The following is a 56240-nucleotide window of genomic DNA, read 5'->3' as shown; positions in this document are numbered from 1 at the left end:
GATCCCCTACCCTTCCCGTCGCTGCTGGTCGCGAGCCGGACCGACCCGCATTGCCGCTACGAGCGGGCGGACGATTTCGCCCATGCCTGGGGGGCGCTCACGGTCGATGCGGGCGAGTCCGGCCACATCAACGTGGCGAGCGGTCATGGCCCGTGGCCCGAGGGGTTGATGCGGCTGGCCGGGTTCCTGAAGGGGCTCTGACGCCGGCCTCGCGGGCGCACCGACATGCGCGCAGGGACGCCGCGCTTCCGCGGGGTTCCGGGGCCTCGGGCCGGGTCGCGTTAACGCCGCGTTTACCACCGCCCCGTTCAGTGGCGGTACGGGCGGGTCCTTCGTCCCGAAGCCGCCCCTGGAGAGCACCGTGACGCGCAAAGAGCTTCTGGAACGACTCGAATCGGTGCAGACCGCCCTCGGCCCCCGGGCCCAGAGCAACTTCAACAGCTCGCTGTTCAACGACGTGACGCTGCTCAAGCGGATCGAGGCCTTCGAGGCCAAGCTGGGCGAGCCCGAGAAGCCGAAGACCGCCGATTACACCGGCAACATGTTCTCCCGCATCGCCAACCGCCGCGCCGCCGCGGGCGGCAAGTAGCCCGCGCGCAGGCCGCTTCTATGTCGGCGCGGACTCCGTCGGACGCAGCAACTCGCCGGCGACGTCGGCGAGCCGCGGCGGCGCCTCGCGCACGAAGGGCAGCGGCCGGCAGACGTTCAGCGCCGCGAGACCGAACCGGGCGGTCATCAGCCCGTTGAGCACGCCCTCGCCGAGCTTGGCCGAGACCCGTGCGGCGATGCCGAGCCCCAGAACCTGCTGCATGACGCTCTCGCCCACCGCCATCCCGCCGGTGACGGTGAGATGCGCGAGCGCCGCGCGCCCGAGCCGCAGGAAGCCAAGGAAACCCGGCCGGCCGCCGTAGATCGCGGCGATCCGGCGCAGCAGCCGCACGGCCGCGAACACCACGAAGGCCACGTCGACGATCGCCCGCGGGCTGAGCGCCGTCACCGCCGAAACCTGCTTGGCCGTCGTCGCGATGGCGTTGCGCGCCTGCCGGTCGAGTCCGGCGAGCAATTCGTGCTCCGCGAGCCCGATCCGGTCGTCGACGTCGAGGATCGCGTCGGCGGCGGCGTCGATCCGGGCGCGGCCCGCCGACAGGGCGTCGCGGTCCGCATAGAAGGTCGAGAGCGCCTGCACCACCGCCTGCGCGCCGGTGTGGTCGCGGGTGGCGAGGGCGTCCAGCGCCGACTGGCGCAGCCGCTCGATCTTGCGCTCGCGCCGCAGGCCGGCAAGTTCCCGCACCACGATCGCCAGCAATGCCAGCGCGGCGAGGCCCAGGAGTGCCAGGGCCACCCAGCCGAGCCAGGGCGCGGCCTGGAACAGGTCGGCGATCATCCGCTCGACCGACAGGCCGACGCCTAACGAAACCAGGCCGCCGACCGCCGACAGGAACAGCGGCCCCCAGGGCGAGCGCCGCCGCGGGGCTACCGGCACGGCCACGCCGTCGGCGGCGTCGACGATCTCGAAGGGTTCCTCCACGATCCGCGCCTGCGGCGGCCGGGCGGCGAGCGGGGTCGTGGTGACGCTCGGCTCCGCGGACGGCTCGGGCGTGATCCGGAAGGCACGGGGTTTCTGGCCGGAGGTCATGCTCGAAGGCTCCGCGGAGTCGCACGCATCGTCATGTCAGACGGTCGCCGATCAGGAACTGCATCGCCCGATCGAGCCGGATCTGCGGCAGGTGGCCGGGGCGCCCGAGCCCGTCGGGCCGGACCAGCGGCGGGCGGAAGCGCGGGAAGCGCAGGGAGCCCGGCTCGACCGCACCCTCCAGCACCGCCTCGGCGCGGGCCGGCAGCTCGCCGGGGAAGATCGCGGCCTCGCTGTTCCCGTCGAAGACCTCGTCACCCACCACCTCGCCGGCCTCGGGGGTCCCGGCGACGGCGCGGAGCGTCTCGGTGCCGTCGTGGACGGTGGTCTCCCGGGTGGCGCGCACGGAGGCCAGCGCCACGGTGCCCACCCGGGCGCCCGCCGCTTCGGTCCGCCGCATGGCCCGCGACACGAGCAGCCGCAGCAGCGCGTCGAGCCGGTCGTGACTCGTCTGATGGAGGTGGTCGGCCTTGGTGGCGGCGAACAGAACCCGGTCGGCCCGCGGCGCGAACAGCCGGGACAGTACCGTGTTGCGGCCGATGTTGAGGCTGAGCAGCACCGCGTCCAGCGCCTCTTCCAACTCGGCCAGGGCGGTCGGCCCGGCATCGACCGCCGAGAGCACGTCCACCAGCACGATCTGCCGGTCCACCCGCTGGAAATGGTCGCGGAAGAACGGCGTCACGACCTTGTACTTGTAGGCCTCGAAGCGCCGCTCCATCAGCCCGGCGAGGCTGTCGGGCGCGATCGTCTCGGTCAGCCCGTCCAGCGGTGCGAAGGTGAGCGCCGGGGATCCGGCGAGGTCGCCCGGCATCAGGAAGCGGCCCGGGGGCGTCGTCGCCACCGATTCCGGGCCGGCGCGCAGGCCCGCCAGATAGGCCTTGAAGGCGTCGCTCGCCCGCTCGGCCGCGACCTCGTCGAGGGGACCGTTCGGATCGAAGCTCTTCAGCGCGTCGAGCCAGGGTGCCGCCACGGCGGCCCGGCCGGGGCGGCGGGTGCCGCCGATCGTGGACCGCGACCACGCCGTGTAGCTGGTCTCGATGAGGGCGAGGTCGAGGAGCCATTCGCCGGGGTAATCGACCACGTCGAGCATCAGGGTCGCGGGGCCGGTGCGCCAGCTTCCGGCGCGCTCGTAGGCGATCTCCAGGCGGAACTGGCTGATCCGATCGGTGGAGCGGGGCCAGCGCCGCGCCTCGGTGAGCGTGCTGAAATGCTCCTCGAAGGGAAAGCGCGGCACGTCGTCGTCGGGCTGGGGCACGAGGCGGGCGCGACGCAGCCGGCCCTCCTGAGCGGGCGCGAAGGCCGGCAGGGCATGCGTCTCCACGAGATGATGGATCAGGGCCGTCGTGAAGACGGTCTTGCCGGACCGCGCGAGCCCGGTGACCCCGAGCCGGAGCGTCGGCTGGATCAGGAGATCGTGCGAGGCTTCGGCGAAGGCTTTGACGGCCGAGCCGGCGCGCGCGGCAAGGTCGATCAGGGGCACGGGCGGGCTCGTCGTGAGGGGAATAGGCGGGGCAGAGGTGGCGCGGCCAGGGCCGGACCGCAAGGCTTGCCGCTAGGGTGACGCGCCGTTGGCGGCCGGCGTGAGCGGTCTCAGCCGGGCGATCGCCCCGGCGACGAGGTCCGGTCCGGCCCGGAGTGTGCCGAGTTCCACCGCCGACATCGCCAGCATCACCGTCGCGAGGTTGGCCCGGGGCGTGCCGTCCGGCCCGAACAGGTCGAGGTCGTCGCCTGGCTTCAGGCCGACGCTGCCGCTGATCCGGCCGGCATAGGCCTCGATCCGCACGGGGTCGCCCGTGCAGAGCGGGGCCGGCAGGCGCAGGTCGAGCATCGGCAGACCGGTGGCGATGGCCGGCAGCAGCGCGGATTCGGCCACCATCCGGTCGGCGTTCGGCACACCGCGCTCCGCCCTCCGGTCGAGCAGCGCCGCCGGGTCGGCCGCACCCTGGGGGGCGCGTCCCGCGGATTGCCGCGGCGCTCCGGCCGACAGGGCGATCCCGGCCGCGATGTCGGGTCCGGGCTGGAGCATCGCCACCCGCGGCACGGCACTCGGACGCCGCCCGGAGCGGCCCGCCATCCGGGCGAGTGGCGACCAGGGCTGCACCCGCAGGGCCGCGGCCCGGCCCCGGGGCGCGCCGCCGGGCCGGTGCGCGGCGAGGAAACGGGCTCGCAGGGTTCGCCCGAGACCCCGGGGCGCGAGCGCCGACGAGACGGCGGGCGTCGACACGGTCCGTCCCTGCCGCGCCGGCGCTGACGCGACGCGGCACTCGGCCGGCGCCCAGCGGCGCACGATGGCGAGGGCCGTGCGCCGGCCGTACTCGCGATAGTAGCGCCGCAGCAGGCTCGCCGCCGCGTCGGCGCCGTCATCGAGGCTGGCGAAGGCGGTGTGGCCTTCCCCGTCGGCGCCGATCTCGCCCGGCCAGCGGGCGGACTTGATGCACCAGCCGTTGTTGAGCCGCACGCAGCGGGCCACGTAGGGCGGATCCTCCGCCAGCGAGGCCGTCAGCGCCAGTGCCCGCGGCATCAGCTGCGCGCCCGTCTGGGCATGCCAGTTGGAGACGGAGCGCGTCGCGGGGTCGAAGCGCGGCGGCGCCGGCTCCGGCTCCGCGGAGGCGACGGTCGCGGTCAGAGGCGGCAGGGCGTCGAGCAGGACGTCGGCGCCCGCCTCGGCGCGGGGTACCAGGGCCGTGAACAGGATCAGCGCGTTCAGCAGCACGCGGACACGCCTTCTCTCTGGCTCGGGACAGCAAGATCCCCCCGGACGCACCGGGCTGCGGATGGAGGCCCTGCCCTCACGGATTCAGCACCTTGAGCGCCGCCGCGTGCAGGCGCGGGTCGCCCGCCGCCACGACCCGGCCGCCCCCGGTCGCTGGTCCGCCATCCCACGCCGTCACCCGCCCTCCGGCTCCCTCGACGATCGGGATCAGCGCGACGATGTCGTAGGGCTTCAGCCCGGCCTCGACGACGAGGTCGATCTGGCCGGCCGCCAGCATGCAGTAGGCGTAGCAGTCGGCGCCGTAGCGGGACATCCGCACCTGGCCTTCCAGAGAGCGGAAGCGCTCGGCTTCCTCGCCCGCCGCGAACAGGCGGGGATCCGTGGTGGCCAGGATCGCCTGGGCGAGGTCGGCGCAGCGGCGCGTGAGCAGGGTCCGCTCGCCGGACGGCGCACGGAGCATTGCGCTGCGGCCGTCCCCGGTGAATCGCTCCGCGAGATAGGGCTGGTGCATCATCCCGCGGACCGGCACGCCGTGGCGCGTCAGCCCGATCAGCGTGCCCCAGGTCGGCAGGCCGCCGATGAAGGCCCGGGTGCCGTCGATCGGGTCGAGGACCCAGACGCATTCGGCGTCGGTGCGCTCGGAGCCGAACTCCTCGCCGAGGATGCCGTGGCCCGGAAAGGTCTGGCCGATCATCGCCCGGAGCACCACTTCGGCCGCCCGGTCGGCTTCGGTGACCGGGTCGAAGGGCGCGCCGCCGCGGGCCTTGTCGTCGAGCCCGAACTGGGCGCGGAAGAACGGCAGGATCGCCTTGCCGGACGCGTCCGCGAGGTCGTCCATGAACCGCCCCAGTTCGACGACGCTCATCGGCTCACTTCCCCGTTCACCCGCATCCCGCCCGGTCGCCCGGCGGCGGCGCAACGAAGCCGGGGCACGCGACCTTTCGTCAAGCCCCCGACCTCACGCCTCGGCCGATGCCGGCTGTCGCGGCGTGCCGTCCCGGTGATCCGGCGCCCGATCCGGCCCCGTCCCGTGAGCCGCCTCCCCGTCGACGTGCTCCTGCGCGGCCGCCAGCACCGCCTCGACGGCCTCGCGCAGCGATCCCGCCTGCCCGTCGGCCTCGGCGGTTCGTCCCGGTCCGCCGGCGAGCCGCGCGGCCCCGGCGTCCTGGGCCAGCCAGAGTCCGAGCAGGATCGGAACGCTGGGCATCCGGCCCTTGAGGCGGCGGATCAGCCGGCGCAGGTGCGTCGGCTCGCCATCGAGCGCCAGGGAGATCACGCAGCCCATGCGCGCCGGTCCCGCCTCGAACCGATCGATCCGCGCGGAGGCCGCGTCCGCGAAGGGCACCGTGCGCACGCCGATGCCGCGCTTCTCCAGGATCTGGGCCAGGATGGCGGCCGCGGCCTCGTCCAGGAAGCCGCGGCCGGCGATGCAGAGCACCGCCCCCTGGCGCGTCCAGGCCGCGGGTAGCGCCTCCGGGGCCGGACCCATCGGAAGCGGGCTGCAGGCGCCCTCCTCGCCGTCTCCCGCGGCGCCCGTGACGGCGTCGCTTCGGTCGGAGAGGTCGGCGATCAGCTCGGCCAGCGCCGCGCGCATCGAGCTCTTCTGCTGGGCCGTCAGCACGCCCCGGGCCGCGTCGCGGGCGGCGAGTTCCAGGGCCTTGAGCACCACCTCGTCGTAGTAGGACGAGAGCGAGCACTGCTGCAGGATCAGCTCGGCATGGCCCAGCACCTCCTCGGAATCGCCCGCCAGGATCCGCTGGTAGAAGTTCTGCACGGGCGTGAGCGCCGGCCGGTCGCCGAACAGCACGTCCAGGAATTCCAAGTGGTCGACGTGGCGGCCGAGCACCACGAGGCAGGCGGTGAGCGGCGTCGAGAGCAGCAGGCCGACAGGCCCCCACAGCCACGTCCAGAACAGAGCCGAGACCAGCACCGCGAAGGGCGAGAGCCCGGTGGACTGCCCGTAGAAGATCGGCTCGATCACCTGGCCTGTGAGCGGCTCCAGCACGACGAACAGGATCGCGACGGCGATCATCATGTTCCAGCCGGGATCGACCGCGGCGGCGAGCGCCATCGGCAGGAGCGCCGACAGGACCGCCCCGAGATAGGGCACGAAGCGCATCAGGGCCGAGAAGATCGCCCAGAGCACGGGGTTCGGCACGCCGATGACGTAGAGCCCGATGCCGATCACCACGCCGAAGGCGGCATTGAGGGCGAGCTGCACCACGAAGTAACGGCTGAGCCGCTTGGCCGCGTCGTCGATCGCCACGGTGGTGCGGTGCAGGTCGCTCGATCCCGCCAGCCGGATCATCCGGTCGCGCAGGTCCTCGCGCTGCATCAGCACGAACAGCAGCACCACGAAGACGATGCCGACCGTGGCCAACGGGTGCATCACCGGCGAGAGCACCGTCGAGATCATCTCCAGCGGTCCCGGCTGGGAGGCCGCGACCTCGACCAGGACGGGCTTCGGCCCGGGCTGGGCCTGCTCGGAACTCGGAGGCGGCGGAGCGGCCCGCGGCGCCTCGGCGCTGCCGGCCTCCTTGGCGCCGCCGTGGAGCGCCCGGCCGATGTTGGCGACGTACGCGGTCGCGTGGCCGACGGGGGAGTCGCGCAGCCCTTCGACCTTGCGCTCGATGGTGGTCCGGTAGCGCGGCACGTCGCCCGCGAGGTCGGCCGCCTGGATGCCGATCAGGGTCGCGAGCGCCGCCACGATGCCCACGGTCAGGAGCACGCTGACGCCCACCGCCACGAGCCGCGGCAGCCGGAGGCGCCGCAGGCGGTTCACCAGCGGCGTCAGCACGAAGGACAGGAGCAGCGCGATCGCGATCGGGATGAAGATCTCGCGGCCGAAATAGAGGGCCGCGATGATGGTGGCCCCAACCACCACCGGCGACGCCATCGCGGTCCGCGGGGTCTCGGCCGCGGCGACGCGGGTCGGCCGCGGCGGGATCAGCGGGGTCTCGGTCCGCACTGCCGGTTCGACCCCGACCGGGGTTCTCGTGCCCATACCGTAACCTGCGTCCCGAACGCCACGCGCGGGCAGCCGCCGGGAGCAACGAAAGCCGCGCGGACGGGGAACGGCACAGGGGCCGAAAACGATCCCCCGGGCCCGGCGCGATGCTTATGCCCCCGCGGTGCCGGCCCGCGCCACGTCGCCCGCATCCTTGAGTTCGGGCAGCGACCGGCAGAGCTGCATCACCCGCTTGGCCTGCGCGTCCGGCAGGATCCCGGCGGCGAGGTCGGCGAACTTCGCTTCAAGCTGCGCGTCCGACATCGGCTTCTCGACGCTGCCGATGGCGTGCTCGATGTGCCGGTGGAAGGTCCGCCCGTCGTTCAGCGTCACGGTCATGTCGACCTGCGCGGCGTCGATGCCGGGGGTGATCACCGGCACCACCTTCTGGCGCAGCGCCACCACGCGGGGATCGTTGACCGCCCGGTCGCTGAACTGCTTCTCCCCGCCCGCGCCCTCCACGAAGGCGACCGCCGCCGCGTGGTAGATGCTGAACTTGCCCTCCAGGCCGGTCCGCGGCGCGGTCTTGCCCGTCAGCTCCAGTACCAGGGGGTGAACCTTGAGATCGACGCGCTTGATGTCGTCCGGCTTGACGTGGTCCTCGTCGCGGATCTGCACCGCCGCGTCGATCGTCGGATGCATGACGATCCCGCAGGCGAAGGGCTTGTAGGTGTTGAGCTGCGCCTCGTAGCGTGTGCCGAGGCCCTCGGTGATCTCGGACCAGTCCTGCTTGGTGGAGATCGTGTTGGCCCAGCCGCGCTTGGCCTCGATCATGCCGTCCGACGAGGTGAAGCCCTTCGCCGCCAGGATCGCGGCGAACAGGCCGTTGGATGCGGCCCGGCCGGGATTGAAGCTCTTGTTCATGGAACCGAACGATTCGCGCAGGCCGACCGGCTGCGAGGCGGCGAGCCCCAGGGCGTAGACCATCTGCTGCTCGGTCAGCCCCATCAGCTTGCCCGCGGCGGCCGCCGCCCCGAACACGCCCGCGGTGCCGGTGATGTGCCAGCCCGCATCGTAGTGGTTCGGGTAGACCGCGTTGCCGATCCGGCACTCGGCCTCGATGCCGACGATCAGGGCGTCGAGGAAATCCTTGCCGGAGACGGGCCTCATCGCGGCGTAGGCCAGGATCGCCGAGGCGACCGGGCCGGCCGGGTGGATGATCGTCTTCAGGTGGGTGTCGTCGAAGTCGAAGATGTGGCTCGACACGCCGTTGAGGAACGCGGCATTCATGATGTCGAACCGCTCTGTCCGGCCGAACAGCCCGGCCTGCGGCGGCCCCGAGAACGGCTGCAGCGCCGAGACGGCCACGTCCACGGTCTCGTGGTGCGACCCGCCGATCGCCACGCCCACCCAGTTGAAGAAGCTGCGCACGCCCTCGCGACGGACGGCCTCCGGCAGCGCGTCGTAGGACGAGGCCAGGATCCACTGGGCCAGGATCTTCGTCGCTGGCGGCGGGGGCGCCTTCGCGGCCGGCTTCGCCGCGTCGGCGGCCTGCCCCCCCTGAAGTGCGGGCGCCGTAAGGGCGAGGCCTGCGGCCCCGATGAGCAGGCGACGGTTCATCGACATGGCGGTCTCCCAGGCGGGGCCGCCCGCGGCGGCGCCGATTTGTCGACATGATAATGTATTCGATCGCCGACCGTCAGCCTTCGCGTTTCACCGCGCGGGCTCTGACACCCGTCAGACCATCACGGGCAGCGCCTCCTGCTCGCCCACGGAGAAGACCCGCCGGTAGCGGGCGACCTCGTCGGCCGGTCCCTGCGCCTTGGTGGGATTGTCGGAGAGCTTCACGGTGGGGCGGCCGTTCGCCTCCGTGACCTTGCAGACGATGGAGACCGGATCGAGCTTGCCGTCGGGTAGGAGGCCGCGGAAATCGTTGGTGAGCAGCGTGCCCCATCCGTAGCCGATGCGCATGCGTCCGTGGAACCGGGCGTGGATGCGCTCGATCTCATCGATGTCGAGGCCGTCGGAGAAGATCGCGAGCTTGTCGTGCGGATCGTGGCCACGATCCTGCCAGAAGCGGATCGCCTCCTCGCCCCCGTCGATCGGGTCCTTCGAGTCGATGCGGATGCCGGTCCAGTCGCTCACCCAGTCGGGGGCGTTCGCGAGGAACCCGCTCGTGCCGTAGGTGTCGGGCAGGATCACCAGCAGGTTGCCGCCGTAATCCTCCTGCCAGTCGGCCAGCACGGCGTAGGGGGCGGTGGCGAGGTCCGCGTCGTCCTCGGCGAGGGCCGCGTAGACCATCGGCAATTCGTGGGCGTTCGTGCCCACCGGCTCGACCTCCTGCCGGGCCGCGATCAGGCAGTTCGAGGTACCGAGGAACGCGCCGCCCAGTCCCTCCGCCATGGCCTGCACGCACCAATCCTGCCAGAGGAAGCCGTGGCGCCGGCGCGTGCCGAAATCGGCCACCGACAGGTCCGGCAGCTTCTGGAGGCGCTCGATCTTCTCCCAGACCCGCGTCATGGCCCGGGCGTAGAGCACCTGCAGGTCGAGCTTGCCGAGGCCCCGCAGCACGGCCCGCGCCCGCAGCTCGTTGAGGATGGCCAGCGCCGGGACCTCCCACATCGTGGTCTCGATCCACGACCCGTGGAAGGTCAGCTCGTACTGGCCGTCATGGACGGCGAGTTCGTAATCGGGAAGCCTGAAGTTCTCGAACCAGGCCACGAAGTCGGGCTCGAGGATGCGTCCCTGGCCGCGGAACACGTTGCCGCGCAGCCACGTGACCTCGCCCTTGCTGAGGCGGAGCGTCCGGGCATGATCGAGCTGCTCGCGCAGGTGGGCCGCGTCGACCTCGTCGGCGATCCGGATGCGCCGCGTGCGGTTGGTGATGCCGAAGGTGGTCTGGATGTCGGGGTGCCGGCGCAGGATCGTCTGCGCCATCAGGAGCTTGTAGAAATCGGTGTCGAGCAGCGACCGCACGATCGGGTCGATGCGGAAGCTGTGATCGTAGACCCGCTTCGCCAGATCAAGCATGCTTCTGGGACTCTGCCGCGCACTTTCGTCCCGCAGAGCGCATGGCGAGCCGGCACCCGTCAAGGAGACGGGCGGCCACCTTCCGGAGACCGCCCGCGAAAACGGTGCGTCCTGAAACCCGGGCCTCAGCCCAGATCGACCTTCTTGGTCTCGGTCTTGGGGCTCTCGCCGGTGAGCGAGGCCTTCACGTAGCCGTAGAGGTGCAGCATCGTGCTGTTCGGGCTGTCCCAGTACTCGCCCTTCTCGGGGTGGACGCGGATCAGCGCCACCTCGGGGTCGTTCTTGCCGTTGGGGAACCAGGTCTTCAGGCTCTCATTCCACTTGGCGTCGATGATCGACTGGTCGCGGACGATCTCGGCCTTGCCGGCCACCGAGACGTAGTTCTGGCTCGACGGGTCGGAATAGGCGAGGTTGATCTGGTTGTCCCTGCTGATCTCGGCGGTCTTGGGCGAGTGCAGCTTGGTGAAGAACCACAGGTCGCCGTTCTCGTCCGCGTCGTTGTTCCACATCGGGCGGCTGTTGAGCGTGCCGTCGGAGTCGACGGTGGTCATCATGGCGATCTTCACGTCCTTGATCAGCTCGAACAGCTTCTTCGCGCCTTCGTGGTCGCGGTGGTTGCCCTGATGCATGAAAGTGGTCTCCTGAGCGTCGTGTCGGTCCCGGCGGGTCTCCCCGGAGGGGGCCTGCCTGAAGGCTGCCCCGACAACGGATCAATCTCCCGTTGGTTCAGCTTGCGTGCGCGGGGACGGAGGTTCGGATGCGGCGGGGTCGGGTGATCGTCCGCGCAGCGGTGGCGCTGATGCTGGGTGCGCTCGGTCCGACCGGTCGGCCGGTGGCGGCCGAGATGCGCTTCGGCCCCGGCATGCGCGTCGGCGGCCACGACGTCTCGCACCGGCGCTACGGCGGCGTCCCTATCGCGCGCGCAGCGCCTGCGCGGCCCGCTCGGTTGCCGCCGCCTGCGCGACGGATCCTACAGGCGCGGCGACGGGACCGGGGTGCGCGGCACCATGGAGGCGGCACCCTCATCGTCCGCCCGCGCTGAGGGGCGATGCGGCAAGTGCGACCGAGGCCGCGATGAAGGCACGACGAAGACCGGGGCGGGGCAACCGGAATCCCGCGGGTCATGCCCGGCCGAACCGGCCCAGGGTGGGCGCGGGCATGGGCAAGCGGGCGATCGGGGTGCGGTCGTCGATTGCGGATTGGGGTCTGGTGTTCTCGTCCCGCGCGGTTACATGCAGCTGGCATACCTGCTTGCCCCCTTGGAGGACGACTTGGCGATCACCCGCGACGACGTAGTGAAGGCGCTCGCCAGCGTCACCGTCGATGCCGCCGGCACCACCCTGCCCGGCTCCGGCCGGCTCTCCGAGGTCGTGGTCGATCCGAACGGCCGGGTGATGTTCTCGATCCTGGTCGATCCCAGCGAGGCCGAGCGGTTCGAGCCGGTGCGGCGGCAGGCCGAGGGCCGCGTGCTGCAGATGCCGGGCGTCTCGGGCGTGTTCGCGAGCCTCACGTCCGAGCGGGGACCGGGCCACCCGGCCCAGAGCGGCGCCGCCCCGCAGCCCGTCACGCCGCCGCCGGTCGCGCCGCCGCGCCCCGGCGCGCCGCCGAACCAGGGGCCGCAGATCGCCGGCGTGCGCCACATCGTGGCGGTCGCCTCAGGCAAGGGCGGCGTCGGCAAGTCCACCACCGCGTGCAACCTCGCCCTCGCCCTGCAGGCGCAGGGGCTGAAGGTGGGCCTCCTCGACGCCGACATCTACGGCCCGTCGGTGCCGAAGCTGTTCGGCCTCTCGGGCAAGCCCAACGTCGTCGACAACAAGGCCATGGAGCCGATGGTCGGCTACGGCCTCAAGGTCATGTCGATCGGCTTCCTGATCGAACCCGAGACCGCCATGATCTGGCGCGGCCCGATGGTGCAATCGGCCATCACGCAGATGCTGCGCGACGTGCTGTGGGGCGAGCTCGACGTGCTGCTCGTCGACATGCCGCCCGGCACCGGCGACGCCCAGCTCACCATGGCGCAGGCGACGCCCCTCTCCGGCGCCGTGATCGTCTCGACACCCCAGGATCTCGCGCTGATCGACGCGCGGCGCGGCGTGACCATGTTCAAGAAGGTCGCGGTGCCGATCCTCGGCGTGATCGAGAACATGGCGACCTTCGTCTGCCCGAATTGCGGCCACGCCTCGCACATCTTCGGGCACGGCGGCGCGCGGATCGAGGCCCAGCGCCTCGGCGTGCCGTTCCTCGGCGAGGTCCCGCTCGACATGACCATCCGCGAGACCTCGGATTCCGGCCAGCCGGTCGTGGCGACGGATCCGGGGGGGCCGCACGCCAAGGTCTATCGGGACATCGCGGCGCAGCTTTGGGCGAACCTGTCCGGCGCACCGGCCGGGCGCACGGCGCCGAAGATCGTCATTGAGTGAGGCCGTGGCTCCGCCGGTGCTGGGCCTGATCCTGGCCGGCGGGCAGGCGCGGCGGATGGGCGGCGGCGACAAGCCGCTGCTGCGCCTCGGGGGCCTGACGCTGCTCGAGCGCGTGGTCGCGCGGTTGGCACCCCAATGCGGGGCGGGACTGGCGCTGAGCGCCAACGGCGATCCGGCGCGGTTTTCCGGGTTTCCGGGTCCGATCCTGCCGGACCCGGTTCCGGATCAGCCGGGCCCGCTCGCCGGCATCCTCGCCGGGCTGGAGCACGCCGGAGCGCGGGGCATCGCGCGCGTGGTGAGCGTATCGGGCGACGCGCCGTTCCTGCCGGAGGACCTGGTGGCGCGGCTCCAGGCTGCCGAGCCGCAGGGTGGCATCGCGCTGGCGGCGTCGGGCGAGCGGCGGCACTACACGATCGCCCTCTGGCCGTCGGCCCTGCGCGATGACCTGCGGGCCTATCTGGAGCGGGGCGAGCGGCGCGTCGGCGCCTTCATCGACCGAAACACCGCAGCGGTGGCGTCGTGGACGGTCCAGCCGATGGACCCGTTCCTCAACATCAACACGCCGGAGGATCTGGCGGCGGCGGAGGATGCCGCGCCGAGATCGGAAGCCGCCGGTCGTGGGGGCGGGCGATCGGCGGGTAAGTGAGCCCGACCCAGATCCCGGCCACGCCCACCTCCTGAAGTGCCGCGGGCGCCTCAGGAGGAGGTCGATGGGAGATGCGAGGGCCACCCGCGGGTACGGGCGGCCCGGCACTCAGGTCAGCCTCAGGCGGCGCCGACGGTCGCCTTCACGATCTTGTCCGGGGAGCGCGGCGGCTCGCCCTTGTTGATCGTGTCGACCACGTCCATGCCCTCCACGACCTTGCCCCACACCGTGTACTGCTTGTCGAGGAAGCGGGCGTCGTCGAAGCAGATGAAGAACTGCGAGTTCGCCGAGTGCGGGAAGTTGGTCCGCGCCATCGAGCAGGTGCCGCGCACGTGCGCCTCGGCGTTGAACTCGGCCTTCAGATCCGGCAGGTCCGAACCGCCCGAGCCGGTGCCGGTCGGGTCGCCCGTCTGGGCCATGAAGCCGTCGATCACCCGGTGGAACGGCACGCCGTCGTAGAAGCCCTGGGAGGCCAGCGTCTTGATGCGCTCCACGTGGCCGGGGGCAAGGTCGGGGCGCAGCGCGATCACGACGCGGCCCTTGGTGGTTTCCAGGACGATGGTTTCGTTGTCGGCCATAACTCTATCCTTCCGGTTGATGAAACTGTATCGGCGCGCGCCGCATCCGGCCAGCGCCCGTGAGAGAGGGGGGATCGCCGGCGTTCAGGCCGGCGGGCGGTAGACGAAGCGGAGCGCCACCGGCCGGCCCGCGATCGCCCGGCCGAGGCCTGGCGTCAGGTTGACCGGGGTGCAGCGCGCCAGGGCGTCGAGGGTCCCGCGCACCAGGGCGGTCCGCTGGCTGCCGGAGACGCCGGCCGCGTAGGTGACGCGCGGCGGCCCGATCAGGCTGCCGTCGCGGCGCAGCGACAGGCGGAGCGTGATCTCGATGTCGTCCGCCCCCGGGCTCGGCGGCCCGAGCCCGGCCGGCACCTGCCAGCAGGCGGCCAGGGCCGGGTAGAGCGCGACGAGGGTGTCGGCGGGCCGGGTGGCCATCCGGGACAGGGGTACCGCGACGGTGCCCCGGAGGGTCTGCGGCAGGCTCAGCGGATAGGCGCCACCGGGCTCGAAGGCGTAGCCGTAGAAGGGGCTGCCCTCGTAAGGCGCGGCGGCCGCCGGAGCCAGGCTCAGCAGGAGGACCGAGGCGGCGCGCCAGCCCGGCATGCGGCCGCTACTTGGCCTTCTCGGCCAGCGTCATGCTGACGATCTTGTCGGGGTCCTGCACGGCGCCGCCGGGTGCGCCGGGGGCCGCCCGCTTGATCTTGTCGAGCACGTCGAGCCCGTCGGTGACGGCGCCCACGACCGTGTACTGGCCGTTCAGGAAGGGCGCATCGCCGAGGCAGATGAAGAACTGAGAATTGGCCGAGTTCGGGTCGGACGAGCGGGCCATGCCCACCGTGCCGCGGCGGAACTGCGCCGATTGCGAGAACTCCGCCGGGATGTTCGGCAGGCTGGATCCGCCGGTGCCGTTGCCCTTCGGGTCACCGGTCTGGGCCATGAAGCCGTCGATCACCCGATGGAACTTCAGGCCGTTGTAGAAGCCCTGGCCGATCAGCGTCTTGATCTGCTTGACGTGCTTGGGCGCGAGGTCCGGCCGCAATTCGACGGTGATCCGCCCGTCCTTGGTCTGGAGATAGACCGTGTTGGCGTCGGCGGCCTGGGCCGCGCCGGCGGTGCCGAGCGCGAGGACGAGCGCGAGAAGGGTGTGGCGTCGATTCATCGGGTTCTTCCAGGTCAGGGTCAGGAACGGGCGGCGAAGCGCTGCCGGAGGCGTTCGGCCACCGCGGCGGGCACGAAGGGCGAGACGTCCCCGCCCATGCCGGCGATCTGGCGCACCAGCGTCGCGGTGATCGGGCGCGCCTGCGTGGAGGCGGGCAGGAACACGGTCTGCACCTCCGGTGCCATGGCGCCGTTCATGCCGGCGAGCTGCATCTCGTAGTCGAGGTCGGTGCCGTCGCGCAGGCCGCGGATGAAGATCGCCGCGCCGCAGCGCCGGGCCGCCGAGACGGCGAGATCGTCGAAGGTGACGATCTCCAGCGCCGCGCCCTCGGCCTGCGCCACCGGCCCGCAGGTCTCGGTCAGCAGGACGGCCCGCTCCTCGGCTGAGAACAGGGGCGACTTGCCGGGATGCACGCCAATGGCGATCACGAGGCGGTCCACCAGCCGGCAGGCTTGGCGGATCACGTCGAGATGGCCGTTCGTGACCGGATCGAACGAGCCGGCATAAAGGGCGGTGCGGGTCATCGGCGCCCGACCTAGAGCATTTTCGCGCCGGACGGAACCTGGGTCTCGGAGGGGCCGCCCGGCCGGCGGCCCGATCACGCGGCTTCGCGCCCCCTGCCCGGGGCCGCGCCTCTCCGCGGTGCCAGGGGGCGCGGGCGGGGCGAGCCGGATGAGCCTCCAGGGCCTGCCGGCCGGTCCGCCGCCGCTCCGCCGCTGCCGCAGGCTGCGTTCCCCGCGCAGGGCGGCGTGCCCACAGGTCACAGCCGCCGCAGCGCCACGCTCTCGATGCGGTGGCTCGCGCCCTTGGTGAGGATCAGGCTCGCCCGCTGGCGGGTGGGCACGATGTTCTCGCGCAGGTTCGGCAGGTTGATCGTGGTCCAGAGCCGGTCGGCGATGTCGAGCGCCTCGGGTTCCGCGATCTCGGCGTATTTCCGGAAGTAGGAACGGGGGTCTCGGAAGGCGGTCTGGCGCAGCTTCATGAAGCGCGTGACGTACCAGCGGTGCAGGTCGTCCTCGTGGCCGTCGAGGTAGATCGAGAAGTCGAAGAAGTCGGAGACGAACGGGATCGCGGTGCCGTCCCGCGGCAGGCGGGCGGGCTGGAGCACGTTCAGGCCCTCGACGATCAGGATGTCGGGGCTCTCCACCACCCGCTCCTCCCCGGGAACCCGGTCGTAGACGAGGTGCGAGTAGAGCGGCGCGGTCACGCGCTTGTGGCCGGCCTTCACGTCGTGGAGGAAGCGCAGCAGCGCGGCGGTGTCGTAGCTCTCCGGGAACCCCTTGCGCTCCATCAGGCCGTTGGCGGCGAGTTCGGCGTTGGGCAGCAGGAAGCCGTCGGTGGTGACGAGGTCGACCTTCGGGGTGTTGGGCCAGCGCGCCAGCAGGGCGGTCAGGATGCGGGCGGTCGTGGACTTGCCCACCGCCACCGAGCCGGCGAGCCCGATGATGTAGGGCGCCTTGGTCTCGCGCTCGGCGAGCAGGAAGCGCTGCGTCGCCTTGAACAGCCCCTGCGTCGCCGCGACGTAGAGGGCGAGCAGCCGCGACAGCGGCAGGTAGATCGCCTCGACCTCCTCCACCGAGATCGGGTCGTTGATCGATTGCAGCCGCTCGAGATCCTCCTGCTTGAGGGTGAGCGGCGTGTCGGCGCGCAGCTGCGCCCATTCCTCGCGGCTGAAGCGGCGATACGGCGAGAGCCGGTCCGACGCGTCGAGGATCGCCTCGACCGAGCCCGGCAGCGTGGCCGCGTTCACGCGTGGCGCCTCGCGGCCTTCTCGGCGATGCCGCTCTGAGCGGTGCGGCGCTCCAGCTCGGCCATCACGGCCTCGAGCTCGACCCCGCCGGCCCGGAGCAGCACGACGAGGTGGTAGAGCACGTCGGCGGCCTCGTTCCGCAGGCCCGTCTTGTCGCCCTGCACGGCCGCGATCGCCGCCTCCACCGCCTCCTCGCCGAGCTTCTTGGCCGCCTTGGCGGGCCCCTCCGACAGGAGCTTGGCCGTGTAGGAGGTGGCCGGATCGGTCCCGGCGCGGCTCGCCACGAGGGCGGCGAGGTCGGCGAGCGTGTAGGCGGTCATGAAGCGATCTGCATGTTGGACCGGCCCCTGATACGGACCGGGACCGGATTTCGGCAGGAAACTGCGCTACGGCCGCTCCGCGGGCAAGCGGTGCGGGTGAAGGCCGCCCGGCTTTGTCCGGGGCTCACTCGTTCGGCAGGTGCCGGGCTAGCGCCTCCAGCACGGCCATGCGCACGGCGACGCCCATCTCGACCTGCTCGCGGATCAGCGACTGCGCCCCGTCGGCGATCTCGGAGGAGATCTCGACGCCGCGATTCATCGGCCCCGGATGCATCACCAGGGCGTCGGGCTCGGCCAGCGCCAGCTTCTCGCCGTCCAGGCCGAAATAGCGGAAATACTCCTTCACGGAGGGCACGAACGAGCCGTTCATGCGCTCCCGCTGAAGGCGCAGCATCATCACGATGTCGCAGCCCACCAAGCCCTTGCGCATGTCCGTGAAGGTCTCGACGCCGAAGCGCTCGATCCCGGCGGGCAGCAGCGTCGAGGGGGCGATCAGGCGGACCCGCGCGCCCATGGCCTGCAGCAGGATGATGTTGGAGCGGGCCACCCGCGAGTGCAGGACGTCGCCGCAGATCGCCACCCGCAAGCCCTCGATCCGGCCCTTGTTGCGGCGGATGGTGAGCGCGTCGAGGAGCGCCTGGGTCGGGTGCTCGTGGGCGCCGTCGCCGGCATTGACCACCGCGCAATCGACCTTGCGGGCGAGGAGGTGGACGGCGCCGGCCGATTCGTGCCGGACCACGATGATGTCGGGCCGCATGGCGTTGAGCGTCGCGGCGGTGTCGATCAGGGTCTCGCCCTTCTTCACCGAGGACGAGGCCACCGACATGTTCATCACGTCGGCGCCGAGTCGCTTGCCGGCGAGCTCGAAGGACGATTGCGTCCGCGTCGAGGGCTCGAAGAACAGGTTGATCTGCGTGCGACCCCGCAGGGTCGTGCGCTTCTTCTCCACCTGCCGCGAAATGTCGACGGCGGAATCGGCGGCGTCGAGCAGGGCCTCGATGTCGGGCCGGGTCAGGCCCTCGATGCCGAGGAGGTGACGGTGCGGGAAGGCCGGGGGCGCGGGCGTCGTCATGATGAGGCCCGGGTGTAGGTGCGGCGCGCCGTCCCGGCAAGGCGGGGGGCGCCCGCGGTCTTTTTTTCCGGCGGATGGTAACCCGCGCTCCGCGCGCCACGTATCTGCCCGAACGGTCGGGAATCAGACGTCTCCCGGCGCCGCATGCCCGGGATCCAGACGCTTGGCCGCCTCCCCTGCCCTCGAAGCCCCCGAGACCGTCGACCGGCACGGGCGCCGGTGGTTCTACCGCCACCCGCTGGTGATCCGGCTGGCGCACTGGATCAACGCCGTCGTGCTGCTGGTGCTGCTGATGAGCGGCCTGCAGATCTTCAACGCCCATCCGGCCCTCTACTGGGGCGCGGTCTCCACCTTCGACGATCCGGCGCTGGCCATCACCAGCGAGCAGGGTGGCGACGGCAAGAGCCGCGGGGTTGTGACGGTCGGCACGCACAGCCTCGACACGACCGGGGTGCTCGGCCTGTCCCGCGGCGCGGGCGGCGCCGATGTGGAGCGGGCCTTCCCGGCCTGGGCTACCCTGCCGGCCGATCAGGACCTCGCCACGGGCCGGCGCTGGCACTTCCTGTTCGCGTGGCTCCTGGTGATCAACGGCGCGGTGTACCTGCTGTACGGCCTGTTCAGCGGCCAGCTCCGCCGCCGGCTGATCCCGGACGGGGACCAGATCCGCGACTTCGGCGGCTCCGTGAAGGAGCACCTGCTCCTGCGCTTCCCCGAGGGCACGGAGGCCAAGCGCTACAACGTGATCCAGAAGCTCACCTACCTCGTGCTGGTGCTGGGCCTGCTGCCCGCGATGGTGCTGGCCGGCCTCGCCATGTCGCCCGGGATGGACGCCGCCTGGCCCTGGCTCACCGAGTTGTTCGGGGGGCGCCAATCGGCGCGGAGCGTCCACTTCATCGCCGCCGGCCTGATCGTGCTGTTCGTGGTGGTCCACGTGCTCCTGGTCCTGGTCTCCGGCCTCGTGAACAACATGCGCGGCATGATCACCGGCTGGTTCAGCCTCGGCCGTGACCGGGAGACCGCGCGATGATCCTCCACCGCCGCAAGCTCCTCACCGCCGGCGCCGGCCTGATGGGCACCGCCCTGCTCGGCGGCTGCGACCGCTTTGCCGGGACCGATACGGGCCGGCGCACCCTCCAGGTCGGCGAGGACGCCAACCTGTACGTCCAGCGCCTGCTGATGGGTCCCGCGACCCTCGCGCGGGAATTCCCGGCCGCGATGATCTCGCCCTGGTTCAAGCCGAACGGCACGATCGATCCGCCGGACCGGGCCTACCGGGCGCTGGCGGCGAAGGCCTTCGCCGATTTCAAGCTGACCGTCGACGGCCTGGTCGAGACCCCGCTGTCGCTCAGCCTCGCGGACCTGCGCGCCCTGCCGTCGCGGACGCAGATCACCCGTCACGATTGCGTGGAGGGCTGGAGCTGCATCGGGCAATGGGCCGGGGTGCCCCTCGCCGAGCTGCTGAAGCGGACCGGGCTCAAGCCGCAGGCACGCTACGCGGTGTTCCACTGCGCCGACACGCTCGAATATGCCGGCAGCCAGGACGGGGCCTTCCTGAGGCCCGGTCAACCGGGCGCGGTGCGCGAGGCCTACGTCCAGCTCGCCGCCGCCGAGGATTGGGGCGGCGCGCCCACCGCCACCGATGCCCCCGCGGCCGATTGGGGCCAGGGCAGCCCGGATCCGGAGCCCGACGATAAGGGCAGGCCGATCCGCTACTACGAGAGCATCGACCTCTACGACGCCGTCAACCCGCAGACGATCCTGGCCTACGACCTCAACGGCAAGCCGCTGCCGGTCTCCAACGGCGCGCCGCTGCGCCTGCGGGTGGAGCGGCAGCTCGGCTACAAGCAGGCCAAGTACGTGATGCGGGTCGAGCTGGTGGAGTCGCTCAAAGGCCTCGGCCAGGGCGGCGGCGGCTACTGGGAGGATCGCGGCTACGAGTGGTACGCCGGGATCTGACATCCGGTCGACCGGAACCGGTGTCGTCGGCCTCGCCCGGCCCGCTTCGTCACATCCCGAACGGACACGTCGCGCTTCGGCACCTCGGGAGACGGGCAGGACCCCGTGCGCCCGGGAGCCGGCCGTGCGGCGGAGGGATGGCCCGGACGAGGTGGTCCGGGGGCCCGGGGCTCGGTCCGATCGCGAGATGCGGAGTGGACTTGCTGCGCCGGCTCCGAGGCGCTGCCGGCCCCGATCCCGCCTCGACCTGCGTCGCCCCCGCCATTTGACATCCCGCCGCCCGTGACCCACTTGTCCCCGGCGCGCGGCCCCGGCCCGACGGCGGGCATCTGTCCCACGCGAGTCTCGAACAGAATTCGTCCGTCGCGCCCAGGCTCCGTCAGGGGCAGAGGTCTGTATGAAAGTCGTCGTCGTCGAGTCGCCGGCCAAAGCCAAGACGATCAATAAGTATCTCGGCCGCGACTATGAAGTCATCGCCTCCTTCGGGCATATCCGCGACCTGCCGCCCAAGGACGGCTCGGTGGATCCCGAGCAGGACTTCCACATGGTCTGGGAGCTGGCCGACCGCGGGGCGAGCCGGGTCTCCGAGATCGCCAAGGCGGTCAAGGGCGCCGACAAGCTGATCCTCGCCACCGACCCGGATCGCGAGGGCGAGGCGATCTCCTGGCACGTGCTGGAGGCGCTCACCGCCCGCAAGGCCCTCAAGGGCATACCGGTCGAGCGCGTCACCTTCAACGCCATCACCAAGTCCTCGGTCGAGGCGGCGATGCGCAAGCCCCGGGAGATCGACCAGGCCCTGGTCGACGCCTACCTGGCGCGCCGGGCGCTCGACTATCTCGTAGGCTTCAACCTCTCGCCGGTCCTGTGGCGCAAGCTCCCGGGCGCCCGCTCGGCGGGACGAGTCCAGTCGGTGGCCCTGCGCCTCGTGGTCGAGCGCGAGATGGAGATCGAGCGGTTCAAGCCGCGCGAGTACTGGACGCTCATCGCCACGCTGACCACCGCCGACGGCGCGACCTTCGAGGCCCGCCTCGTCGGTGCGGACGGCAAGCGCATCCAGCGCCTCGATGTCGGGACCGGCGAGGAGGCGGCCGCCTTCAAGCGCGACCTCGAACTCGCGACCTTCCAGGTGGTGAGCGTCGAGGCGAAGCCCGCCAAGCGCCACCCGCAGCCGCCCTTCACGACCTCGACGCTGCAGCAGGAAGCCTCCCGCAAACTCGGGATGGCGCCGGCCCAGACCATGCGGGTCGCCCAGCGGCTCTACGAGGGCGTCGATATCGGCGGCGAGACGGTCGGCATCATCACCTACATGCGGACCGACGGCGTCGACATGGCGCCGGAGGCGATCCAGGACGCCCGCCGGGTGATCGGGAAGGAGTTCGGCGACCGCTACGTCCCGGACGTGCCGCGCAAGTACAGCGTCAAGGCCAAGAACGCTCAGGAGGCTCACGAAGCGGTGCGGCCCACCGACATGGGTCGCCTGCCGAAGGCGGTGGCGCGGCACCTCGAGCCCGAGCAGGCCAAGCTCTACGACCTGATCTGGACCCGCACCATGGCGAGTCAGATGGAATCGGCCGAGCTGGAGCGGACCACCGTGGACGTCACCGCGAAGGTCGGCCCGCGGCAGATCGACCTGCGCGCCACCGGCCAGGTGGTGAAGTTCGACGGTTTCCTGACCCTCTACCAGGAGGGCAAGGACGACGAGGAGGACGAGGAGAGCCGCCGCCTGCCGCCGATGAAGGCCGGCGACCCGCTCACCCGCGAGCGCATCAGCTCGACCCAGCACTTCACCGAACCGCCGCCGCGCTACTCCGAGGCCAGCCTCGTGAAGCGCATGGAGGAACTCGGCATCGGCCGGCCCTCGACCTACGCGGCGGTGCTCCAGACGCTGCGCGACCGCGAATACGTCAAGATCGAGAAGAAGCGGCTGCAGCCCGAGGACAAGGGGCGGCTCGTCACGGGCTTCCTGGAGAGCTTCTTCCGGCGCTACGTCGAGTACGATTTCACCGCGGACCTGGAGGAGCAGCTCGATCGCGTCTCCAACGCCGAGATCGACTGGCGGGCGGTGCTGCGCGACTTCTGGCGCGACTTCTCGGCGGCGATCGGCGAGACCAAGGAGCTGCGCGTCACCGACGTACTGGAGGCTCTGAACGGCCTCCTCGGACCGCACATCTTCCCCGACAAGGGCGACGGCTCGAACCCCCGCACCTGCCCGACCTGCGGCGCGGGCCAGCTCTCGCTGAAGCTCGGCAAGTTCGGTGCCTTCATCGGCTGCTCGAACTACCCGGAGTGCAAGTACACTCGCCAGCTCTCGGCCACCGGCATCGATGGCGACGGTGACGGCACTTCGGCCGAGGGTGGCCAGCCGGGCGTCCGGGTGCTGGGCAACGATCCGGCCACGGGCCTGCCGGTGACGATCCGCGACGGCCGCTTCGGCCCGTTCGTCCAGCTCGGCGAGGCCTCCACCGAGAAGGGCGCGGAGAAGCCGAAGCGCTCGTCGCTGCCCAAGGGGCTCGCACCCTCGGCGGTGGAACTGGAGAAGGCGCTGGCTTTGCTGTCGCTCCCCCGCGAGGTGGCGCGCCATCCCGAGACCGGCGAGCCGATCCTGGCCAATCTGGGCCGCTTCGGACCCTACGTGCAGCACGGGAAGACCTACGCCAATCTCGGCAAGGATGACGATGTGCTGGAGATCGGCGGCAACCGCGCCATCGACCTGATCGTCGCCAAGGAGCAGGGCGGAGGGCGCGGCCGTCCGGCCGCCGATCCGGGTCGCCCGCTCGGCACGGACGCGGCCACCGGGCGCGACCTCGTGGTCAAGGCCGGCAAGTACGGGCCCTACGTCACGGACGGCGAGGTGAACGCCACGCTGCCGAAGACCGTGAGCGCCGAGGCGCTGACGCTGGACGAGGCGATCACCCTGGTGAACGCCAAGCGGGCGGCGGGCGGTGGCAAGCCGGCGAAGCGCGGTGCGGCCCGTAAGACGTCGGCCCGGAAGGCGACCGGCGACAAGCCGGCGGCCAAGAAGACCGCCGCCAAGAAGCCGGCGGCCAAGAAGGCGCCGGCGAAGAAGTCGGGCGCCGGCTGAGGCTTCGGAGGCTCGGGACCGGGACGAGGGCGGTCCCGACGCGCCTCCGATCCCGACAGGCCACGCGGCGGCGGTAGGACCGGGCGCGCCCGGATCGGGTCGTGCGCCACCGCAGGTCCGACGGACGATCACGCTCGGCGCACCGGGGAGAAGGCGGGCAACGGCCGGGTCGCGATCCGAGCAGGCGGACTGACCCCGCCCGGAACCGGCCAGGGCTTCCACGGGGGGGCGGCATGACCCACTGCCGGGCCACTGGCGTCGCTCGGCCCGACCCGGATCGCTGCCATGGGACGGTTCTCGCGCGGATGCCGGAGAGCGGTGTGCGGCCGTACGACTCGGCATTCGGAAGCTGCCAAGATTTCGCGGCGGTCGCCCCGGCGCAACCGCTAGTCAAACGCCCGGCCGGACGACCGGGAATGCATTTTAATCCGTGGCCGCATGGACAAAATTACATCGTCCGGACGCCGAAAAGCGCCGTCTCAACCGTGGCCGGGGACTTGTGTCGGGGACCGGGGCGCAACATATTCCTGACCGAGGCGCCAGTCCGGCGCCAGAGGTCCTGCGTGGGCCTCGACCGAACACCACGCTGAGAGAGCCTCCGCAAGGAAACTCCCATGGCATTCGAGAACAGTCCCTTCCGGTATGGCGCCCAGCAGCCCGCCGGCTACGCCGGTACCCAGGTCGAAGTCGACCAGGGCCTGCGGACCTTCATGCTCGGCGTCTACAACAACATGGTCGTCGGCCTCGGTATCTCGGGCCTCGTCGCGCTCGGCCTGAACATGGCCTCCGTGGCGGCCTACCAAGGCACGCGTCCGGTCCTGACCCCCTTCGGTCAGACGCTCTACCTCAGCCCGCTGAAGTGGGTTCTGATGCTCGCCCCGCTGGCGTTCATCTTCGTCTTCTCCATGCGCATGGACCGGATGTCCGCCTCGTCGGCGCGGACGATGTTCTGGGCCTTCGCGGCGGTGATGGGCGCCTCGCTGTCCTCGCTCCTGCTGGTCTTCACCGGTGGCAGCGTGGTTCAGGTGTTCTTCATCACGGCGGCGGCCTTCGGCTCGCTCAGCCTCTGGGGCTACACCACCCGGCGCAGCCTGTCGGGCATGGGCTCGTTCCTGATGATGGGCCTGATCGGCATCATCCTCGCGTCGCTGGTGAACATCTTCTTCGCCTCCTCGGCGCTCCAGTTCGCCATCTCGGTGCTGGGTGTGCTGATCTTCGCGGGCCTGACCGCCTACGACACGCAGAAGCTCAAGGAGATGTATCTCTACGGCGGCTTCGACGGTGAGATGGCGGCCAAGATGTCGGTGAACGGCGCCCTGACGCTCTACCTGGACTTCATCAACATGTTCCAGTTCCTGCTGAGCTTGATCGGCGACCGCCGCTAACCGCCAGCCCGAACTGCGAACCGAAGAGCCCCGGCGGGAAACCGCCGGGGCTTTTTTTTGGCCGCGCCGACGCGCCGGGATAGGCTACGCTGGCGCCATGCCCCGAATCACCGGCCTCGCCGCCTTCCCGATCACGCCGAGCGATGCGGCGGGCCGCATCGACGCCGACGGTCTGCGCCGGTTGCTCGCGCCGCTGGTGAAGGCCGGCGTCGATTCTATCGGTCTCCTCGGCAGTACGGGGACCTATGCCTATCTGACGCGGGAGGAGCGTCGCCGGGCCGTGACGATCGCTGCCGAGGCCGTGGGCGGGCGGGTGCCGCTACTGGTCGGCATCGGCGCCCTGCGGACCGACGACGCGGTCCGGCTGGCGCAGGACGCGCGTGCGGCTGGGGCCGATATGGGTCTCCTCGCGCCCGTCTCGTACACGCCGCTCACGGACGATGAGGTCGTCGCGCATTTCGAGACCGTGGCCGAGGCCGGCGGGCTGCCCCTGGTCCTGTACGACAATCCCGCCACCACGCATTTCCGGTTCTCACCGGCTTTGATCGGCCGGATCACGCGCCTGCCCGGCATCGTGGCGGCGAAGTGCCCGGCGCCGGAACCCGCGGCCGCGGCGGCCAACCTCGCCGCGCTGCGCGAGGCGGTTCCGCCGGATGTTCCCCTCGGCTTCAGCGGCGACTGGAACGTCACCGAATCCCTGATCGCGGGCGGCGCGGCGTGGTTCAGCGTGGCGGCGGGCCTGTTCCCGCGGGCCTGCCTGGCGATCGTGCGGGCCGTCGCGGCGGGCGATACCGCGCAGGCGCGCACCCTGAATGCCGGGCTCGAGCCCCTCTGGGCGCTGTTCAGGGCGCATTCCAGCCTGCGGGTGGTCTACGCCCTGGCCGATCACATGAGCCTGTGCCGGGCCGCGCCGCCGCTGCCAATCCGGCCCCTCCCGATGGAGATCCGGGCCGAGATCGCCGCCACCGTCCGCGCGCTGAGCCTGGAGTGAGGGGCCCAGCCGATCAGACCGCCCTGGGTGCCGGCTCCAGCACGGCGATCACCCGGGCCAGGTCGGCGCCGCGCTTCAGGATCTGGCCGCTCGCGGCGATCACCGCGAAGGCGCCCTGACGGCGGGCCAGCTTCGGGTCCTTCTCGATCCGGTAGAGCGGCATCTCGGAGGCGCGGCGGTAGATCGAGAACACCGCCTTGTCCCGGCGGAAATCCAGGGCGTAGTCGCGCCACTCGCCGGCGGCGACCTGCCGGCCGTAGAGATTGAAGATCGTGCGCAGTTCGTCCCGGTTGAAGGCGACCTGCGGAGGAGCCGCGCGGGCTGGGAAGGGGATGACATGCCCTGCCGCCTCGTCGGGCCTCGACCCGGCGCTCGTCCGTTCGGTCATCATCGCTCCCGTGCATCGATCCTTTGCCGGATGATGGGCTTCGCCGCAGCGGCCCGCAAGGGCGGGGGTGGGTGAGGTCCGCATCGTCCGGGCATGCGGTCCGAGCGTGTCGTCCGAGACACGCGCAAGCGACAAAAAACACGCTTCCGCCCCATTCGCGCCTTTTCCGGGCCGCGTTGCCGGGTCACAACATTGTCTGAACCTCGCCGGGCCCTGCCCGGTCGGCGCCCGCAACCCAGCTCCCCAGCCCGCGGTCGCCCTTCGGGATCCCAGGATCCGGCACTCCGAGGTTTCGAGACCCAAGGACTTCAGGCCGCCCCTCCGGGCGGCCTTTTTTCTGGTTCCGGTTCGCACCGGGATGCGGGTATGCCGTCATCATGGGCCCGCCCGCCTTCGACGACGCCTTCGTGCACGACCTCGACGCGCTGTTCGCGTGGCGCCGGGACGTGCGTCGCTTCCGGACCGATCCGGTGGACGAGGAGGTCCTGCGCGCCTGCCTGGCCGCGGCCCACCGGGCGCCGTCCGTGGGCAACAGCCGCCCCTGGCGCTTCGTCCGGGTCTCGGATCACGGCCGGCGGGCGGCCGTGGCCGAGAGCTTCGCCCGCTGCAACGCCGCGGCGGCGTCCGGCTACGACGCGGAGCGGGCCGCCCGTTACCGGACCCTCAAGCTTGCCGGCCTGCACGAGGCGCCGGTTCATCTGGCGGCCTTCTGCGATGGGGCAACCGAGACCGGCCTCGGCCTCGGGCGGGCGAGCATGCCGGAGACGCTGGCCTACTCGGTCGTCGGGGCCGTGCAGTGTTTCTGGCTGGCGGCGCGGGCCCGGGGGCTGGGCGTCGGCTGGGTGTCGATCCTGGAACCCGATTCGGTGACCGCGATCCTGGCGGTGCCGCCGGCGTGGCGGCTCGTGGCCTATCTCTGCGTGGGCCAACCCGTGGAGGAACACAGCGACCCCGAGCTGGAACGCCACGGCTGGCAGGCGGAAGACACGCGCGGCTGCACCCTCGTCGAGCGCTGAGCGCGGCCCGGCTCAGACTTGCGGGCGGCGACGCGTCCCCGATCATCTGGTTTACGATGCTCTTTTACCGTGCCCGACAGTTTCGGGGACCCAGCCCCCGTCAACCATAGCTTTTCCTGGAACGACAAGCGCGGCCGTGGATTACTTGGCCGCAGAGGGTCTTGCTTGTCGAGGAACAGGTGATGTCGGGTCGGATGGCGGCTTTATTCGGATGGGCCGGCGCGATGCTGGCCGGTTGTTTGGGACCCACTCAGGCGCGCGAGGTCGTGGCCTTCCAGAACGGCGTCGCGCCTGGCTCGGTCGTGATCAGCGTGTCGCAGCGCAAGCTCTACCTGGTCAACGGCGACGGGACGGCGATCCGCTATCCCGTGGCGGTGGGCCGGCCCGGCAAGCAATGGTTCGGCACGGCGAGCATCGACGGCAAGTACGTCGCCCCCGCTTGGTCACCGCCGGCCGAAGTGAGGCGCGACAACCCGCGCCTGCCGAACCTCATCGCGGGCGGCTCGCCGCACAACCCGATGGGCGCGGCGGCCATGACCCTGGCGGGCGGCGAATACGCGATCCACGGCACCAACCGCCCGAGTTCGGTGGGCACCTACGCGTCGTATGGCTGCATCCGCATGTACAACCAGGACGTGGTCGACCTCTACGGACGGGTCGACGTGGGCACGCAGGTCTACATGACCCACTGACGCCCGTTCAGGCCGGCGGGGCCGTCGCCTCGACGGCCGTGAAGGTCTCCAGGATCCGGTAGGTGTGTTCGACGCCGGCCGGCACGCTGTACGAATCGCCGGCCGCGAGGGCCACGGTCTCGGTCCCCACCACCAGTTCCGCCCGGCCGCTGATCACGTAACCCACGGTCTCGTGGGCCGAGGTGGTCATCGGCTTGTCGGCGTTCGGCTCCTCGCCCCGCCACATCCGCATCCCGAGCCGCTCGCCGCGGGCCAGGGTGATCTCGCCGTGCGGCCCTTCGGCCGCGCCCCGTGCCGAAACTTTCGTCGCCATCTCGAACCTCGCTGGATGAACCGGGCCAACGGTGTCGCGGGGCGGCCGTTCCGCCCCCGGAGCGGCGCTTGACGCCCGGCGAGGGCCCACGACAGGATGCCACACCGGTCCACCACGGTGCCCGACAGAGGCGCGGACCGGCACGACGCCCTCGGGGATCCGGAGCGTCGGCGAGACGCCGGACGGTTGGGGGGCGCACGATGCGGATCAAGGCGGCGATCGACAGGATTCCCGGCGGGCTGATGCTGGTGCCGCTCCTGCTCGGCGCCCTGTGCAAGACGTTCGCGCCGGGCGCCCCGGCCTACTTCAAGGGCTTCACGCAGGGGATCATGACCGGCGTGATCCCGATCCTCGCCGTATGGTTCTTCTGCATGGGCGCGTCGCTGCGCCTCGGCGCGACCGGCACGGTCCTGCGCAAATCCGGCACGCTGGTGCTGACGAAGCTCCTGGCGGCCTGGGCGATCGTGATGGTCGCGTCGCTGTTCATCCCCCCCGAGGGGATCCAGACCGGCTTCTTCGCCGGATTGTCGATCCTGGCGCTCGTCTGCGCGATGGATATGACGAACGGGGGCCTCTACGCCTCGCTGATGCAGACCTACGGCAGCCGGGAGGAGGCTGGCGCCTTCATCCTGACCTCGATCGAGTCGGGCCCGCTGATGAGCATGATCATCCTCGGCGCCTCTGGGGCGGCGCATTTCGAGCCGCAGATCTTCGTCGGCGCGGTGCTGCCGTTCCTCGTCGGCTTCGCGCTGGGCAACCTCGACCCCAAGCTGCGGGCGCTGTTCGCCCCGGGCGGCCAATTGATGATCCCGTTCTTCGCCTTCGCGCTCGGCAACACGGTCGATCTCAACAACCTGCTCTCGCCGCTCGCCGGGCTCGGTGTCGTTCTGGCGCTGGCGGTGATCGTGCTGACCGGCATCCCGCTGATCCTGGCCGATCGAACCATCGGCGGCGGCACCGGGACGGCGGGGCTCGCGGCCGCATCCACGGCCGGCGCGGCGGCCGCCAACCCGCTGGCGATCGCCGCCGTGGCCCCGCAATTCGCCCCGGCGGCGCAGACGGCGACGGTGCTGGTGACGATCTGCATCATCGTCACCTCGATCCTCGTCCCGATCCTGACCGGCCTCTGGTACCGGCGCTTCGGCGGCGCCGCCGCAGAGTCCGAGCGGGAGGCGCCGCTCCGAACCCATGGCGGTTTCCCGGCCGAGTAGAAGGACCGGCGTTCGACCACTCCCGGGCCTACCCGCTCCCGCCCGCTTCCCGGGATGCGGCGCAGCAGGCGCGAAGGAGGCAGTTCGAGGCCGCCTTCGAGGCCTCCAGGACGCTCCGGCGTCTGGAAATCAGGGCGACGACGGGAGGATGAGGGGGAGGACGGAGCGGGGCGCGAGCGCCCCGGCATCCGCGCCGATTGACCCTCAGAAGTCGACCGCGAGGCCCTTCACCTCCCAGTCGTCGTAGCGCACCGGCTCGAGGCCGCCGCGGCCCAGGCGCTCGGGCTTGGCGCTGATCGCGGCCGCATGGGCGTCGATGGCGGCGCGGCGTTCGGCCGCCTCGGCCAGGGCACGCTGTGCCGCGGGGCTCAAGGGACGCGGGGCGGCCCCGGGATCGTCCCGGTCAGGTCTGTTGGGGTCTTGCATCGCGCTCGCTCGGGTGTGAGGGCGTGAGCCGTCAGGAATTCGGCTCCGGAGCAGAAGTGGCATCGCGGGACAAAGGTCGCAACAGGCGGGTCGTCGCTTCGACGGGCGGGCCGGTCGCAGAGGCGGGCCCAGAGACCGCGGGCTTGGGCGCGCGCCGCGCCGCGTTGCAGGCGGTCGCCGCCCTGATCGGGCAGGAGCGCCCGCCGGCCCTGGACGACGCCGTCGCGCAGGCGACCCGCTCCGCATCGCTGGCACCCGCCGACGCGGCCCTGGCGCGGGCCATCGCGGTGGCGACCTTCCGGCGCTACGGGCTGATCCGCGCGGCGCTCGGCCGGCGGCTGGAGCAAGGCCTTCCCGCCGCCAAGCCGCAGCTCACGGCGCTGCTCGCCACGGCGACGGCGCAGATCCTCGATCTCGCGGTCCCGGACCACGCGGCGGTCGACCTCGCGGTGCGGCTCGCCAAGGCGGACACCCGTACCGCGCACCTCGCGGGCCTCGTCAACGCGGTGCTGCGCCGGGTCGCCCGGGAGCGCGACGCGATCCTGGCCGAGGATGCCGACGCGCTCACGGTCAACACGCCGGACTGGCTCGCCCGCCGGTGGAGCGCGGCCTATGGGCCGGAGCAGGCCGGCCTGATCGCGCAGGCCCATCTCGCGGGTGCGGCGATCGACCTGACGCCGCGCGGTGACGGGGCCGACTGGGCCGCGCGGCTCGGTGCCGTGACGCTGCCCACCGGCTCCCTCCGGCTGCCCGAGAACGGGCCGGCGATCCCCGAACTGCCCGGCTTCCAAGAGGGCGCGTGGTGGGTGCAGGACGCCGCCGCGGCGCTTCCGGCCCGGCTCCTGGCACCCGAGCCGGGCACCCGCGTGCTCGACCTCTGTGCGGCCCCCGGCGGCAAGACCCTGCAGCTCGCCGCTGCCGGCGCCCGCGTGACCGCCGTCGACCGTTCCGCGCCGCGGCTGGAGCGCCTGCGCGAGAACGTCGCGCGGCTCGGCCTCGCTGTGGAGATCGTGGTGGCCGACGCCTTCGCGCTGGTGCCGCAGGACCACGACGCCGTCCTGCTCGACGCGCCCTGCTCCGCCACCGGCACGATCCGGCGCCACCCGGACGTCGCCTGGATCAAGGCGGAGGCCGACATCGCCCGCCTCGCCGGGCTCCAGGCCCGGCTCCTGGACCACGCGGCCGCGCTGGTCCGACCGGGCGGCCTGCTGGTCTACTGCACCTGCTCGCTGGAGCCGGAGGAGGGCGAGGCGCAGATCGCGGCGTTCCTGGCCCGCGAGGCGGGGTTCACCCGCGTCCCGATCCGGCCCGAGGAGGTCGGCGGCGTCGCCGCGCTGATCGACGGCAACGGCGACCTGCGCACCCTGCCGTGCCACCTCCCCGAGGTCCCGGGCGCCCGCGGCGGCCTCGACGGCTTCTTCGCCAGCCGGCTGCGCCGTCACGGGTGACGCCGCGGAACCGCGCGGCGCCGAGTCGCTGGGCGCCGCATCGTGTGCCGACTTTCCGGTCGGGTTCGGGTGCGCCGAACCGGTCCGCGACAGGGGGGCGCGGAGGGAAGCCTATGCCTTCCCCGGCCGCCGCCGCCGGGCGCGCCCCGGGGACGGGCACGCGGCCCGCCGCGGGGCGGCGCGCCGCCGGGGCCGCGCGGCGGCGCCTCAGGCCTCCGCGACGGCCTCGTCGCCGCCTTCCACGCCGCTCTCATCCTCGCCTTCGATGTGCTCCACCGAGACGACCTTCTCGTCCTTGGCGGTGTTGAACACCGTCACACCCTGCGAGGCCCGGCCGACGATGCGGATGTCGTCCACCGGCACGCGGATCAGCTGACCGCCGTCGGTCACCAGCATGATCTGGTCGGAGGCCTCCACCGGGAAGGAGGCGATGAGGCTGCCGTTGCGGGCATTGACCCGCATCGCCGTGATGCCCTTTCCGCCCCGGCCCGAGGTCCGGTACTCGAAGGACGAGGAGCGCTTGCCGAAGCCCCGCTCCGACAGGGTGAGCACGTACTGCTCGGCCGCCCCCATCTCGGCGTAGCGCTCCGGCGAAATCGCGGCCGCCTCGGCGCCGTCCTCGGCCTCAACCTCGCCACCCTCCTCCGCCTCGCCGGTCACCGCGCGGCGCATCTTCAGATAGCCGACCCGCTCCTCGGCGGTGGCGTCGAAGGCGTTCAGGATCGTCATCGAGATGACCCGGTCGTCCTTGGCGAGCTGGATGCCGCGTACGCCGGTCGAGTCGCGGCCCTTGAAGACGCGCACGTCCTCGACGGGGAAGCGGATGCACTGGCCGAGCGCCGTGGTCAGCAGCACGTTCTGCTCCGGCCGGCAGATCTCGACGTGGACGATGTGGTCGCCCGGATCGAGCTTCATGGCGATCTTGCCGTTGCGGTTCACCTGGACGAAGTCCGACAGCTTGTTGCGCCGGACGTTGCCGCTCGCCGTCGCGAACATCACGTCGAGGGTCTCCCAGGACGCCTCGTCCTCGGGCAGCGGCATGATCGTGGTGATGCGCTCGGAGGTGTCCTGCAGCTGCAGGATGTTCACCAGCGCCTTGCCGCGGGCGTTCGGGGCGGCCATCGGCAGGCGCCAGACCTTCTCCTTGTAGGCCTGGCCCTGGCTGGAGAAGAACAGCACCGGCGTGTGGGTGTTGGCCACGAACAGGCGGGTGACGAAATCCTCGTCCCGGGTCGCCATGCCGGAGCGGCCCTTCCCCCCGCGCCGCTGGGCCCGGTAGGTCGAGAGCGGCACGCGCTTGACGTAGCCCGCGTGCGACACGGTCACCACCATGTCCTCGCGGGCGATCAGGTCCTCGTCCTCGACGCTGCCGTCGAAGTCGACGATCTCGGTCCGGCGCGGCGTGGCGAACAGCGCGCGCACCTCCGCGAGCTCGTGCTTCACGATCCCCTGGATCCGCTCCCGCGAGCGCAGGATGTCCAGGTAGTCGGCGATCTCGTCGGCGAGCGTCTTCAGCTCGTCGCCGACCTCGTCGCGGCCGAGGGCCGTGAGGCGCTGCAGGCGCAGGTCGAGGATGGCGCGGGCCTGGGTCTCGGACAGACGGTAGGTGCCGTCCTCGGCGACCCGGTGGCGCGGGTCGTCGACCAGCGCGATCAGCGGCGCGATGTCGTGGGCCGGCCAGTCGCGGTCCATCAGGGCCTCGCGGGCCGTGTTCGGGTCCGGCGAGGTGCGGATCAGCCGGATCACCTCGTCGATGTTGGCGACCGCGATGGCCAGCCCGCACAAGACGTGGGCGCGCTCGCGGGCCTTGCCGAGGAGGAACTTGGTGCGCCGGGAGACGACCTCCTCGCGGAAGTCGACGAAGGCCTGGAGCAGGTCCTTCAGGTTCATCAGCTCGGGGCGGCCGCCGTTCAGCGCCACCATGTTGCAGCCGAAGGAGGATTGCAGGGGCGTGAACCGGTAGAGCTGGTTCAGCACGACATCCGCCATGGCGTCGCGCTTGATCTCGACGACGATGCGCATGCCCGAGCGGTCGGACTCGTCGCGCAGGTCTGAGATGCCCTCGACGCGCTTCTCCTTCACCAGCTCGGCGATCTTCTCGACGAGGGTCGCCTTGTTCACCTGATAGGGGATCTCGGTGAAGATCAGCGCCTCGCGCTCCTTGCGCAGCTCCTCGACATGCGACTTGGCGCGCATGATCACCGAGCCGCGGCCCGTCGCGTAGGCCTGCCGGGTGCCGGCCCGTCCGAGGATCATGCCGCCGGTCGGGAAGTCGGGGCCCGGTACGATCTCGGTGAGCTGCTCGATGGTGAGGCCGGGCTCGTCGATCAGCGCCACGCAGGCGTCGATCAGCTCGCCGAGATTGTGCGGCGGGATGTTGGTGGCCATGCCCACCGCGATGCCGCCGGCGCCGTTGACCAGCAGGTTCGGGAAGCGGGCCGGGAGGACGGTCGGCTCCTCGCGCGACTCGTCGTAGTTGGGCCCGAAATCGACGGTGTTCTTGTCGATGTCGGTGAGCAGCGCGGTGGCGGGCTTGGCCAGCCGCGATTCGGTGTAGCGCATCGCGGCCGGCGGATCGCCGTCCACCGAACCGAAATTGCCCTGCCCGTCGATGAGCATCAGGCGCATGGAGAAGTCCTGCGCCATCCGCACCAAGGCGTCGTAGATCGATTGGTCGCCGTGCGGGTGGTAGAGGCCGATCACGTCGCCGACGATGCGCGCCGACTTGACGTATTTCCGCTCGGGCAGATGTCCCGACTCGAAGGCGGAGTAGAGGATGCGCCGGTGCACCGGCTTGAGCCCGTCCCGGGCATCGGGAAGCGCCCGGCTCACGATCACGCTCATCGCGTAATCGAGGTAGGAGCGGCGCATCTCGTCGGTGATGGAGACGGGGCGGATGTCGCTGGCGGGCGGGGCTGCGCCAGTCGGAGCGTTCTCGGCCAAGTCGATTTCCGTTCTGAGGCCCGGACGGGCGGTGCTCGCGGCGGCCAAGCGACGCGCCATGCGCCGCCACGGCCTTGCGGAAGAGCAGTGATATCAGACGGTTAAATAAGGTTTTCCAAGGCCGCCCGCAAGGCCGCGTCCCGGCCGGATCCGGTCGGGACGCGGCTCCCGTCGCTCAGTAGAACGTCACGTGCCGATGGCCGAAACGGGGGCTGTGCCCGACGTAGTGCCGCTGGAAGTGACGGCGGTGCCAGTGATGCCGCCGATAGTGGTGCCGGTGATAATGGTGCCGCCGATGCCAATAGTGCCGGCGGTGATGCCAGTGACGCCGCCAATGGTGATGCCGGTGCCAGTGGCGCCGGTAGTGCCAGCGGGCCTGCTGGATCGCGGGGGCGGGCGCCGCCGCCTCGGCGGTCGCCGGGACCGGAAGGGGCGCCGCGCGTGCCGGTGCGCTCGCCAGCCCGCCGAGCAGCGCCGCGAGGAGGACCAGGATCGGCCAGGGTCGCATCGTTTCTCTCCCGTGTGAGCACCCGTCCGAGTCCAGCGGATCCGGGCCGGCACGAAGGCCGCGCCGTCGCCAGAAACCGCCAAGGTCGGCAAACGGTTCGATCCGTCCTGACTGCGCAGACACGCCACTCTTGCTTGCGGTTAAGGAACGCCCAGTTTCCGGTAGGCGCATCCGGGCCGTTCCCCGCCCGGCCCTCCGACGAGCCGCGTAAGATCTCCATGGCGTTCGCGTTGTCCGAAACCCTCCGAGCCCTCCTGCCCCGCCGCTTCCGGGACCGCCGCCCCCGGGTCGCCGTGGTCCGCCTGTCCGGCACGATCGGGGCGGTCTCGCCGATCCGCCCCGGCCTCTCCATCGGCGGCGTGGCCGGCAGCCTGGAACGGGCCTTCGGGATGCCGGGCGCCAAGGCGGTGGCGATCATCATCAACTCGCCCGGCGGGTCCCCGGCGCAGTCGCACCTGATCCACCGCCGCATCCGGGCCCTGGCCGAGGAGAAGCGCCTGCCGGTGGTCGCCTTCGTGGAGGATGTCGCCGCGTCGGGCGGCTACATGATCGCCTGCGCGGCCGACGAGATCGTCGCCGACCCGACCTCGATCGTCGGGTCGATCGGCGTGGTCTCGGCGGGGTTCGGCTTCCCCGGCCTCCTGGAGAAGCTCGGCGTCGAGCGCCGCGTCCACACGCAGGGCGAGGCCAAGTCGATGCTCGACCCGTTCCGCCCGGAGGATCCCGCCGACGTGGAGCGGCTCAAGCGCATCCAAGCCGACGTGCAGGACCTGTTCACCGGCTTGGTGACGACCCGCCGTCCAACCCTGTCGTCGTCCGAGAACCTGTTCACCGGCGCGGTCTGGACCGGACGGCAGGCCCTGCCGCTCGGCCTCGTCGACGCCCTGGGCGACGTGCGCACCACGATGCGCGCGCGCTTCGGCGAGAAGGTCGACCTGCGGCTCGTGGCCGAGGCCCGCGGCGGTCTGCTCTCCCGCCTGCTGCGCCGGGGCGGCGCCCCGGGTGGCATCGGGTCCGGGCTCGCCGAAGGCGCCGTGGCCGCCTTCGAGGAGCGCGCGGCCTACGCCAGATTCGGGCTCTGAGCCACCAACCGGAGGGCGCAGCCCTTCGGACGCCCGCTACCGCCCGGCGCGCCGCGCCGAGACCCGCGCGAGGGCCGCGAGGTCCTTCTCGCCGTCACCGTGGCTGATCGCCTCGATGAGACCGTCGCGCAGGACGCTGGCGAAGGGCATCGGCACGCCCGCACCCTCGGCGGCCTGGAGGGCGAGCCGCACGTCCTTGGCGCCGAGCTTGAGGATGAAGCCCGGCGGCTCGTAGCGGTTCTGGGCGATCGAGGCGCCGTAGCCCTTGTAGACCGGCGAGGCGAACAGCGTGTTGGTCATCAGGTCGAGGAAGTCGGCGCCCGCGACGCCGTGCCCCTCCGTGAGGGCGCAGGCCTCGCCCATGGCCTCGATCGCCGAGATCAGCATGAAGTTGCCGGCGAGTTTGACGGCGTTCGCCCGTGTCGGCTCGTCGCCGAAGCGCCACGTCCTGGCACCCATGGCGTCGAGGAGCGGCCCCGCGCGGTCGATCAGGTCGGCGGCGCCCGCCGCCACGATGTTGAGGTTGCCGGCCTCCGCCACGTCCGGCCGCCCGAAGACCGGGGCCGAGATGTACGGCACGCCCGCCCGTTCATGCACGGCGGCGAGCTGCCCGGCGAGCGCCACCGAGATCGTGCTCATGCCGATATGGAGGCCCGGGCGTTCGGCGCGGTCGAGCAGGCCCCCCGCCACGATCACGGCCTCCAGGGCGGCGTCGTCGGCCAGCATGGTGACCACCGCGTCCCCCGCGAAGGCCTCCGCGGCGCTGCCCACCGGGGTGACCCCATCGATGCCCCGCGCGGCGTCCGGCGTGCGGTTCCAAGCCCGGACCCGGTGGCCCGCCCGCGCGAGGCTGGCGGCCATCCCGCGGCCCATCCGCCCCATCCCGATGATTCCGACGTCCATGCCGTGCTCCTCGCCGCGCTGTGATGCCATGCCAACCGGGCCGACCCGGGCCGGGGTTCGCCGGCACGCCGGATTTGCGCCGATCGGCGGGCGTGGCAAGGTCGGCGCATGCTGCGCAACTGCATCACGGACATTCCCGGCCTGCGGGTCGGCCACGCCGGCGACGCGGCGCTGGCCAGCGGCGTCACCGCGATCCTGTTCGACGCGCCGGTCGTCGCCGCGGTGGACGTGCGCGGCGGCGGGCCGGGCACCCGCGAGACCGACCTGCTCGACCCCGAGCGCACGGTGGAGCGGATCGACGCCCTCGTCCTGTCGGGCGGCTCGGTCTTCGGCCTCGATGCCGCGGCCGGCGTGACCGCGTGGCTCGCCGAGGCCGGGCGGGGCTTCCCGGTGGGCGGCATGCGGGTTCCGATCGTACCGGGCGCGATCCTGTTCGATCTCCTGAACGGCGGCGACAAGGAGTGGGGCCGCTTCCCGCCCTACCGCGAGCTGGGCTTCCAGGCCGCGGCCTCCGCCGCGGAGGACGTGGCCCTTGGATCGGTGGGGGCCGGGACCGGCGCCCGCACGGGCCGGCTCAAGGGCGGCATCGGGTCGGCCTCGGCCCTCGTGGCGGGCACCGGCTTCCGGGTCGGCGGCCTCGTGGCCGTGAACGCCTTCGGCAATGCGACGATCGGGGACGGGCCGCATTTCTGGGCCGCGCCCTTCGAGGAGGGGACCGAGTTCGGCGGTCTGGGCGCCCCGAACCGGGTGCCGGAAGACGCCCTCGCCTTCCCGGGCCGGACGCTGCCGGGGGCCGCCACGACGCTCGCCGTGGTGGCGACCGACGCGGCGCTGACCAAGGCGCAGTGCCGGCGCCTCGCCGTGGCGGCGCAGGACGGCCTCGCCCGGGCCCTCGTGCCGGCCCATACGCCGCTGGACGGCGATCTGGTCTTCGCGGCGGCGACCGGCGCCGTGCCCCTCGCCGATCCCGTCGTCGACCTCGCCCGCCTGGGCGACGCCGCCGCGCGGGTGCTGGCCCGCGCCGTGGCGCGCGGGGTCTTCTCGGCGACCAGCCTGCCGGGCCGCCCGCCGTCGCCGTCCCTGGCGGCCGTCGGCCTTCCACCGGCTTGGCGCGACCTGTTCGGCCCGTGATCCGCGCGGAACGAAGCACCGGGAACGGAGTTACAGGCCGCGGCCGACGGCCGTGTCGCGGCCGGAACCTCGCCGGGCAGCGACCTGCGAAACGGGAGGAATGCTCATGAGAATGACCGGCCTGATCATCGCCGCATCCGTCGCGCTGTTCGCCGGCGGGGCCCAGGCGATGCCGGTAGCGCCGCTCTCCGGCGGCGAGACCTCGATCACCCTCGTTCGCGGCGGATGCGGGTTCGGGGCGCATCGCGGTCCGTACGGCGGCTGTCGCCTGAACCGCGGTCCCCGGGGCGCCATGCGCCGGGCCATGACCGGTGCCCCCCGGGGCTGCCCGCCCGGCCTCTATCGCGGCCCGCGCGGCTACTGCCACCGCTGAGACCCGTCGATGCCGCTCGATCGGATCGGGCGGCATCCCATCGATGAACGGCACTCGTGCCGGCCGGCGCAGCTCCCGGCCTGTGCGCGTCAGATCTCTCCGCGGGCGTCCTCGATCAGCTGCGCCAGCCCGGCATCCACCTCCTCGGCGAGCATCCGCCGCTCGGCGTCCGAGAGATCCTTCGCCCAGGTGCCGCCGCCGAACCCCTCCGTGCAGCGCGCCCGCTCCGAGGCGATGTAGGCCTCCGTCTCGGCCGGCCGCGTCTTCATGGCGTGGACGAGGCCGAACCACGCCGCCCGCTCCACGACCGCCAGCCGTGCCCGCAGGCGGATCGCCGCCGCCTTGTCGGGATCGATCCCCTCGCCGCTCATGTCCCGTCCTCCCCGTCCTGCTCCGCTAGCCGCGCGATCAGGCCCTGGAGCTGCCCCGACACCGGCTCGCTCGCCGAACGCGCGTAGAGCACGCGCAGTTGCCTGCCGATCTCGGCGAGGCTCATGGAGCCCTTGGCGATCACCCGGTCGGCTTGAGCGCCGAGGCTCGCCTTCTCGGCGCTGGTGATCTCCTTGGCGGTGAGCACCACCACGGGCACGTCCCCGTCGGGCCTCGCCCGCAGCGCCCGCAGGAAGCCGAACCCGTCCATCTCGGGCATCATCAGGTCGAGGAGGATCAGGCTCGGCCGGACCTGGCTGACGCGCTCGAGGGCGAGCCGGCCGTTCTCCGCCTCGTCGACGGTCCAGCCCTCCCGGCCGAGGGAGCGGCGCAGGCGCTCGCGGGCATCGGCGTCGTCGTCGACCACCAGGATGCGCGCCTCGCCGGGCGCTTCGGGCCTGTAGCGCTCCATCAGCCCCTTCAGCCGGTCCCAATCGATCGGCTTGACGAAGTAGTCGGTGGCTCCGAGCGCGTGGCCGAGGCCCTGCTCGGCCACCACCGAGGTCATGATCACCGGCGTGCCGGCGAGGTCCGGGTCGTTGCGCACCGCATGCAGCACCGCCCAGCCGTCCATACGCGGCATCTCGACGTCGAGCAGGATCGCCCGCGGCTTCAGGGCCCGGGCGAGCGTCAGGCCGGCGCGGCCGTCATTGGCGCTGCGGACGTGGAAGCCCTCGCGCTCCAGGAAGCGTTGCAGCAGCTCCCGGGCGGCCGGGTCGTCGTCGACCAGCAGCACGGTCTCGTGCTGCTCGTGCGGTTCCACCGGGTTGTGGGCCTCGACCTCGGCCGCCGGCGCGTCCTCGGGGCTGAGCGTCGCGGGCAGGCGGATCGTGAAGGTCGCGCCCGCGCCGGGACTGCTGGTGACGCTGATGTCGCCGCCCATGGTCCGGCAGAACGCCCGGGTGATGGCGAGCCCCAGGCCGGTGCCGCCGAACTGGCGCGTGGTCGAGTCGTCGGCCTGCACGAAGCGCTCGAACAGGCGCCCGATCTGCGCCTCGCTCAGGCCGATGCCGGTGTCGCTGACCGCGAAGGACAGCCAGTCGGCCCCCTCTTCCCGGTGGCGGCGCACTGTCAGGGTGACGGTCCCCGCCTCGGTGAACTTCGCGGCGTTGCCGATCAGGTTCAGGAGGCACTGGCGGATCTTGGTCTGGTCCTGGTGCATGGAGCCGAGATCGGCCCCCTCCCCCTCGCCGGCGCGGAGGACGAAGTGGTTGCCCTTCTTCTCCACCAGGGAGCCGGTGGAGTCGCGCACGTCCCGGAGCAGATCCGCCACCGCGAACGTCTCGGCCGAGGCGGTCATGCGGCCGGCCTCGATCTTCGAGATGTCGAGGACGTCGTTGATCAGCGACAGGAGGTGGCGCGCCGCCGCCTCGATCTTGCGCAGGTCGGGCAGGAGGGCGGCCTGCCCGATATCCTCCAGCTCCTCGCCGAGCATCTCCGAGTAGCCGATCACGGCCGAGAGCGGCGTGCGCAGTTCGTGGCTCATGTTGGCGATGAACTGGCTCTTGGCGCGGTTGGCCGCCTCCGCCGCCTGCCGGGCGCGCTCCGCCGCCTCCTCGGCCTCCTTCCGCTCGGTGACGTCGACGCAGGTGCCGACCCATTCCCGCAGGGAGCCGTCCTGGGCGACCACCGGCACGCCGCGCACCTCCATGGTGCGCCAGAGCCCGTCGTGGCGGCGCAGGCGGTACTCGACCTCGTAGGTCGCCCGCGCCTCCACGCAGGCCGCCCAGGCGTCGGCGGCGCGGGCCCGGTCGTCGGGGTGGATCGCGTCCAGCCAGCCCCAGCCCTGGTAGGCCTCCTCGCCCTGGCCGGTATAGGTGCTCCAGCGGACCTGCGGCGGCATCAGCTCGCCCGCCGCGTTGGTGTTCCAGATCACCGCCGCCGAGGCATCCACCAGCGCCCGGAAGCGCTCCTCGGAATGACGCAGGCGCTCCTCGACGGTGCGACGGCGGGTGATGTCGGTGTTGGTGCCGTACCAGCGCAGGATCCGCCCGGCCTCGTCGCGGTGGGGAAGCGCCTTGGACAGGAACCAGCGATAGGTGCCGTCCCGGCCGCGCAGCGGGAACGTGTCCTCCCAGGACCGCCCCAGCAGGATCGCGGCCTGGTAGCGCTCGGTCACGGCGTCGACGTGGTCGGGATGGTGGAGCATCCGCCAGCCCCAGCCGCGCATCTCCTCCAGCGAGGTGCCGGTGTAGTCGTACCAGCGCTGATTGTACCAGACGATGGTCCCGTCGGCCTCGGCGATCCAGGCGAGCTGCGGAAGCGTCTCGGCGAGGTTCCGGTAGTCTGCGTCCGTGACGGCCTGTGCGCCGTCCTCAGTCTCGTTCATCGGCCACGCGACGTCCCATCATCCGCCCATCGGCGGCCTCTACCGGAAGGCCTTATACACGCATCGGGTCCGGATCCGACCGCGCCGGCACCGGAGCCGGCGTGCGGCGGCCCCGCACGGCATCGAGGGTGTAGAGGGCGAGCGCGACCCAGATCAGGGCCAGCATCGCCGCCCGCGGCGGTTCCACGCGCTCGCCGAAGGCGAGGACGCTGAGGCCGAGCAGGCAGGTCGGGGCGACGTATTGCAGCAACCCGAGGGTCGTCAGCCGCAGGCGCACCGCGGCGGCGGCGAACCAGATCAGCGGCAGGGCGGTGGTGAGGCCGGTGAGCATCAGGAGCGCGAGGCTCGCGGACTCGGCCGGCAGGAAGGGCTCGGGCGTGAGGACGAGCCATGCGATGGCCGCCGGCAGGAGGAGCAGCGTCTCGGCCAGGAACCCGACGAGGGCGTCGACCCCGACGATCTTCCGGGCGAGCCCGTAGAGCGCGAACGAGACCGCCAGCGACAGCGACATGAGGGGCAGCTCGCCCGCCCAGACCACGGCCACCGCCACGCCAGCGGTGGCGATTCCGACGGCGGCGGCCTGCAGCGGGCGGAGGCGTTCGCCCAGGACCACCCGCCCGAGCGCCACGCTGACCAGGGGGTTGATGTAGTAGCCGAGGCTCGCGTCGAGCAGGTGCCCGCTGCTGATCGCGTAGAGATAGAGCAGCCAGTTCACGCCGATCATCGCGGCCGAGAGCAGCAGGAGGGCGTGGCGCCGCCGCAACGGCAGCGGCAGATTCAGGCGGTGGCGCACCGCGAGGATCAGGGCCAACGTGCCGGCGAACAGGCTCGACCAGACGATCCGTTCGGCCAGGATGTGGTTCGGACTGTAGGCTCCGAGCAGCCGGAAGTGCAGCGGGACCACGAGGCCCCAGCTCAGATAGGCGGCGAGCGCGTAGACGAGGCCCACGAGGTCCTCCCGTTCGGCCCGGATGGGCGGCCGGGTGCCATGCGTCTAACCCGGCCGGCCGCTCCGCGTCAGGGGGAGCGGTGCAGGGCTGCCATCCGGGGGATGCGGCCGGGGCTTCAGGCCGCCCGGACCGTGTCGAGGAAGCGCCGGACCTCGCCGCCGAGTTCCTCCGACTGGCGTGCCAGGGCGGAGGCGGAGGCCAGGACCTGACCGGCGGCGGTCCCTGTCTCGCCGGCGGCGGTGGCGACGCCCGCCATGGTGGCGGTGACCGCGGTCGCGCCCGCGGACGCCTGCGCGACGTTCCGCACGATCTCCCGGGTGGCCGTCCCCTGCTGCGCCACTGCGGCCGCGATCCCGGCGGCGGCGACGTCGATCTCGCGGATGCGGGCCGTGATCGAGGCGATCACCGAGACCGCCTGATCGGTCGCGTCCTGGATGCGGCCGATCTGCCCCGCGATTTCCCCTGTGGCCCGGGCCGCCTGCGCGGCGAGGTCTTTCACCTCGCCCGCCACGACCGCGAAGCCGCGGCCCGCCTCCCCGGCCCGCGCCGCCTCGATGGTGGCGTTCAGGGCCAGCAGGTTGGTCTGGCTCGCGATGGACGCGATCACGGTCACGACGTCACCGACCCGGGCGGCGGCGGCGCTGAGATCGCCGACCAGGGCGGCGGTCCGCGCGGCCTCGGAGACGGCCTCCTGGGCCAGGGTCGCCGAGCCGCTGGCCTGACGGCCGATCTCCTGGACCGACGAGCCGAGCTGTTCGACGGCGGCCGCGACCGTGTCGACGTTGCCGGCGGCCTCCTCGGCGGCGGCCGTCACCAGGGTGGATCGGTCGGCCGTCCGCGCGGCGGTGTCGGTCATGGCGCGCGCCGTCGCCTGAAGGGCGGCCACCGAGCCCGAAACGAGCCCGGTGATCCGGCCCACCGTGTCCTCGAAGCCGCCGGCAAGCTCGAGCAGCGCCTGCCGGCGCATGCCCGCGGCGGTCTCGTCGAGCAGCCGCTCGGCCTCGGCCTGCTCGGCGGCGCGGCGGAAGATCAGGTCCTTGATGCCCTCGACGGCCTTGCCGATGGCGCCGATCTCGTCCCCGCGCCGCGCCTCCGGGACCTCCGTGTCGATCTGGCCGGCCGCCATGGTCGTCAGGGCGAGGGCGAGCCGGCCGAGCGGGCGCGTGACACCGGCATTCACCAGGATCACCCCGACGAGGATGCTGGCGACGATGCCGCCCGCCGACAATCCGATGACCCAGTGCAGGGTCGTGCGGGTCCCGGCGCTCAGCGCCCCCGAGCCGGTGCGGATCGACGCGCCGAGGTCGTCCGCGAAGGCGTCGAGTTCCGCGAACAGGGATTTCTGGACGGGGTCCACCTTCCTGTGGGCGAGGGTCAGCGCCTGGGCGCTCATCCCCTTCTTGGCCAGGGCACACATCTCGCCGGTGAGCGCGGCGTAGGCGTCGAGCAGATCCGTGATCCGGCCGGTCCGGTCCTGGAACGCCGGAGCGTTCCGGCGCACGCCGTCGAGGAGCCCCGCGGCCACGGCCGGAAGCGGCTCGAACGCGGCCCCGACGCGGTCGGATGCGTCGGGGTCGGCCTCGCCGAGCGCGCGGAAGGCCACGTAGCTCATCTGATGGACGATCCCGCCGAGGCGCGCCGCCATCGTTGCCGCCGCGGCGTCGTTGACGAGATACGCGCTGTAGGCGGCGTCGGCCGCGACCATGCGCTTGGAGATGTACCAGAGGTAGCCGATCGAATTCGCGGCTATGAAAGCGAAGGCAAGGACAATCTTGTATTCGATAGGTAATCTTACGAAGCGACGCACGGAAAATACTCCCGGTTGGCCGTTGCTTATCCAGCATAGGACAGAGGAGTCGATGCGGGCGCAAGAAAATGGGACGCGCCGAACCGTGAATGGGATGGTGGGACCGGTGCTTCATCCTGCGCTGGCGGCGGTGATCCACGTCTCAACGTCCGATGCGTGCATCGCCGGGCCGCTTCGCCGCGTCCGTGATGGCTGTGGGAGACGCGTGAGACGCGGTGCTGCGCCCTCAGGGGGCGAGCCAGCTGCCCTGCCAGCCCGCCTCGCTCCGGCGCCAGGCCGCCCGCCGGTGTCCCCGGCGGTCGAGATACAGGAAGTCGAGGCGCTCCACCGCCACCACCACGACGGCGAAGTGCGGCCGGCCGGGCGTTCCGGCCACCGCGGGGTCCGGCACGGCATAGGCCCCGCCCGCGGCCAGGCCTGTGCCGGGGGCCGGCTCGCTCCCGTAGCAGACCCGGCTCATCGGCCGGGACTCGGCCCAGGCCCCGTCGGCGACCGCGTCGTCGGTGTGCAGGCCGGCGCGGCCCTCGGCCCGGATCTGGACCTTCGCGGCGTCGTCGTAGGCGGCCAGCGCGCAGGCCGGGTGCGCCAGGATCTCGGCGGCTTTGTCGGAGCGGCGATCGCAATGGAACCGGAGGGCGCCCGCGGCGGCATCGGCCGCGCGCAGCACCACGGTGCGAAGCCGGGGGGCGCCGTCCGCGCCGAGCGTCGCCAGCCCCGGCAGGTGGAATCCGCTGCGGCCGTGCGCGACGCCATCCGCCAGCATCCGCCACAGCTCGGCGAAAGTCGCGTCGAGATCGTCGTAGAAGGGGGGCAGCGGCGCGCGGCTCATGCCGCGCCCCGGTTGCGGCGGCGCTCGCGGAAGATCAGCGCGAGGTTGCGCAGGTAGATGCCGGTGGAGAGGCCCTGGCCGATGATGATCACGGGCTCCCGCCGCACGAAGCCGTAGACCAGGGTCATCAGCCCGCCGAGGATCGACAGGAACCAGAACGACAGCGGCATGACGCTTCGACCTTCGCGCTCGCTCGCGATCCATTGCAGGATGAAGCGCGAGCCGAACACCAGCTGGGCGACGATGCCGAACACCAGCCAGAAATCCATCCGGGTGACGAACACGTCGTAGAAGTAGTCCGGAAGGTCGTGGGCGAGCTGGATCAGCATCCGACGTCCTGGTCTGCCGGCGCACCGGCCGGGATGGCGATCTCCTCCGGCCGCGGGTCCGCGCGCTTGCGCCGGATCAGCCACCACACACCGGCGAGGTCGAGGAGTCCGACCCAGAGGCGGTCGAACAGGCCGTAATTCGACACGCCCGTGAGGCGCGGCCGATCGACCACGTCGCGGTGGACCACCGCGAAGCCCTCCCGCGCCACCAGGGCCGGCATGAACCGGTGCAGCGCATCGAAGTACGGCAAGCGAAGGTAGACGGCGCGGCGGAAGACCTTGAGGCCGCAGCCGGTGTCGCGGGTGGAATCCTTCAGGATCCGCCCGCGGACGCCGTTGGCGATCCGCGACTGGAGCATCTTGAAGCGCCCGTCCTTGCGGCCGCGCCGCTGCCCCTGGGCGAGGCCCGCGCCCGGCCCGGCCGCCTCCAGGCCCGCGAGCAGGATGGGGATGAAGGCCGGATCGTTCTGGCCGTCGCCGTCGAGGGTCGCGATGACGGTGCCGCGGGCGGCGCGCACGCCGCTGCGGACCGCCGCCGACTGGCCGCCGCTCCGGGCGTGGCGCAGCACCCGGAGCCACGGCCGCCCCGCCCGGGCCGCCGCGAGAGCCGCCGGCGTGGCGTCCGTGGAGCCGTCGTCGACGTAGATCAGCTCGAAGGCGAGGCCCGCGCAGGCGGCCTCGATCTCGGCCACCAGGGGCGCGATGTTGCCGGCCTCGTTCTTCACCGGCACCACGACGCTGAGATGGGGCATGTCGCTCACGGGGACACCGCGTAGGCCGTGACGAACACGCGCCGGCCGGTGTTGAGATTGAAGCCCTCGACCTCGGCCAGGGGCGCCGGCACGCCGCGACCCACGGGCCAGGCGGCGTTGAAATCGTCGCGCTCGCGCGCCTCGACGAAGAGCAGGCGGCAGCCGCCGCCCTCCAGGAAGGAGCGTGCGGCGGCGCCGTCCGGCGGCAGGGCGAGGCCTGTGCCGACGAGGAACACGAGACTCGGCTCGCGGTAGCCCAGGCTGGCGACCTGCGGGTTCGGGCACGGCACCCTGTCGCGCAGGGCGGCGAGCCGCGGTGAGACCTTGAGGGCCGGGAGCGACAGCTGCGCCACACCGAGCACGGCCGGGCCGAGCAGGCAGGCCGCCAGGACGCCGAGAACGAGGGCACGCTCGCCCGAACCCTGCGCGAAGGCCAGCCAGCCCAGCGTCGCCACCGCGCAGGCGGCGGCGAGCAGGGGCAGGGCCGGCCACGGGAGCGTGTGGGCATCGAGCCGCCAGCCGGCCAGGCAGAGGCCGAGCGTGAGACCCACGGGAATGGCCGGCAGCAGGAGGGCCGTCAGGCGCGCCCCCCGCAGCCGGGGATCGAGCGCCCCCCGCGACAGGGCCAACACGGTGAGGACCGCGAGCCAGGGCATCAGCGGAAGGACGTAGTGGGGCAGCTTGGTCGGCACGGCCTCGAAGATCAGCCACGCGGGAAGCACGGCGGCGATCAGGAAGGATACGGCCGGTTCGCGCCGCGCGCGCCACGCGAAGGGCAGACTCATGGCGGCGAAGGCCGCGCCCGGCCAGAAGGTCGCGAAGAAGGCGAGCGCGTAGAGGCCGGGCGGTCCCCAATGGCGCTCCGCGCCGCCGCCGACCTTGGCCAGCATGTCGTGCCCGACCGCCTCCGCGTAGAAGGCGCCGCCGCTCTTCCAGGCGATGGCGGCGAACCAGGGCGCGACCAGCAGGAGCGTCAGGGCGAGGCCGGGCCAGGGGCGCAGGGCGAGGAGCCAGCGGCCGGAGCGCATCCGGATCGAGAGGATCAGGGCCGGCAGACCCACGAAGAGCGGGACCATCGGCCCCTTGACCAGGATGCCGATCGCCATGCCGAGCCAGAACGCCGCGAAGGTCGGCCCGGACAGCGCCCGCCCGCCGTCCCGCGACGCCAGCCGGGCCCGGGCGAGAGCCCCGAGGCTCGCAGTGGCGCAGGCTACGAGAAGCGCGTCGGTCTTGGCCAGATGCGCCTCGGCCGCGAGCATCAGGCATCCGCCGTAGAGGGCCGCGGCCAGCAGCGCGGACCGGCGGGGCAGGAACGCGAGCGCCGCCCAGTAGGCCAGCAGCACCGAGGCCGTCGCGCCGATCACGGAGGGGATCCGGTACAGGGCGATCTGCGTGCGCGCCTCGGGCACGCCGAGCGCCGCGCCGGCCGCCACCGCGGCGGCCTGCGCCCAGTAGATCCCGACGGGCTTCTTGTGCCGCGCCTCACCCTGGAAGCGGATGTCGACGAGGTCGCCCGTCTCCAGCATCTGCTTCGACGCCTGGGCGAAGCGGGGCTCGTCCCGGTCCATCGGCTGCAGCGAGATCTGGCCCGGCAGGAACACGATCAGGCACAGGACCAGCAGGGCCGCGACGGCCCGGCCATGGGTCAGGCTCAGCACGTCGAGCCCGCGGCCGATCCGGTCGACGACGGGTGCGAGGCGCGGCGTTCCGCCGGCGGAGAGGCTCGTGGTCATGCCGGGCCGGTCAATCAGGAACGCGTCGGAAGGTCAAATGCGCCCGGGCGCACCGGTGCGGCGCGGCGGTCCGGAAATCACGAACGGCTCTCTCCGAGCGGCGCGGAGGATGGGGACGGCGCCCGGCGGACGGTCCCGCGCTCGCGCGCGCCGGTTCGTGGCGCGGCCGTCCGGTTGCGGGTGACGCGGCGGTCTGCGCACACGGGCCTCATCCAGGATTGTGGTCGGGGCGACGGGCGTGGGGATCGCGGGGCCTCGCCGGCCGGCGGATCCCTCGTCTGGAGCGACCGGCGCCGCGTTCCGGATGCTGGGGCGGTGCGGCCCCTCCGCCCGTCCGGCGATCGCGGTGCGGCCTCTCACGCGAACGGGAACTGCGCCTCCGCCAGGTACGGGCCGCCGCCGGTCGACTCCCGGGCCGAGAACAGCGTCACCCGATCCACCGTGAACGTCAGCGGCACGAAGACCGGCGCCTGCGACAGGTACATCGCCGTCGCCTCCGGTGTCGCGTCCCGCCTCAGACGGGCGAGGGTCACGTGCGGTGTGAATTTTCGCCGCTCCGGATCGATCCCGGTCCGGCGCGCGAGCCGCTCCTGCTCGGCCTGGAGATCGGTCAGCGCCGGGTCGGCCGCCACGGACGCGTAGAGCGCCCGTGGCTTGTCGCCGCCGAAGATGCCGAGGCCCGTCAGCCTCACGGTCAGCGGCGGGCGCGTCCGCATCTCGCCGAGCGCCTCCACGACATCGTCGGCGACGGTGGCCTCGACGTCGCCGAGGAAGCGCAGGGTGACGTGGAAGTCCCGCGGCTCGATCCAGCGGGCGCCCGGCAGGCCGCCCTGATAGGCCTTGAGCGCGTCGGCGACGTGCGGCGGTACCGCCAGACCGGTGAACAGGCGCGGCATTACCGTGTCGCCCCCTGCCGCAGGCTCCCCAGAAATGACTCGACCGTCGGCAGTATGCGGGCCGCGATGGTCTCGACGCCCTGACGGTTCGGGTGCAGCCCATCGTCGAGGTGCTGCGCCCGGTCGCCGATGATCCCGTCGAGGAAGAACGGGTAGAGGGTCAGGCCGTAGCGCTTGGCGAGCGCCGGGAAGATCGCGTCGAACCGGGCCTTGTAGTCCGGTCCGAGGTTGGGCGCAGCCTGCATGCCCGTGAGGAGAACGGGGATGCCCCGCGCCTTCAGCCGCTCGATGATCGCCGACAGGGCGCCCGCGGTCACCTTCGGGTCGGTGCCGCGCAGCATGTCGTTGGCACCGAGCTCGAGGATCACGCCCGCGGTCCCGTCCGGAACCGACCAGTCGACCCGGTCGAGGCCGCCGGTGGCGGTGTCGCCGGAGACGCCGGCATTGCCCACCGTCACGTCAGCCCCCTTGGCCTTGAGCAGGCGCTCCAGCACGGTCGGGAAGGCGGCATCCGCCGGAAGCCGGTAGCCGGCGGTGAGGCTGTCGCCGAGGGCGACGAGCTTGATCGGGCCGTCCGGGGCAGCCCGCGCACCCGTCATGAAAGGAACCATCAGGGCCGCGAGCGCTGCGGCAAACAGGGCCGTGCGCCGGAACACGGCGCCGCCGTCATGGCGCGGCCCCAATGCCGAACCCATATCGCGATGCACCCGCGGCCCGAACAGCCGAGATTGCAGCCAAGATCGCAGCCAAGATCGCAGCCAAGGGGATCGACCCCACGTGAGGACCTCGCGCACCATGCTCGTCATCGCCCACAGATCGGCTCACCGGTGAGCCAAGACAAGGTGTTGCGTGAGCCGGCGATCGCGCTGTCGGACATCGACCTCAGCCTCGGCCGCGGCGCCGCCCGGGTCCACGTCCTGCGCGGCATCTCGCTCACCGTCCGTCGCGGCGAGGCGGTGGGCCTCGTCGGCCCCTCCGGCTCCGGCAAGTCGACGCTGCTGATGGTCATGGCCGGCCTGGAGCGGCCCGATTCCGGCGGCGTCGTCATCGAGGAAACCGACCTCGTCCGCCTCGACGAGGATGCCTTGGCCCGGTTCCGGGGCCGGCGGATCGGCATCGTGTTCCAGGCCTTCCACCTGGTGCCGACCATGACGGCCCTGGAGAACGTGGCGCTGCCGCTGGAACTCGCCGACCGGCCCGGCGCCCTGGAGCGCGCCCGCGCCGAGCTGGAAGCTGTCGGCCTCGGGCACCGGCTGCACCATTACCCGGCGCAGCTCTCCGGCGGCGAGCAGCAGCGCGTGGCCATCGCGCGCGCCGTCGCCCCCGACCCGGCGATCCTGGTGGCCGACGAGCCCACCGGCAACCTCGACGAGGCCACGGGCCGGCAGATCGTCGATCTCCTGTTCCGGCTCAAGCGCGACCGCGGCGCGACGCTCGTGCTGGTCACCCACGACAACGGCCTCGCACGCCTGTGCGACCGCACCGTCCGGCTGCGCTCGGGACGGATCGAGGACGCGGTGACCGCCTGATGCACGGTACCCTCACCCGCCCCGGCCCTGCGCCCCGCCGCATCCCGCTCACCGTGCGGCTCGCGCTGCGCGAACTGCGCGCCGGCCTCGGCGGCTTCGCGGTGTTCCTCGCCTGCATCGCGCTGGGCGTCGCGGCGATCGCCGGCGTCGCGTCGATCTCGCGCTCGCTGTCGGACGGGCTCGGCCGGGAGGGGCGCCGGATCCTCGGCGGCGACCTCGCCTACAACCTGATCAACCGGGAGGCGACCGAGGCGGAGCGGCAGGCCCTCTCGCGGGAGGGCCGGCTCGACGTGGTGGCGTCCCTGCGCGCCATGGCGGTGGCGGGCAGCGGCGACGCCGCCCTGGTCGAGCTGAAGGCCGTCGATCCCGCCACCTACCCGGCCGCGGGTGAGATCGTCACCGAGCCGCCCGGTCGGCTCGCCGACCTGTTGGCGGACCGGGACGGCCAGTCGGGGGCCCTGGCCGATCCGGCGTTGTTGACCCGCCTCGACGTGAAGGTCGGCGACCGTATCGCGCTGGCCGGGCACGACGTGACGATCCGCGGCACCATCGTGTCGGAGCCCGACAAGATCGCCGGCGGCATCGGCTTCGGGCCGCGGCTGATGATCTCCGAGCCGACGCTGCGCGCCACCGGCCTCGTCCAGCCCGGCAGCCTCAACCGCTGGAGCTATCGGATCGTCCTGCCCCAGGACGCCGCCGGGGCGGCGGGCCTCGAGGCCACCCAGGCCCGCATCCGCGCGTCGACCCCGGAGGCGGGGTGGGAGATCCGGTCGCGCACCAATGCCGATCCGCGCTTTTCCAAGAGCATCGAGCGCTTCACGCAGTTCCTGACGCTGGTGGGCCTGACTGCCCTGATCGTCGGCGGCGTCGGCGTCGGCAACGCCGTCCACGCCTTCGTGGAGCGCAAGCGGCCTTCGATCGCGACCCTCAAGAGCGTCGGCGCGCCGGGCTCGCAGGTGGTCGTTCTCTACCTGACGCAGGTGATGCTGATCGCCGGCCTCGGCACCGGGATCGGCCTCGCGATCGGCGCGAGCCTGCCCTTCCTCCTGGACGCCCTGTTCGCGGCCGATCTGCCCCTGCCGCTCAACCCGACGCTCGCCCCCGGGGAACTGGCGCTCGCCGCCGCCTACGGGCTGATCACCGCCTTCGCGTTCGCGATCACGCCGCTCGGCCGGGCCCACGACGTGCCGGTCTCCGGCCTGTTCCGCGACACGGTCGACCCGTCCCGGGTGCGCCCGCGCTGGCGCTACCGGATCTGGCTCACCGCGAGTCTCGCCGCCCTTGTCGGCCTGTCGGTGGCCACCGCCTTCGACCGGCGTGTGGCGCTGATCTTCATCGCGGCCGCCGCCATCGCGTTCGGCCTGCTGCACGGGGTGGCGCTCGGCCTGATGGCCCTCGCCCGCCGCCTGCCGCATCCGCGCTGGCCGGCGCCCCGGATGGCGCTCGCCAACCTCCACCGGCCCGGCGCCCTGACGCCCGCCATCGTCCTGTCGCTGGGGCTCGGCGTGACGCTCCTCGTGACGCTCAGCCTGATCGACGCCAATGTCCGCCGCACGATCAGCGCGACCCTGCCGGCCCGGGCGCCGAACCTGTTCTTCCTCGACGTTCCGTCCCGGGATGCGGATGCGTTCCGCGCGTTCCTGGCGCGCTCCGCGCCGAACGCGAAGATCGAGGACGTGCCGATGATGCGCGGGCGGATCGTCGCCCTGAACGGCGTGCCGGCCAACAAGATCCGGCCCCCGGAGGACGCCGCCTGGGTGCTCGACGGCGACCGGGGCATCACCTACGCCGACACCGTTCCGGAGGGTTCGAGCCTCACCGACGGCGCGTGGTGGAGCGCCGAGCAGGGCGCCAAGCCCCTGGTCTCCTTCGAGGCCGACCTCGCCCGCCAGCTCGGCCTCAAGCTCGGCGACACCATCACGGTCAACGTGCTCGGGCGCGACCTCACCGCGACGATCTTCAACCTGCGCCGGGTGGAGTGGCGCAACCTCGGCATCAACTTCGTGATGGTGTTCTCGCCCGGCACCTTCCGGGGGGCGCCGCATTCCGACCTCGCCACGCTGACGCTCCCCGGCGGCACCGACGCGCCGACCGAGAACCACATCCTGCGGGATGTCGCGAAGACCTTCCCGTCGGTCAGCGCCGTGCGGGTCAAGGACGCCCTGGACGCCATCGGCGACCTCGTCGGTCGGCTGGTCTTGGCGATCCGCGGGGCAAGTGCCGTGGCCGTCCTGGCGAGCCTGTTCGTGCTGGCTGGCGCCATCGCGGCCGGTCACCGGGCGCGGCTCTACGACGCCGTGGTGCTCAAGGTGCTGGGGGCGAGCCGCGCGCGGCTTCTGACCGCCTACGGACTCGAATACGCAGCCCTCGGCCTCGTGACGGCCCTGTTCGGCCTCGCCGCCGGAACCCTCGCCGGCTGGGTGATCGTCGCCAAGGTCATGCACCTCGACTTCCGGCTCGACCTCTCCGGAGCGCTCCTGGCGGCGGGGGCCGCGGTGGCCTTGGCGATCCTCTTGGGCCTCGCCGGCACGTGGCGGATCCTGGGGCAGAAGCCGGCGCCCTACCTGCGACAGATCTGAGGGCCGCGCGCGCCCGGCTCAGACCAGGTAGGTGATCGTCGCCGCGACCACGGTCGCGAAGGTCGCCAGCGCGATCGTCGTGGACATCACCAGAGCGCGGACGGGCGGCACGCCGGTCGCCTCGTCCTCGCATCCGAAGGCGGCACCGGCCGCGTGCTCGAAGCGGATCAGGGTCAGGCGGCGGGCCTCGATCGCGGCGTCACTCATCGACTGCGGCTCCCTGACCACGGTCAAGATTATTCTGGCCTTCAACGTCGATCCCGTGGAACGGTTCCGGGGGAGAACTGCCGAGGCCGTACGGGCGGGTCACGACGAAGCCTTAACCCCGATTTGTGCAACGTCGTGATGACAGACGGATTCGACGTTCCGGCCGGGCGTGGCGCGGCGGCCCTCGCTCGCGGCGGCGCAGCATGCGATGATGGGTCCGCATCGCCCGGGGGCGAACGGCTTTGATGTTTCTGTTTTGTTCCGCTATCATGCGGGGATGAAGGCGCATGCTCCACAATCCCGGACTCATTCTCCCCAGAACCGTGTGCGCGAGCCGGAGCCGGCCGATGCGCCGCGGGCGCGGAGGCCGCGCGTGAGCGATACGGCGCGCGACCTGTTCGGACCGGGCAGCAAGGGAACGGCCGCCCGGCTACCCGAGCCCCGCAGGCGGCTCGCCGCCTCGGCCTCGGTGGCGGCGATCGCGGCGGCCGAGCCGGAAGCCGGCTACACCGCCTCCGACATCGAGGTGCTGGAGGGACTGGAGCCCGTCCGGCGCCGGCCCGGCATGTATATCGGCGGCACCGACGAGCGGGCGCTGCATCACCTCTTCGCCGAGGTGATCGACAATTCCATGGACGAGGCGGTGGCCGGCCATGCCAGCTTCATCGAGGTGGAGCTGGAGGAGACCGGCGCCCTCGTGGTCACCGACAACGGCCGCGGCATCCCGGTCGACCCGCACCCGAAATTCCCCGGCAAGTCGGCGCTGGAGGTCATCATGACCACGCTGCACGCCGGCGGTAAGTTCGACTCGAAGGTCTACGAGACCTCGGGCGGCCTGCACGGCGTCGGCATCTCGGTGGTGAACGCGCTCTCCGACGTGCTGGAGGTCGAGGTCGCGCGCAACCAGACCCTCTATCGTCAGACCTTCTCGCGGGGCCACGCGCAGGGCGCGCTGGAGCTGATCGGCCGGGTGCAGAACCGCCGCGGCACCAGGGTCCGCTTCCACCCGGATTCCCAGATCTTCGGCTCGCTGAAGTTCGACCCGCGCCGCCTGTTCAAGATGGCGCGGTCGAAGGCCTACCTGTTCGGCGGCGTCGAGATCCGCTGGCGCTGCGCCCCCGCGCTCCTCGAAGGGCTGGAGGATGTCCCAGCCGAGGCCGTGCATCGCTTCCCCGACGGCCTGCGCGACTACCTCGCCCGGGACATCGACGGCAAGGAACTGGTCACCGAGGCGATGTTCTCCGGCAAGATCACCAAGCCGGGCTCCCACGGGTCGCTGGAATGGTCGGTGGCCTGGATGGTCACCGAGGACGGGTTCTCGCATTCCTACTGCAACACGATCCCGACGCCGGAGGGCGGCACCCACGAGGCCGGCCTGCGGGTCGCCCTGCTTCGCGGCCTGCGCGAGCACGCCGAGCGCGTGAATCAGGCCAAGCGCATGACCGCCGTCACCACGGACGACGTCATGGCGACCTGCGCGTCGATGCTGTCGGTCTTCATCCGCGAGCCCGAATTCCAGGGCCAGACCAAGGACAAGCTTGCCACCGTGGAGGCGCAGCGCATCGTCGAGACGGCGGTGCGCGACGCGTTCGACCACTGGCTGGCCGCCTCCCCGGCCCAGGCCAACAAGCTGCTCGACTGGGTGATCGACCGGGCCGAGGAGCGCCTGCGCCGCCGCCAGGAGAAGGAGGTCGCCCGCAAGAGCGCCACCCGCAAGCTGCGCCTGCCCGGCAAGCTCGCCGACTGCTCGGCGGCCGGCACCGCGGGTTCGGAGATCTTCATCGTCGAGGGCGACTCCGCCGGCGGCTCGGCCAAGCAGGCCCGCGACCGGGCCACCCAGGCGATCCTGCCGCTGCGCGGCAAGATCCTCAACGTCGCCTCGGCCTCGCGGGACAAGCTCGGCGCCAACCAGCTGATCTCGGACCTCACCCTGGCGCTCGGCTGCGGCACCGGCGCGGCCTTCCGCGAGGCGGACCTGCGCTACGACAAGGTGATCATCATGACGGACGCCGACGTCGACGGCGCCCACATCGCCTCGCTGCTGATCACCTTCTTCTACCGGCAGATGCCGAAGCTGATCGACCGCGGGCATCTCTACCTCGCGATCCCGCCGCTCTACCGGCTGCAGCAGGGCTCGAAGGTGGCCTATGCCCGCGACGATGCCGATCGGGAGCGGATCACCAAGACGGTGTTCAAGGGCGGCAAGGTCGAGATCGGGCGCTTCAAGGGCCTGGGCGAGATGATGCCGGCCCAGCTCAAGGAGACCACCATGGACCCGAAGAAGCGCACGCTCCTGCGGGTCGCGATCCTGGACGAGGCCCGGGAATCGACCGGCGACACCGTGGAGCGCCTGATGGGCAACAAGCCCGAGGCGCGCTTCGCCTTCATCAGCGAGCGGGCGGCCTTCGCCGAGGGCGCGGACCTCGACATCTGACGGCGGGTTCGCGGCGGCGCGGGCTCGGCGCCGCGAACGCAGGGCCCGCGTGCCATCGCCTCGCCCGCGACGGCGTCACGCCTTCGCGGGCGGCCCGTCAGGGCGGGGTCATCACCTTGGCCGGGTCGAAGGGCTGGGCTGCCGCCACGGCGTCCTTGCTCAGGTTGAGGACCGCCGAGTACCGGTCGCCGCCGGGCCTCAGCACCAGGGCGCCGGGCTCCACCGCGATGACCTTGCTCCCGAGGCCGAGGAAGCCGCCGACGTCGATCACCACCGCCTTCAGCATCCCGCCCTCGGTGATCAGAAGGTCGTCGATCTTGCCGACGCTGTCGCCCCCGGCGTTCCGAACCGTCACGCCGATCATCTTCGTGGTCAGGAAGGTCACGGGCTTGAGCCCCTGACGCTTGGCGGCGTCCTCGGCGCTCGCGGCCTCCATGAGCCGGCCGGCGCCGCTGCCGTCCGTGGCGGTCCCGGGTCCGGTCCCCGGCAGCACCGTGTTCCTGCCGATCACGGTGGCATCCTGGGCGCGGGCCGGTGCGCCCGCCAATCCCAGGGCCGTCAGCGAGAGGAGAAGGATTGAGCTGCGCACGGCTGGTCGCTCCCGAGCGCCCAGGCTCGTCGCGGCGCTGCCGGGCCAATGGGCCGGCGCCGGCGTGGTTCCGGAGCCGCATGTCGCACCCGCCGCCGGGCCCGCGGTCCGAAAACGCGAAAGGGCCCGGCCGTGAAGCCGGACCCTCCCGAGGCGTGGAGCCGGCCTAGCCGGCTCCGGTCGGCGATCCTAGTACGAGCCGAACTTGTAGTTCAGGCCGGCGCGGACGACGGCGAACTCGGTGTTGGCGGCGGCGCCGTTGAGGTAGGCGGTGCCGTTCGGGGCCAGCAGGGTCGGGTAGAACACGCCGCCGGCGGCGTTCTTCTGGCGCTCGAGGTTAACGTACAGGCCTTCGACCTTGAGCGTGACGGCCGAGGAGCGGAAGAAGTTCAGGAAGGAGTCGGTGGGCAGGGCGTACTCGATGCCGCCGCCGACCGCGTAGCCGGTGCGGAAGCTGTCGCGGAAGCGGTTGCCGGCGAAGTTCTGGTCGTCCTGGCCCGATCCGTAGGCGAAGCCGCCGGTGCCGTACACGAGGGTGCGGTCGAAGGCGTAGCCGAGGCGGCCGCGCACGGTGCCGAAGTAGTCGAGGCCGTTGCCGCTGGTGGCGACGAAGGCGCGCGGGGCCGAGAAGGCGACGCCGGGAGCGCCGACCACGCCGTAGTTCTGCGTGGCGTTGGCGCGGCGGGCGAAGTCGACATACTGGGCGTCGGCCTCGAAGCCGATCACGACGCCCGAGCCCGGCGTGAACTGGTA

General features: G+C 72.0%; 53 protein-coding genes (2 of these 53 running past the window's edge). 19 read left to right on the top strand and 34 right to left on the bottom strand.

What is annotated here, in order from left to right; translation table 11 throughout:
- Both MFF58_RS00515 and MFF58_RS00510 read left to right on the top strand, forming a co-directional pair.
- On the top strand, positions 1-201 hold the final stretch of the coding sequence (locus MFF58_RS00515; RefSeq protein WP_238284611.1) for an RBBP9/YdeN family alpha/beta hydrolase. 351 nt of this gene lie to the left of the window's left edge; 201 of the gene's 552 nt are visible here — the last part of the coding sequence; the start codon falls outside the window, past its left edge; it ends in the stop codon at positions 199-201.
- Positions 202-361: 160 nt separating this feature from the next.
- Complete coding sequence (locus MFF58_RS00510; RefSeq protein WP_238284610.1) at positions 362-589, top strand: hypothetical protein; 228 nt, start codon at positions 362-364, stop codon at positions 587-589.
- 18 nt (positions 590-607) lie between these two features.
- Here the strand turns inward: MFF58_RS00510 and MFF58_RS00505 are convergent, their stop codons facing one another.
- The 8 genes from MFF58_RS00505 to MFF58_RS00470 form a co-directional block, all read right to left on the bottom strand.
- Positions 608-1636 (bottom strand): YcjF family protein, encoded by a 1029-nt coding sequence (locus MFF58_RS00505; protein WP_238284609.1) that lies wholly within the window; start codon positions 1634-1636, stop codon positions 608-610.
- Positions 1637-1667: 31 nt separating this feature from the next.
- Entirely contained in the window at positions 1668-3113 is a 1446-nt protein-coding gene (locus MFF58_RS00500; protein WP_238284608.1) for a YcjX family GTP-binding protein, read from the bottom strand.
- Positions 3114-3185: 72 nt separating this feature from the next.
- A complete protein-coding gene (locus MFF58_RS00495) occupies positions 3186-4346 on the bottom strand; it encodes a serine/threonine-protein kinase (protein WP_238284607.1) in 1161 nt (386 codons plus the stop codon).
- Between the two features lie 76 nt (positions 4347-4422).
- Entirely contained in the window at positions 4423-5211 is a 789-nt protein-coding gene (gene hisN, locus MFF58_RS00490) for a histidinol-phosphatase (protein WP_238284606.1), read from the bottom strand.
- A 93-nt stretch (positions 5212-5304) separates the two neighbouring features.
- Positions 5305-7350 carry an AI-2E family transporter gene (locus tag MFF58_RS00485; protein WP_238284605.1) on the bottom strand — a complete coding sequence of 682 codons (2046 nt, stop codon included), beginning with the start codon at positions 7348-7350 and terminating at the stop codon, positions 5305-5307.
- Between the two features lie 114 nt (positions 7351-7464).
- Positions 7465-8919: an MmgE/PrpD family protein gene (locus MFF58_RS00480; RefSeq protein WP_238284604.1), complete on the bottom strand. Its 1455-nt coding sequence runs from the start codon at positions 8917-8919 to the stop codon at positions 7465-7467.
- 111 nt (positions 8920-9030) lie between these two features.
- The gene (pncB, locus tag MFF58_RS00475; RefSeq protein WP_238284603.1) at positions 9031-10323 is read right to left on the bottom strand and encodes a nicotinate phosphoribosyltransferase; all 1293 of its coding nucleotides are present in this window, start codon (positions 10321-10323) and stop codon (positions 9031-9033) included.
- A gap of 125 nt (positions 10324-10448) precedes the next feature.
- Complete coding sequence (locus tag MFF58_RS00470) at positions 10449-10952, bottom strand: pyridoxamine 5'-phosphate oxidase family protein (RefSeq protein ID WP_238284602.1); 504 nt, start codon at positions 10950-10952, stop codon at positions 10449-10451.
- Positions 10953-11594: 642 nt separating this feature from the next.
- Between MFF58_RS00470 and MFF58_RS00460 the strand changes: the two genes are divergently transcribed.
- Entirely contained in the window at positions 11595-12743 is a 1149-nt protein-coding gene (locus MFF58_RS00460) for an Mrp/NBP35 family ATP-binding protein (protein WP_238284856.1), read from the top strand.
- Positions 12736-13389, top strand: coding sequence for a molybdenum cofactor guanylyltransferase MobA (mobA, locus tag MFF58_RS00455; RefSeq protein ID WP_279603394.1), 654 nt, complete (start codon positions 12736-12738; stop codon positions 13387-13389). The genes MFF58_RS00460 and mobA overlap by 8 nt, the downstream gene beginning before the upstream one ends.
- Positions 13390-13508: 119 nt before the next feature.
- Here the strand turns inward: mobA and MFF58_RS00450 are convergent, their stop codons facing one another.
- The 7 genes from MFF58_RS00450 to MFF58_RS00420 all read right to left on the bottom strand — a co-directional run bounded on the left by MFF58_RS00450 (position 13509) and on the right by MFF58_RS00420 (position 18247).
- Complete coding sequence (locus tag MFF58_RS00450) at positions 13509-13967, bottom strand: peptidylprolyl isomerase (RefSeq protein WP_238284601.1); 459 nt, start codon at positions 13965-13967, stop codon at positions 13509-13511.
- 84 nt (positions 13968-14051) lie between these two features.
- A complete protein-coding gene (locus MFF58_RS00445) occupies positions 14052-14549 on the bottom strand; it encodes a UCP034077 family protein (protein ID WP_238284600.1) in 498 nt (165 codons plus the stop codon).
- A 7-nt stretch (positions 14550-14556) separates the two neighbouring features.
- Complete coding sequence (locus MFF58_RS00440; protein ID WP_238284599.1) at positions 14557-15105, bottom strand: peptidylprolyl isomerase; 549 nt, start codon at positions 15103-15105, stop codon at positions 14557-14559.
- A 20-nt stretch (positions 15106-15125) separates the two neighbouring features.
- Positions 15126-15629, bottom strand: coding sequence for a pantetheine-phosphate adenylyltransferase (coaD, locus tag MFF58_RS00435; protein WP_238284598.1), 504 nt, complete (start codon positions 15627-15629; stop codon positions 15126-15128).
- Positions 15630-15865: 236 nt separating this feature from the next.
- Positions 15866-16855: a type I pantothenate kinase gene (coaA, locus tag MFF58_RS00430; protein WP_238284597.1), complete on the bottom strand. Its 990-nt coding sequence runs from the start codon at positions 16853-16855 to the stop codon at positions 15866-15868.
- A complete protein-coding gene (locus MFF58_RS00425; protein ID WP_043356782.1) occupies positions 16852-17175 on the bottom strand; it encodes a phosphoribosyl-ATP diphosphatase in 324 nt (107 codons plus the stop codon). Before MFF58_RS00425 ends, coaA begins: the two co-directional genes overlap by 4 nt.
- Positions 17176-17299: 124 nt before the next feature.
- Positions 17300-18247: an aspartate carbamoyltransferase catalytic subunit gene (locus MFF58_RS00420; RefSeq protein WP_238284596.1), complete on the bottom strand. Its 948-nt coding sequence runs from the start codon at positions 18245-18247 to the stop codon at positions 17300-17302.
- A gap of 163 nt (positions 18248-18410) precedes the next feature.
- On the opposite strand from MFF58_RS00420, the gene MFF58_RS00415 reads away from it, so the two are divergent.
- The 5 genes from MFF58_RS00415 to MFF58_RS00395 all read left to right on the top strand — a co-directional run bounded on the left by MFF58_RS00415 (position 18411) and on the right by MFF58_RS00395 (position 25661).
- A complete protein-coding gene (locus MFF58_RS00415) occupies positions 18411-19274 on the top strand; it encodes a cytochrome b/b6 domain-containing protein (protein ID WP_238284595.1) in 864 nt (287 codons plus the stop codon).
- Positions 19271-20203, top strand: coding sequence for a molybdopterin-dependent oxidoreductase (locus MFF58_RS00410; RefSeq protein WP_238284594.1), 933 nt, complete (start codon positions 19271-19273; stop codon positions 20201-20203). The genes MFF58_RS00415 and MFF58_RS00410 overlap by 4 nt, the downstream gene beginning before the upstream one ends.
- A gap of 397 nt (positions 20204-20600) precedes the next feature.
- On the top strand, positions 20601-23285 hold the full coding sequence (topA, locus tag MFF58_RS00405) for a type I DNA topoisomerase (protein ID WP_238284593.1): 2685 nt from the start codon (positions 20601-20603) through the stop codon (positions 23283-23285).
- A gap of 614 nt (positions 23286-23899) precedes the next feature.
- The gene (locus tag MFF58_RS00400) at positions 23900-24670 is read left to right on the top strand and encodes a Bax inhibitor-1/YccA family protein (RefSeq protein ID WP_238284592.1); all 771 of its coding nucleotides are present in this window, start codon (positions 23900-23902) and stop codon (positions 24668-24670) included.
- Positions 24671-24767: 97 nt separating this feature from the next.
- A complete protein-coding gene (locus MFF58_RS00395) occupies positions 24768-25661 on the top strand; it encodes a dihydrodipicolinate synthase family protein (protein WP_238284591.1) in 894 nt (297 codons plus the stop codon).
- Between the two features lie 13 nt (positions 25662-25674).
- On the opposite strand, the gene MFF58_RS00390 is transcribed toward MFF58_RS00395, so the two are convergent.
- Complete coding sequence (locus MFF58_RS00390) at positions 25675-26049, bottom strand: DUF2794 domain-containing protein (RefSeq protein ID WP_238284590.1); 375 nt, start codon at positions 26047-26049, stop codon at positions 25675-25677.
- A 377-nt stretch (positions 26050-26426) separates the two neighbouring features.
- Here MFF58_RS00390 and bluB point away from each other — a divergent pair, with 377 nt between their 5' ends.
- Complete coding sequence (bluB, locus tag MFF58_RS00385; RefSeq protein WP_238284589.1) at positions 26427-27065, top strand: 5,6-dimethylbenzimidazole synthase; 639 nt, start codon at positions 26427-26429, stop codon at positions 27063-27065.
- A 182-nt stretch (positions 27066-27247) separates the two neighbouring features.
- Entirely contained in the window at positions 27248-27757 is a 510-nt protein-coding gene (locus tag MFF58_RS00380; protein WP_373323236.1) for a L,D-transpeptidase, read from the top strand.
- A 7-nt stretch (positions 27758-27764) separates the two neighbouring features.
- Here the strand turns inward: MFF58_RS00380 and MFF58_RS00375 are convergent, their stop codons facing one another.
- Positions 27765-28070: a cupin domain-containing protein gene (locus tag MFF58_RS00375; RefSeq protein ID WP_238284587.1), complete on the bottom strand. Its 306-nt coding sequence runs from the start codon at positions 28068-28070 to the stop codon at positions 27765-27767.
- Positions 28071-28270: 200 nt separating this feature from the next.
- Between MFF58_RS00375 and MFF58_RS00370 the strand changes: the two genes are divergently transcribed.
- A complete protein-coding gene (locus MFF58_RS00370) occupies positions 28271-29281 on the top strand; it encodes a 2-keto-3-deoxygluconate permease (RefSeq protein WP_238284586.1) in 1011 nt (336 codons plus the stop codon).
- Positions 29282-29485: 204 nt separating this feature from the next.
- Here the strand turns inward: MFF58_RS00370 and MFF58_RS00365 are convergent, their stop codons facing one another.
- Complete coding sequence (locus MFF58_RS00365) at positions 29486-29707, bottom strand: DUF1674 domain-containing protein (RefSeq protein WP_238284585.1); 222 nt, start codon at positions 29705-29707, stop codon at positions 29486-29488.
- Positions 29708-29850: 143 nt separating this feature from the next.
- Between MFF58_RS00365 and MFF58_RS00360 the strand changes: the two genes are divergently transcribed.
- Positions 29851-31155: an RsmB/NOP family class I SAM-dependent RNA methyltransferase gene (locus tag MFF58_RS00360; RefSeq protein ID WP_238284584.1), complete on the top strand. Its 1305-nt coding sequence runs from the start codon at positions 29851-29853 to the stop codon at positions 31153-31155.
- Positions 31156-31362: 207 nt separating this feature from the next.
- Here MFF58_RS00360 and gyrA read toward each other — a convergent pair whose 3' ends face one another.
- Together gyrA and MFF58_RS00350 are read right to left on the bottom strand one after the other, a co-directional pair.
- A complete protein-coding gene (gene gyrA / locus MFF58_RS00355) occupies positions 31363-34098 on the bottom strand; it encodes a DNA gyrase subunit A (protein ID WP_238284583.1) in 2736 nt (911 codons plus the stop codon).
- 175 nt (positions 34099-34273) lie between these two features.
- Complete coding sequence (locus MFF58_RS00350; RefSeq protein WP_238284582.1) at positions 34274-34606, bottom strand: hypothetical protein; 333 nt, start codon at positions 34604-34606, stop codon at positions 34274-34276.
- 218 nt (positions 34607-34824) lie between these two features.
- On the opposite strand from MFF58_RS00350, the gene MFF58_RS00345 reads away from it, so the two are divergent.
- Positions 34825-35688, top strand: coding sequence for a S49 family peptidase (locus MFF58_RS00345; RefSeq protein WP_238284581.1), 864 nt, complete (start codon positions 34825-34827; stop codon positions 35686-35688).
- 36 nt (positions 35689-35724) lie between these two features.
- Here the strand turns inward: MFF58_RS00345 and MFF58_RS00340 are convergent, their stop codons facing one another.
- On the bottom strand, positions 35725-36591 hold the full coding sequence (locus tag MFF58_RS00340; RefSeq protein WP_238284580.1) for an NAD(P)-dependent oxidoreductase: 867 nt from the start codon (positions 36589-36591) through the stop codon (positions 35725-35727).
- Between the two features lie 108 nt (positions 36592-36699).
- Between MFF58_RS00340 and MFF58_RS00335 the strand changes: the two genes are divergently transcribed.
- Together MFF58_RS00335 and MFF58_RS00330 are read left to right on the top strand one after the other, a co-directional pair.
- A complete protein-coding gene (locus tag MFF58_RS00335) occupies positions 36700-37722 on the top strand; it encodes a P1 family peptidase (RefSeq protein ID WP_238284579.1) in 1023 nt (340 codons plus the stop codon).
- 106 nt (positions 37723-37828) lie between these two features.
- The gene (locus MFF58_RS00330) at positions 37829-38095 is read left to right on the top strand and encodes a GCG_CRPN prefix-to-repeats domain-containing protein (protein ID WP_238284578.1); all 267 of its coding nucleotides are present in this window, start codon (positions 37829-37831) and stop codon (positions 38093-38095) included.
- A gap of 89 nt (positions 38096-38184) precedes the next feature.
- Here MFF58_RS00330 and MFF58_RS00325 read toward each other — a convergent pair whose 3' ends face one another.
- The 10 genes from MFF58_RS00325 to MFF58_RS00280 form a co-directional block, all read right to left on the bottom strand.
- Positions 38185-38466 carry a hypothetical protein gene (locus tag MFF58_RS00325; RefSeq protein WP_238284577.1) on the bottom strand — a complete coding sequence of 94 codons (282 nt, stop codon included), beginning with the start codon at positions 38464-38466 and terminating at the stop codon, positions 38185-38187.
- Positions 38463-40853: a PAS domain-containing hybrid sensor histidine kinase/response regulator gene (locus MFF58_RS00320; RefSeq protein ID WP_238284576.1), complete on the bottom strand. Its 2391-nt coding sequence runs from the start codon at positions 40851-40853 to the stop codon at positions 38463-38465. Before MFF58_RS00320 ends, MFF58_RS00325 begins: the two co-directional genes overlap by 4 nt.
- Positions 40854-40905: 52 nt before the next feature.
- The gene (gene rarD / locus MFF58_RS00315) at positions 40906-41802 is read right to left on the bottom strand and encodes an EamA family transporter RarD (RefSeq protein WP_238284575.1); all 897 of its coding nucleotides are present in this window, start codon (positions 41800-41802) and stop codon (positions 40906-40908) included.
- A 116-nt stretch (positions 41803-41918) separates the two neighbouring features.
- Positions 41919-43610 (bottom strand): methyl-accepting chemotaxis protein, encoded by a 1692-nt coding sequence (locus tag MFF58_RS00310; protein ID WP_238284574.1) that lies wholly within the window; start codon positions 43608-43610, stop codon positions 41919-41921.
- Between the two features lie 226 nt (positions 43611-43836).
- Positions 43837-44439 carry a pyridoxamine 5'-phosphate oxidase family protein gene (locus tag MFF58_RS00305; protein ID WP_238284573.1) on the bottom strand — a complete coding sequence of 201 codons (603 nt, stop codon included), beginning with the start codon at positions 44437-44439 and terminating at the stop codon, positions 43837-43839.
- The gene (locus MFF58_RS00300; RefSeq protein ID WP_238284572.1) at positions 44436-44768 is read right to left on the bottom strand and encodes a lipid-A-disaccharide synthase N-terminal domain-containing protein; all 333 of its coding nucleotides are present in this window, start codon (positions 44766-44768) and stop codon (positions 44436-44438) included. Before MFF58_RS00300 ends, MFF58_RS00305 begins: the two co-directional genes overlap by 4 nt.
- Complete coding sequence (locus MFF58_RS00295; protein ID WP_238284571.1) at positions 44762-45520, bottom strand: glycosyltransferase; 759 nt, start codon at positions 45518-45520, stop codon at positions 44762-44764. The genes MFF58_RS00300 and MFF58_RS00295 overlap by 7 nt, the downstream gene beginning before the upstream one ends.
- 5 nt (positions 45521-45525) lie before the next feature.
- Positions 45526-47253, bottom strand: a complete 1728-nt coding sequence (locus MFF58_RS00290) for an ArnT family glycosyltransferase (protein ID WP_238284570.1) — start codon at positions 47251-47253, stop codon at positions 45526-45528.
- Between the two features lie 356 nt (positions 47254-47609).
- Positions 47610-48149 carry an RNA 2',3'-cyclic phosphodiesterase gene (gene thpR, locus MFF58_RS00285; protein ID WP_238284569.1) on the bottom strand — a complete coding sequence of 180 codons (540 nt, stop codon included), beginning with the start codon at positions 48147-48149 and terminating at the stop codon, positions 47610-47612.
- The gene (locus tag MFF58_RS00280; protein ID WP_373323235.1) at positions 48149-48844 is read right to left on the bottom strand and encodes an arylesterase; all 696 of its coding nucleotides are present in this window, start codon (positions 48842-48844) and stop codon (positions 48149-48151) included. Before MFF58_RS00280 ends, thpR begins: the two co-directional genes overlap by 1 nt.
- A 132-nt stretch (positions 48845-48976) precedes the next feature.
- Here MFF58_RS00280 and MFF58_RS00275 point away from each other — a divergent pair, with 132 nt between their 5' ends.
- Both MFF58_RS00275 and MFF58_RS00270 read left to right on the top strand, forming a co-directional pair.
- On the top strand, positions 48977-49678 hold the full coding sequence (locus tag MFF58_RS00275; RefSeq protein ID WP_373323234.1) for an ABC transporter ATP-binding protein: 702 nt from the start codon (positions 48977-48979) through the stop codon (positions 49676-49678).
- On the top strand, positions 49678-52257 hold the full coding sequence (locus MFF58_RS00270; RefSeq protein WP_238284568.1) for an ABC transporter permease: 2580 nt from the start codon (positions 49678-49680) through the stop codon (positions 52255-52257). Before MFF58_RS00275 ends, MFF58_RS00270 begins: the two co-directional genes overlap by 1 nt.
- Before the next feature lie 18 nt (positions 52258-52275).
- Here the strand turns inward: MFF58_RS00270 and MFF58_RS00265 are convergent, their stop codons facing one another.
- Positions 52276-52464 (bottom strand): hypothetical protein, encoded by a 189-nt coding sequence (locus tag MFF58_RS00265; RefSeq protein WP_238284567.1) that lies wholly within the window; start codon positions 52462-52464, stop codon positions 52276-52278.
- A gap of 373 nt (positions 52465-52837) precedes the next feature.
- On the opposite strand from MFF58_RS00265, the gene parE reads away from it, so the two are divergent.
- A complete protein-coding gene (gene parE / locus MFF58_RS00260; protein WP_238284566.1) occupies positions 52838-54898 on the top strand; it encodes a DNA topoisomerase IV subunit B in 2061 nt (686 codons plus the stop codon).
- Between the two features lie 97 nt (positions 54899-54995).
- Here parE and MFF58_RS00255 read toward each other — a convergent pair whose 3' ends face one another.
- Both MFF58_RS00255 and MFF58_RS00250 read right to left on the bottom strand, forming a co-directional pair.
- Entirely contained in the window at positions 54996-55487 is a 492-nt protein-coding gene (locus MFF58_RS00255) for a PRC-barrel domain-containing protein (protein ID WP_238284565.1), read from the bottom strand.
- Between the two features lie 189 nt (positions 55488-55676).
- Positions 55677-56240: the 3' portion of an outer membrane protein gene (locus tag MFF58_RS00250; protein WP_238284564.1), read on the bottom strand. It continues 303 nt past the right edge of the window; 564 of the gene's 867 nt are visible here — the last part of the coding sequence; its start codon lies beyond the right edge, outside the window; its stop codon occupies positions 55677-55679.

Source organism: Methylobacterium longum, from assembly GCF_022179385.1.
In the GTDB taxonomy this organism is placed as follows: Bacteria; Pseudomonadota; Alphaproteobacteria; order Rhizobiales; family Beijerinckiaceae; genus Methylobacterium; species Methylobacterium longum.
Note: the sequence above shows the minus strand (reverse complement) of the source record. Positions and strands in the feature narration are given on the sequence as shown.

Coding starts and splice junctions, on each gene's coding strand:
- MFF58_RS00505 (WP_238284609.1), bottom strand. CDS start 1,636: ATGACCTCCGGCCAGAAACCCCGTGCCTTCCGGATCACGCCCGAGCCG.
- hisN (WP_238284606.1), bottom strand. CDS start 5,211: ATGAGCGTCGTCGAACTGGGGCGGTTCATGGACGACCTCGCGGACGCG.
- MFF58_RS00485 (WP_238284605.1), bottom strand. CDS start 7,350: ATGGGCACGAGAACCCCGGTCGGGGTCGAACCGGCAGTGCGGACCGAG.
- MFF58_RS00480 (WP_238284604.1), bottom strand. CDS start 8,919: ATGTCGATGAACCGTCGCCTGCTCATCGGGGCCGCAGGCCTCGCCCTT.
- pncB (WP_238284603.1), bottom strand. CDS start 10,323: ATGCTTGATCTGGCGAAGCGGGTCTACGATCACAGCTTCCGCATCGAC.
- MFF58_RS00470 (WP_238284602.1), bottom strand. CDS start 10,952: ATGCATCAGGGCAACCACCGCGACCACGAAGGCGCGAAGAAGCTGTTC.
- MFF58_RS00450 (WP_238284601.1), bottom strand. CDS start 13,967: ATGGCCGACAACGAAACCATCGTCCTGGAAACCACCAAGGGCCGCGTC.
- MFF58_RS00445 (WP_238284600.1), bottom strand. CDS start 14,549: ATGCCGGGCTGGCGCGCCGCCTCGGTCCTCCTGCTGAGCCTGGCTCCG.
- MFF58_RS00440 (WP_238284599.1), bottom strand. CDS start 15,105: ATGAATCGACGCCACACCCTTCTCGCGCTCGTCCTCGCGCTCGGCACC.
- coaD (WP_238284598.1), bottom strand. CDS start 15,629: ATGACCCGCACCGCCCTTTATGCCGGCTCGTTCGATCCGGTCACGAAC.
- MFF58_RS00425 (WP_043356782.1), bottom strand. CDS start 17,175: ATGACCGCCTACACGCTCGCCGACCTCGCCGCCCTCGTGGCGAGCCGC.
- MFF58_RS00420 (WP_238284596.1), bottom strand. CDS start 18,247: ATGACGACGCCCGCGCCCCCGGCCTTCCCGCACCGTCACCTCCTCGGC.
- MFF58_RS00410 (WP_238284594.1), top strand. CDS start 19,271: ATGATCCTCCACCGCCGCAAGCTCCTCACCGCCGGCGCCGGCCTGATG.
- topA (WP_238284593.1), top strand. CDS start 20,601: ATGAAAGTCGTCGTCGTCGAGTCGCCGGCCAAAGCCAAGACGATCAAT.
- MFF58_RS00400 (WP_238284592.1), top strand. CDS start 23,900: ATGGCATTCGAGAACAGTCCCTTCCGGTATGGCGCCCAGCAGCCCGCC.
- MFF58_RS00395 (WP_238284591.1), top strand. CDS start 24,768: ATGCCCCGAATCACCGGCCTCGCCGCCTTCCCGATCACGCCGAGCGAT.
- MFF58_RS00390 (WP_238284590.1), bottom strand. CDS start 26,049: ATGACCGAACGGACGAGCGCCGGGTCGAGGCCCGACGAGGCGGCAGGG.
- bluB (WP_238284589.1), top strand. CDS start 26,427: ATGGGCCCGCCCGCCTTCGACGACGCCTTCGTGCACGACCTCGACGCG.
- MFF58_RS00380 (WP_373323236.1), top strand. CDS start 27,248: ATGTCGGGTCGGATGGCGGCTTTATTCGGATGGGCCGGCGCGATGCTG.
- MFF58_RS00375 (WP_238284587.1), bottom strand. CDS start 28,070: ATGGCGACGAAAGTTTCGGCACGGGGCGCGGCCGAAGGGCCGCACGGC.
- MFF58_RS00370 (WP_238284586.1), top strand. CDS start 28,271: ATGCGGATCAAGGCGGCGATCGACAGGATTCCCGGCGGGCTGATGCTG.
- MFF58_RS00365 (WP_238284585.1), bottom strand. CDS start 29,707: ATGCAAGACCCCAACAGACCTGACCGGGACGATCCCGGGGCCGCCCCG.
- MFF58_RS00350 (WP_238284582.1), bottom strand. CDS start 34,606: ATGCGACCCTGGCCGATCCTGGTCCTCCTCGCGGCGCTGCTCGGCGGG.
- MFF58_RS00345 (WP_238284581.1), top strand. CDS start 34,825: ATGGCGTTCGCGTTGTCCGAAACCCTCCGAGCCCTCCTGCCCCGCCGC.
- MFF58_RS00340 (WP_238284580.1), bottom strand. CDS start 36,591: ATGGACGTCGGAATCATCGGGATGGGGCGGATGGGCCGCGGGATGGCC.
- MFF58_RS00335 (WP_238284579.1), top strand. CDS start 36,700: ATGCTGCGCAACTGCATCACGGACATTCCCGGCCTGCGGGTCGGCCAC.
- MFF58_RS00330 (WP_238284578.1), top strand. CDS start 37,829: ATGAGAATGACCGGCCTGATCATCGCCGCATCCGTCGCGCTGTTCGCC.
- MFF58_RS00325 (WP_238284577.1), bottom strand. CDS start 38,466: ATGAGCGGCGAGGGGATCGATCCCGACAAGGCGGCGGCGATCCGCCTG.
- MFF58_RS00320 (WP_238284576.1), bottom strand. CDS start 40,853: ATGAACGAGACTGAGGACGGCGCACAGGCCGTCACGGACGCAGACTAC.
- MFF58_RS00305 (WP_238284573.1), bottom strand. CDS start 44,439: ATGAGCCGCGCGCCGCTGCCCCCCTTCTACGACGATCTCGACGCGACT.
- MFF58_RS00300 (WP_238284572.1), bottom strand. CDS start 44,768: ATGCTGATCCAGCTCGCCCACGACCTTCCGGACTACTTCTACGACGTG.
- MFF58_RS00295 (WP_238284571.1), bottom strand. CDS start 45,520: ATGCCCCATCTCAGCGTCGTGGTGCCGGTGAAGAACGAGGCCGGCAAC.
- MFF58_RS00290 (WP_238284570.1), bottom strand. CDS start 47,253: ATGACCACGAGCCTCTCCGCCGGCGGAACGCCGCGCCTCGCACCCGTC.
- thpR (WP_238284569.1), bottom strand. CDS start 48,149: ATGCCGCGCCTGTTCACCGGTCTGGCGGTACCGCCGCACGTCGCCGAC.
- MFF58_RS00280 (WP_373323235.1), bottom strand. CDS start 48,844: ATGGGTTCGGCATTGGGGCCGCGCCATGACGGCGGCGCCGTGTTCCGG.
- MFF58_RS00270 (WP_238284568.1), top strand. CDS start 49,678: ATGCACGGTACCCTCACCCGCCCCGGCCCTGCGCCCCGCCGCATCCCG.
- MFF58_RS00265 (WP_238284567.1), bottom strand. CDS start 52,464: ATGAGTGACGCCGCGATCGAGGCCCGCCGCCTGACCCTGATCCGCTTC.